Below are 57,671 nucleotides of genomic sequence, written 5' to 3' on the forward strand. Positions count from 1 at the left end.
TGCATGATAACCGCTAGCTCGTAAGCAAACGTTGGATCGTAAGAGATACAGTTAGGTACTGTGTTTGCAAGAATATGACTGTGGCCATCTTCGTGCTGTAGACCTTCACCGTTCAGTGTTGTACGACCAGCAGTAGCGCCTAGTAGGAAGCCACGTGCTTGTTGGTCACCTGCTAGCCATGCCATGTCACCAATACGTTGGAAACCGAACATTGAGTAGTAGATGTAGAATGGGATCATTGGAAGATCGTTGGTGCTGTAAGATGTTGCAGCAGCAACCCAAGATGCCATTGAACCTAGTTCGTTGATACCTTCTTGAAGTACCTGACCAGATGTCGCTTCTTTGTAGAAAGAAACGATGCCTTTATCTTCTGGTGTGTAAGTCTGACCATCTGGGTTGTAGATACCAACCTGACGGAACAGACCTTCCATACCGAACGTACGCGCTTCATCACAGATAATTGGCACGATGTTCTTACCGATCGCTTTATCTTTAAGAAGAATATTTAGCGCACGAACATAAGCCATAGTGGTTGAAATTTCACGCTTCTGCTCACTTAGTAGTGGCGCAAATGCATCAAGCTCAGGCACTTTAAATTCTTGAGTAAACTTAGGACTACGCTTAGGTGTGTAACCGTGTAGCGCATCACGACGAGCGTGTAAGTAGTTGTACTCAGCAGAGCCTTCTTCCAGTTTTAGGTAAGGCAGAGCCTTAAGATCTTCTTCAGAGATAAGATCTTGTAGACCTAGACGATCACGTAAGTATTGAACGTGAGTCATGTCCATCTTCTTAACACCGTGAGCGATGTTCTTACCTTCAGCCGCTTCACCCATACCGTAACCTTTAACAGTCTTAGCTAGGATCACCGTTGGCTTACCGCTTGTTTCTTTTGCATTGTTAAATGCTGCAAATAGTTTCGAAGAATCGTGACCACCACGCTTCAACTCGAAGATTTGCTCATCAGTCATGTCAGAAACAAGTGCCGCTGTTTCAGGGTACTTACCAAAGAAGTGCTCACGTACATAAGCGCCATCTTTAGATTTGAATGTTTGGTAGTCACCATCGATAGTTTCGTTCATAAGCTGTAGAAGCTTACCCGTCGTATCTTTTGCTAGTAGCGCATCCCAGTTGTTACCCCAGATCACTTTAACAACGTTCCAACCAGCACCTTTAAATAGACCTTCAAGCTCTTGAATGATCTTACCGTTACCCATTACTGGGCCGTCTAGACGCTGTAGGTTACAGTTGATTAGGAAACATAGGTTGTCTAGTTTCTCACGCGCAGCGAAAGAAATAGCACCGCGTGATTCTGGCTCATCCATCTCACCATCGCCCAAGAACGCGTATACGCGCTGAGCTGAAGTATCTTTAAGGCCACGACCTTCTAAGTACTTAAGGAAACGCGCTTGGTAGATCGCAGAAATTGGACCTAGGCCCATAGAAACCGTTGGGAACTGCCAGAATTCAGGCATTAGTTTAGGGTGTGGGTATGAAGGAATACCTTTACCATCAACTTCTTGACGGAAGTTATCTAGCTGCTCTTCAGTTAGACGACCTTCAACAAACGCACGAGAGTAAATTCCTGGAGAAATGTGGCCTTGGTAGTAAACCAAATCACCGCCATCAACATCGTTAGGCGCACGGAAGAAGTGGTTGAAACATACTTCGTAAAAAGCAGAAGCAGACTGGTAAGAAGCCATGTGGCCGCCTAAGTCTAAATCTTTCTTAGATGCACGTAGAACGATCATGATTGCGTTCCAACGGATGATAGAACGGATACGACGCTCTAATGTTACATCACCTGGATACGCGGGTTCTTGTGCTGCTGGAATTGTGTTGATGTAGTTTGTGTTTACGCCAGTCGGCATATCTACACCATCTAAACGAGCTTTTTCTAATACTTGCTCAAGTAAGAACTGTGCGCGTTCTACACCTTCTTCACGGACTACTGATTCAAGTGCTTCTAACCAATCTTGAGTTTCCAGTACATCCACGTCACTTTTCATGACTTCAGACATGCGATCTATCCTTTCGTTGATAATCTACTAACAATGTCGCGACTAGGTCTAACTTCGTTTTTAGGTATGAAGTTAAGACTCTAACCCGTCCTTGCGCTGTTGAATCCGACGAAGAGAGCGTTCACGCCTGCTATCTTCACGCGATAAATCCAACAAGGTTTCCTCGATGTAAGCCAAATGTGCGTGCGATGCTTCACGGGCCTTTTCAGGCTCACCAGAAACAATCGCCTGCACAATATTAGCTCGGTGCTTTCTTACTTTCTCCACCACCTCAGGTCGGCGGTTTAGGAGTTCGAAATTTTGTAATACGTTTTGCTCAAGTAGCGGCGCTAAACTACGAATAATATGCAGTAACACCACATTGTGAGCCGATTCTGTTACCGCAATAAGATATTGCATCACCGCGCTAGCTTCTAAGGGTAAATCCCCTTGTTGCTGCGCGTCTTGAATACGCTGATGACAATCGCGAATGCGAACAAAATCTTCTTCGTTACCTCGCAATGCCGCAAAATAAGAGGCTAAGCCTTCTAGTGCATGGCGAGCTTCCAATAAATCTAATTGTGTTTCCGGATGAGTCGCTAATAGATCCAATAAGGGTTCAGAAAAACTTTGCCATAACTTTTCTTTTACGAATGTTCCGCCGCCTTGGCGACGAGTAAGCAAATGCTTTGCTTCTAAACGTTGGATCGCCTCACGAACGGAAGGACGAGAAACATCGAATTGTTTTGCCAACTCTCGCTCTGGAGGTAATTGCTGACCTGGGGACAAAATTCCCTCTAAAATCAAGCGCTCCAATTCCTGCTCAATAGCATCAGAAAGCTTTGGTTGTTTAATGCGTTTATAAGTCATTTTTATCGACGCTTCTTATATTAATCCCGTTTCATAAAGACCGAATCATCGGATAATTGGTATTACCAATTATTTTACCGGGTGAAAGTTTACAGAAATAAATAAAGATGTCCACACGCAACTTGATTGAAATCATAGAACGAAGTTGGTTTTAACAAAAAATTAAACTTTTGACTTATTAATAAAACATTACATATTCAGAGCTAGAAACAGCCAAGCAACGAAAAAGGTGATAGGAAGGAATAAAAAGCAGAGTGATTATGAAAATTGGTCAGACCAATTTGACCAATTTCCATTCGTAAATAAAACTTTAGTCTAATAACTGCCCTTTTAAAGCTGTTTTTTAAACCGTCGCCAATCAAACGATAAACCAGGATCGGTTTTTCGTCCAGGGGCAATAAATTCATGCCCTGTTACACGCTCTCGGGTGATAGCGGGATAACGGCTCATCAAAGATTGAGTCAATTTTGTCAGCATTTGATATTGTTCAGAAGTATACGGCAGGTGATCTGTGCCTTCTAATTCGATGCCAATTGAAAAGTCATTACACTTATCCCGATCGTCAAACTTTGATACCCCCGCATGCCAAGCACGCTGATTAAAAGGCACAAACTGCACTATTTCACCATCTCGGCGTATCAAACAGTGAGCAGAAACACGAAACTGATGAATAATTTCAAAATACGGATCATCTGCAGGGTTTAATTGCCCAGTAAACAGCTGCTCAATATAAGGACCACCAAATTTACCCGGTGGTAAGCTTATATTATGTACCACCAGCAATGACATCTCGTCATGAGGTCTATTATCACAAAAAGGGGATGGCACACGCCTTGCTGTCTGTAACCAATGATCATCGTTAATCAATAACGTCATAATCCATCTTCTATTTACGTGTTACTAAAACCAAATTAGCAGGTAAAGTATCATTAGCTTATATTGAAAAGCCAATTTCCTCTCATCGCTTTTGCCTATCGCAGTAATAGATAGAAACAACCAAATATTTGGTGATTAACATTCGATTAACCCGTATTCACTTTATCCCACTCCTTTCTCACGGTATGATTTGCGCCATCATTCGCAGCACTTTTGCTGCTAAACGCGCAATGGATACAAGAAGACAGATATGGAACACAAACACGATAGCAGTGCCCGCCTCGCTTACCTTAAACAACTTCTCCCAATCGAGATCAGCCGTACTGTTGCCGATACACTTCGCGAAGATTTAGGTGGTGAGATTGATGCCAATCTCGATATTACAGCCAATCTAATCCCTGCCGATAGCCAAGGCGTTGCCACCATCATTACCCGCGAACATGGCGTATTTTGCGGCAAAATGTGGGCTGATGAAGTATTTAAGCAACTCGGTGGTGAAGTAAATATTGATTGGCACGTAGAAGATGGTGATGTGGTTGAGCCTAATCAAACCTTGTGTACCCTATCAGGCCCGTCACGAGCGCTGCTTACTGGCGAGCGTAACGCGATGAACTTTATCCAAACCCTATCCGGTTGCGCGACATTAACCGCCGAATATGTAAAACAGTTAGAAGGCACCAACACTCGCCTACTCGATACCCGTAAAACTGTTCCTTGTCTGCGTAGCGCATTAAAATATGCCGTGACTTGCGGTGGTGGCTTTAATCACCGTATTGGCGTGTTTGATGCTTACCTTATAAAAGAGAACCACATCATTGCTTGTGGTGGTATTGAGCAAGCCATCACTACAGCTAAGCAGCTTAATCCAAATAAACCTGTCGAAGTAGAAACAGAAAGTCTGGCAGAGCTAAAACAAGCCATTGAAGCCGGTGCTGATATTGTAATGCTGGATAACTTTACCTTAACCATGATGCGTGAAGCCGTCGCGTTTAACGCTGGACGCGTGGCATTAGAAAACTCAGGTGATATTACCCTTAGCAATATCCGCGAATGTGCTGAAACTGGCGTGGATTATATTTCGGTAGGTGCACTGACTAAGCACGTTAAAGCGATGGACTTATCGATGCGCTTTAAATAACACCTATTCACTATCAATTTTTTGTGACACAAATATTGAACTGGTACCTTAATTTATAAAGAAAGAGAAAAATAATCACTGATTTTTCTCTTTCTACTTCACATCTTACTGAATTTTATAAAAATCAAATCTAATTACGAGCGGTTACTCGCTTTGAGCTTTGCAACTTCTGCAACGCCTGATTTTTTTTTACCACCCGTGCCGAGCTATCCCTTTTTCGTTATTCACTCTAACAATAAAGCCTCTATTCTGAACATAATTCCATTAGCGAATTTATAACGTTAACGCATTTATTATTTTGTTACTTAAGGACAGAGAAATGAAAAAACAACAGGGTTTTACACTTATTGAATTGATGATCGTAGTAGCGATCATTGGGGTTTTAAGTGCTTTTGCTATTCCAGCATATCAAAACTACGTAGTGAAATCAGAGGCTTCTACTGGCGTAGCTACTTTAAGGGCTGTATTAACTAACTTTGACATGCAAGTACAAGAAACAGGAAAGGGGCCAATGACTTTAGCTGCTATTGGTACAACTGCAAGTGCAGCTGGTTCTCTTGGCGGATTAGCTCTTGACCCAGCATCACCAACAGCTGCATCAGGAGCTACAGGCGTTAAATTTACATTTTCACCTTCTAATGTCTCAAGTGTACTACAAGGTAAATACGCTAAATTCGAGAAGAGTACATCTGGTTGGACCTGTACAACTGATATCCCCTCTGAATATAAGCCTAAAGGCTGTTAATAACATAATATGCAAACCAACCTCGCTTCCATCTTGGCTCAAGCTAATTTAATTAGCCCAGAGCAAGAACAACAAGTGGTCGAGTTTGTTACGGCGGAAGGGATTAACGTCCCGACCGCCTTAACCCGTTTAGGTATCCTTAGTGATGTAGATTTAGCTGATAACTTGGCTAATTTATTTGGATTACAAAAAGTCGATGTTCACCACTATGACTATGACGGTTGTTGTCAAAGTGTTTACCAACGAGAATTAGTACTGCGTCATCGTGCGCTGCCATTAACCCAAGATGCCAACAGCTTATTTCTAGGGGTTAGCGACCCAACTAATGTGGATGCGCAAGACGAATTTCGTTTTGCAATCGGTAAAACTGTTGAGTTTCTAGTTTTAGAAAACAAACAATTAGAATCTGCCATTCGTCGTGTTTACGGCAGTGATATTGGTGAAACCAGTCATAGTAAACAAGTCAGTGATGCCGACTTAGGTGAACTGGTTGATATTAGTGATGCTGAACTCGATGATGCTACCGATTTAAGCCAAGACAGCGCTCCTGTTACCCGTTATATCAACCAAGTATTATTAGATGCAGTACGTCGAAAAGCCTCAGATATTCATTTTGAACCTTATGAACATAACTACCGGATTCGCTTTCGCTGTGATGGTATTTTGCATCAGCACTTAACCCCACCATCAAGCTTATCGCGCCGTTTATCGACCCGCTTAAAGGTAATGTCGAAGCTCAATATTGCCGAACGTCGCCAACCGCAAGACGGACGAATAAAGCTAAAACTTTCGGATAATTTGGCGATTGATTTACGTGTTTCTACCCTGCCGACTCTGTGGGGTGAAAAAGTCGTACTACGGATATTAGATAGCTCCGCAGCGAATCTTAATATCGATATTTTGGGTTATAATGATAAACAAAAATCCGATTATTTAACCGCCCTTGAACGCCCGCAAGGGATGATATTAATTACCGGCCCAACGGGTAGTGGTAAAACCGTCTCGCTGTATACTGGGTTAAATATTTTAAATACTGATGAGCGCAATATTTCGACTGCCGAAGATCCAGTAGAAATTAACCTGCCCGGTATTAACCAAGTACAAATTAATCAGCAAGTCGGCTTAAGCTTTGCCGATGCCCTACGTTCATTTTTGCGTCAAGACCCCGACATTGTGATGGTTGGTGAGATCCGTGATTTAGAAACAGCATCCATTGCTGTAAAAGCCGCCCAAACCGGGCACTTGGTATTATCAACCTTACATACGAATTCTGCCGCCGAAACCATTACCCGTTTAACCAATATGGGAGTGGAAGATTTTAACCTCGCCTCATCACTGAGCTTAATTATCGCCCAGCGTCTTGCCCGTCGCTTATGTAAAAGCTGCAAACAACCGCACCCGCTTGATCCGATCACCTGCCAACGATTAAACCTGCCACAAAACACCAGTGTATATAAAGCCAATAACGCCGGGTGCGATGATTGCAATAAAGGCTACGCAGGGCGCGTTGGTATTTATGAAGTCATGGTATTTAGCCGCGAAATCGCCGAAGCCTTAATGACCAATGCTACTGCACTGCAATTAGAAGATATTGCCGCCCAACAAGGGATGAAACGGCTTAAAGAATCCGGCATTGAAAAATTAACTGACGGCATTACCAGCCTTGCTGAATTACAACGGGTATTACAGTTATAACCTCCCCTACTTTGTATTAATTGTTTGATAGAGAATTCCGCTTATGAGTACAGCAGCCACTAAAATTCGTTATTACAACTGGCGGGGAACCAACCAAGCAGGGCGTAAAGTCTCAGGCACCACTTTGGGCTTTCAAGAACAAGAAGTGCGTCACCAACTGGTTGAACAAAAAATTGTGGTCAAAAAAATCAAGAAAACCTCACCCTCTTTTTTGACCAAAATGCGCGATCAAATGAAAGGGGAAGATGTCACTGCAGTAACCCGTCAGCTTGCCACCATGATCGAATCCGGTGTCCCTGTAGTACAAGCCCTTCAATTAATGGCAAGCAGTTATAATAAAGCTGAAATGCGCGCTACCCTGCTGCAAATTACCACCCAAGTTGAGTCTGGCGCTTCTCTTTCCAGTGCGATGCGTTCAAGCTCGCCACTGTTTGACAAATTCTATTGCGATTTAGTCGCAACCGGTGAACAAACCGGTCACTTAGGACAAGTCTTTGCCCGCATTGCAGTGTACCGTGAAAAAAGTGAAGCGATGCGTAAAAAAGTGATCAAGGCGATGATTTATCCTGCAATGGTTACATTAACAGCCGTTCTTGTTACCGTTTTAATGCTAGTCTTTGTTATTCCGCAGTTTGCCCAAATATTTAATGGCTTCGGTGCTGAACTACCAATTTTTACTCAAGTTGTTATCCATGCTTCAGATTTTCTCATCGCTTATGGCGTCTATCTTGGGTCTGGTGTTGGGGCAACGGTATTCCTATATCGTTATTTTTATAAAAAATCTGATGACTTTCGCTATAAAGCCAATCGGTTTGCCTTAAAGTTACCTATCTTTGGTGATGTATTACTAAAAGCGACCGTTGCCCGTTTTTCCCGCACTTTAGCTACTACTTTTATGGCGGGTATTCCATTGTTATCCGGCATTCAATCAGCTGGAAGAACCTGTGGCAACTTGTATATCGAAAAGGCGATTGAAGAAGTTTACGAAAGTACCGCTGGCGGTATGCCGCTGTATTTAGCCCTACGTCAATCAGGGGTCTTTCCTGAACTCATGTTACAAATGGTGATGATAGGTGAAGAATCAGGTTCACTCGATGACATGCTGAATAAAATGGCACAAATCTATGAAGCCGATGTTGATAATACCGTTGATAACCTCGGACAAATTTTAGAGCCGTTCATTATTATTATTTTGGGTGGCTTAATTGGTGGCTTACTGGTTGCCATGTATATGCCAATCTTCACCTTAATGAGTGTAATGGGTTAATACTATTTAAGTAACCACCTTATAAGTTAATCACTGTATTCATTCCCCATAATCATCGGCTAGGATCACCTAGCCGTTTGCCTTACAATAACCACCTAATTTTTAAGAGATCCTCACATGGCAGTACTTTCCTATTACCCTTGGTTATATCCCCTTTTTGCCGTTATTTTTGGTCTGTTAGTCGGTAGTTTTTTAAATGTGGTGATTTACCGCTTACCGATGATGATGGAACGCCAATGGCGTAAAGAGTGCCAAGAATGTTTTCCTGAAATGGATAACCAGCCAGACGATTCGGTCTTTAATTTAAGTGTGCCACGTTCACGCTGCCCACACTGTAATCACGCCATTAGTGCACTGGAAAATATTCCAGTGATCAGTTGGCTAGCTCTGGGCGGCAAATGCAAAGAATGCAAAGCGCCAATAAGCAAACGCTACCCAGCGATTGAATTACTAACTGCAGCAATGAGCTTAACGGTATCGCTGATGTTGCCACCGACATGGTGGGCAATCGTAGTGATCTTTTTCACCTTCGCGTTAATTGCGCTTACCTTTATCGATGTCGATAAAATGCTCCTGCCCGATCAAATTACCTTACCGCTAATGTGGGCGGGTATTTTACTCTCTGTAATGGGTATTAGCCCTGTATCTCTGACCGATTCGGTGATTGGTGCAATGGCAGGTTACTTATCACTGTGGAGCGTATTCTGGGTCTTTAAATTACTGACTAAAAAAGACGGCATGGGCTATGGCGACTTTAAATTACTCGCCGCATTAGGTGCATGGCTTGGCTGGCAGTTACTACCGTTTGTAGTGTTACTCTCATCTTTAGTCGGCGCGCTGTGCGGTATTGTATTGCTGAAAATGCAAGATGCTGATAACCAGACGCCATTCTCATTCGGCCCTTACCTTGCGGTTGCTGGTTGGATTGCATTGTTATGGGGCGAGCCTATTGTGAATTGGTATGTTACTTCGTACTTAGGAATGTAGATAATGAGTATTGTCATTGGCCTAACAGGCGGAATTGGTAGCGGTAAAACCACGGTTGCTAACTTATTTGCTGATAACTACGGCATTGATATTATTGATGCCGATATTGTTGCACGTGAAGTCGTCGAGCCGAATACCGTCGGTTTGAACACTATTATCGAAAAACTTGGTGCTGATATTTTACTTAAAGATGGTACGTTAAATCGGGCAAAACTGCGTGAGGCTATTTTTAGTCAACCTGAATTAAAGCAATGGTTAAATGAGCTACTTCACCCTTTGATCCGTGAAAAAATGCTGCATGATATTAAATTAAGCAAATCTCCCTATTGTTTATTAGTCGTGCCATTGATGGTTGAGAATAATCTACAAACCCTCACCAATCGTTTATTGGTTGTTGATGTCGATGAGCAAACCCAAATCGAACGAACACAACAACGTGATAATGTCTCAATTGAGCAAATCAAAAATATCTTAGCGAGCCAAGCAACGCGCCAACAACGGTTGGATGCCGCAGATGATGTCATTACTAATTTTGGTGATAGTCCAGCATTAACATTACAAATCGCGCAACTTCACAGGCAATATCTCAAAATGGATCATGAGCTGTAGTAAAATGACGTCTTAACTATGATAATTCTTATTACGATCTTGGCTCCTGTTTGGTATTCCCTTTATGCAAGCTACGCAAATGACGCGCTATGAACACCCTTTGACAGAAAAAGTCCGTATTTATTTACGCCTTGATTATCTCTTGCAACAAATGCATCACAGCAGCAACCAAAATGATCCTTGGCAATATAAAATCTTCTTCCATGCCCTTTTTGATTTGCTTGAGATCTTAGACCAAGTACAAGTTAAAACCGATCTTGCCAAAGATATAGAGAAACAACGTCAGCAACTGATGAATTGGTTAAACATTGATGGTGTTGACGAGTATGCGCTGCAACAAATGATCGATTCGATGGAGCAAGCCCATAAAGCGTTAATTTCATCTCCTCGCCTAGGACAGAATCTACGAGAAGATCGTTTTCTTTCCAGTATAAAACAACGTTTCTCGATTCCAGGTGGTAGTTGTTGTTTTGATCTGCCGTCATTACATCACTGGCTGCACCTTAGCGATGAACACAAACAACAGGCAATGAAAAGCTGGTTACATGAGCTTTCAGAACTTAACGAAGCACTCAATCTCTGGTTGAAGTTAACCCGAGAAAGCGCACAATATAAAACCAATCATGCCCGTAATGGCTTCTTCCAGTATGACGCTGAAGATGCCTGTTTATTACGGCTAGAAATTTGCGCTAAAGATGGCGTTTATCCTATGATATCGGGACATCGTAGTCGCTTTGCTATTCGTTTCTCTCCCTTTGTGGAAGGAGATCCTGTCGCAAGCGATATTGAATTTAAATTAGCCATTTGCTGAGGTTTTTGTGTCTCAATCAACAACCAATACCAATATTACTGTCGTAAAGTGTCCTACCTGTAAAACTGAAGTGGTTTGGGGTGAGCAGAGTCCATTTCGTCCTTTTTGCTGTAAACGCTGCCAATTAATCGATCTTGGCGAATGGGCGGAAGAAGAAAAATCTATTCCCGGTGCACCTGATCTATCAGATTCAGATGGCTGGTCTGACGATATGGGTTACTAACAGTATGGATAAAAAGCAAGTTTGGATTGCGGCAGGCATTATTTTAGATACAGAGAAAAAGCATATTTTCATTACCCGCCGTGCCGATAAAGCGCATCAAGGTGGCTTATGGGAGTTTGCTGGCGGAAAAGTAGAAACAGGTGAAACAGCAAAGCAAGCGGTTATCCGTGAACTGCAAGAAGAAGTCGGTATTCATGCCACTGACGTTGAACCTTTTATTAGCCTTGCTCATGATTATTCAGATAAATCATTAAAGTTTGATTTCTTTCTGATCCATCAATTTGATGGCGAAGCCTTTGGTAAAGAAGGTCAACCGGGGGAGTGGGTCGCTATCAATGCACTTGCTGATTACCCTTTCCCTGATGCTAATCAAGCTGTACTCGATAAAATACAGCAGTCTTTCGCTTAATAAATTAGCTGAAGATCCACTAGAATCTACATCATTAGCCTTGATTTTCAGCCAATAAAAAAGTCGCCCTAGAGCGACTTTTTTAGTATCTACAATAAAAACAATCTTAATTGATCTTACCGTGACATTGCTTGTACTTCTTACCAGAACCACAAGGACAAGGCTCATTACGACCTACTTTACGCTCTTCACGCTCGTAAGTACCTTGTTGAGCTTCAGGCTCTTCTGATGACTCATCAGTGATTTGGCTTTCTGCACTTTGATGCTGGAACTGTTGACGACGTGCTAGCATTTCTGCCATTTGACGACGCTCTTCTTCCATGCGATCAACTTCTTCCTGCTGCTGTACACGTACCTTACTTAAGATAGAAACAACATCACTCTTCAAGTTATCTAGCATTTCTTCAAACAGTTCAAACGATTCACGCTTGTATTCCTGCTTAGGGTTCTTCTGTGCATAACCACGTAAGTGAATACCTTGACGCAAGTGATCCATTGCCGCTAAGTGTTCTTTCCATAGCGTATCAAGGTTCTGTAGCATCACTGTTTTCTCGAAGTTACGTAGCACTTCAGCACCAACAACTGATTCTTTCTCACGGTAAACTTCAAGCGCTTTTTCTACAATGCGCTCACGAAGTGCTTCTTCGTAAAGTTTATCTTCGGTATCAAGCCAGTGTTGAATTGGTAACTCAAGATCGTAATCATCTTTCAGGCGAGTTTCTAGCCCTTTGATATCCCACATTTCTTCAAGCGATTGTGGTGGAATATAGCTATCCATTAATGCATTTAGCACGTCTTCACGGTTGTGCTCAATCATTTCGCTGATATCTTCAGCATGCATTAATTCATCACGTAATTCGTAAACCACTTTACGCTGATCGTTAGCAACATCATCAAATTCAAGCAACTGCTTACGAATATCGAAGTTACGACCTTCAACTTTACGTTGCGCGTTCTCGATAGCCTTTGATACCCAAGGGTGCTCAATCGCTTCGCCTTGCTCCATACCTAACTTCTTCATCATGCCTGAAACACGATCTGAAGCGAAGATACGCATTAAGCCATCTTCCATAGATAAGTAGAAACGAGAAGAACCTGCATCCCCCTGACGACCCGCACGACCACGTAGCTGGTTATCGATACGACGAGATTCGTGACGCTCAGTACCAATGATGTGCAAGCCACCTGACGCTAAGACTGCATCATGTTTTTCTTGCCATTTGGTTTTGATCTTCGCGATTTGATCATCAGTTGGATTATCGAGTTTTTCAACATCAGTCTTCCACGAACCACCCAGCATGATATCGGTACCACGACCGGCCATGTTAGTTGCAATAGTTACCGCACCCGGCGCACCCGCTTCTGCGATAATATCCGCTTCTTTTTCGTGGAATTTTGCGTTTAGTACGTTATGTTTAATGCCTTCTTTCTTAAGCGCATTAGACAGTAACTCTGATTTTTCAATCGATACCGTACCCACCAAACAAGGCTGACCGTTTTGTACACGCTCTTTGATATCTTGGCTAATTGCAGCAAACTTTTCAGTTTCTGTCATGTAAACCAAGTCACCGTTATCGATACGCGCCATTGGACGGTTAGTAGGAAGTACAACCGTATCTAGACCGTAGATAGACTGGAATTCAAACGCTTCAGTATCAGCCGTACCTGTCATACCAGAAAGCTTATCGTATAAACGGAAGTAGTTCTGGAAAGTAATCGATGCTAACGTTTGGTTCTCGTTTTGGATCTTCACGCCTTCTTTCGCTTCAACGGCTTGGTGAAGACCTTCTGACCAGCGACGACCCGGCATGGTACGACCAGTGTGTTCATCAACGATGATCACTTCGTCATCTTGAACGATGTAATCAACGTCTTTTTCAAATAACACGTGTGCACGTAAACCCGCGTTTACGTGGTGCAACAAGCTAATGTTTGCTGGAGAGTACAAGGTATCGTGCTCTGCCATTAAGCCATTTTTAATCAATAGCTCTTCAACAAACTCCTGACCATTTTCAGTTAAATAAGCTTGCTTCGATTTTTCATCGACTGTGTAGTGACCTTCACCACGGTACTCTTCACTATCTTCTTTATCTTGACGAACTAGTAAAGGAATTAATTCATTGATCTTAATGTACATTTCAGAGCTGTCTTCAGCAGGACCTGAAATGATAAGCGGAGTACGTGCTTCATCGATTAAGATGGAGTCAACTTCATCGACTACTGCGAAGAAACGTTCGCGTTGAACACGATCTTCTGGACGGAATGCCATATTATCGCGCAAGTAGTCAAAGCCAAATTCGTTATTTGTTCCATAAAGGACATCTGCGGCATACGCTTCTTTTTTTGCCGGTGGTGACATATTAGGAACATTTACACCTACAGTCATGCCGAGGAATTCAAATAACTCACGGTTAGTTTCGGCATCACGTGCTGCTAGGTAATCGTTCACGGTTACGATATGAACGCCTTTACCTGTTAAAGCATTTAAGTATGAAGGAAGAGTTGCTGTCAGAGTTTTACCTTCACCGGTACGCATTTCTGCAATTTTACAATCATTCAATACCATACCGCCAAGCAGCTGGACATCGAAGTGGCGCATACCGTAAATACGCTTGGATGCTTCACGAACGGTCGCGAAGGCTTCTGGTAGTAGTTGATCTAGCGTTTCACCTTGCTCTAAACGCTCACGAAATTCAGCTGTTTTTGCTTTCAGCTCATGATCTTGTAGGCTTTCAAATTGAGGCTCTAGCTTATTGATTTGATCAACAATTTTGCGCATACGACGCAGAGTGCGGTCGTTACGGCTACCGATAACTTTAGTCAGTAGTTTTGATAACATGGCGATGCCGTTTTCTCTTTGTTATATCAGCGTATCTATTGCTGAATCGCTTAATCTGGTTTCATTCTCTGGGGGACCGTAAGCAATCCCTGTCCCACTAGAATCGCCACAATGGTGACTAAGAGGATAATCCTGAAACTGTGTCATACTAATATTGCGTCATGAAAACCACTTTTCAAGGGGGCTTCATCAATAACCATCACCAAATAAAACGAGATGGCAATTTAACGCTTAAATACAACGCTGGCAGTAACAACACTTGCAGGTACATCTTTCAAGATATATTAACCTATATGAGTGATATAATAAGTCATATTAGTGTCATCGCCTATGAGAAAAGCAGGCTTAACACTTTTTATATTCGCAAAATTAGGATCATATCCGCAATTTTTCAACTTTGAGCAACATCATTACTTAGGATCACAGACGATGAGAGATCACCGTCCCCAAACTACCGGGGATCTTTTAGAGCAAACTGGGCTTAATAATATTCAACAACGAGCTATCGCATTAAGCCAGTTAAATACCGCGGTAAAGCAGCATATCAATTGTGCTGAACATTGCCGTGTGAGTAATTATCGTCAAGGTATTTTAATTGTAGAAACTGAATCTGCAGCTTGGTCGATGCGTCTTAATTACGAACGCCACACTTTGATGATGAAGTTACGAGAAACGCTATTGCCTAAGTTGCAAGATATTGAAATAAAAGTGAACCCTTCTCTTGCTGCAGTACAGAAGCAGCAACAAGAAAAAATACCCGATATTATACAAAAGCCCATCACAGAAGTTGCTGCTCAGCACCTCTTAGCAACGGCCGCAACCGCGCCAGAAAAAGTAAAAAAACGCTTAGAACGCCTTGCTTTATTAGCACAAAAACAAAAACGTTAGTGTAAATAAAACCAGATACAAAAACGCCGAGCAACTGCTCGGCGTTTTTTAATTCTTTTCGCATTTGGTATTAAGCAAGAACCATTCCTGGTTGAGCAAAAGTAACCGGTACCTGCTGCTCATCTTCAAAAGTGGACCATTCATAGGCTTCTTGATCAGCAAGTACTGCACGTAATAACTGGTTGTTTAATGCATGTCCTGATTTATAAGCACGCATTTCACCAATAATGTTATGACCACACATGTAGAGATCACCAATGGCATCCAATACTTTATGAGTCACTAACTCATTGTCAAAACGCAAACCATCATCATTAAGAATACGATAATCATCCAGTACAATAGCGTTATCGAAACTACCACCTAAACATAAGTTTTGTGATTGTAAGTATTCGATATCACGCATGAAACCAAAGGTTCGAGCGCGACTGATATTTTTAACAAAAGACTTACTTGAAAAATCTAACACTAGACGCTGCTGATCTGATTCAATCGCAGGGTGGTTAAACTCGATAGCAAAATCCAGACGGAAACCGTTATAAGGAACGAGCTCCGCCCATTTGTCGCCATCTTCAATGCGAACAGGTTTTTTGATACGTAAAAAACGCTTAGGCGCATTCAACGTTTCAATGCCTGCAGATTGAAGCAGGTAGATAAATGGGCTCGCGCTACCATCCATAATAGGAATTTCAGGTGCGTTAACTTCGATAATCACGTTATCGATACCCATACCTGCTAGTGCTGCATTCAAGTGCTCAACCGTTGAAATACGCACGCCCTCTTCATTTACAAGAGCTGTACATAACATGGTATCACGCACAGAATCTGCATTTGCAGGAAAATCCACAGGAGGATTTAAATCTGTACGACGATAAATCACGCCTGTATTAGCGGCTGCAGGACGCAGAATAAGCGTCACTTTACGTCCAGAGTGGAGACCCACACCAGTCGTTTGCACAATGCTTTTAAGTGTACGTTGTCTGATCATCTGCTCATATCTCAACTATTAAACAAACTTTTGTCACAAGCAACAAGGCTAAATAACACCCATTATCAGGCACAATTACGCGAAATGGGCATAAATAATACCATAAGCTACTAAATATCCAAAATAATTTGACATAGGCTAAGTGAGTGCCTTTAAACTAATCGTTAAAGGCACTAATAAGTTACTGATTATGTTGCGATAAAACCAAATATTTCAATACCGATATATTTAGTCTCATTGAGTTTTTATATACTCAATCAGCATCACCTATTAACTATAGATATTAGTCAGCTTGTTTACGCAAAAATGCAGGAATATCTAAGTAATCATGATCAGCTTGTGGCTTAGCTGCCGTCGCTTGACCATCATTATTAGTTACTGTCTTTTCTTCAGCAACAACTGTTTTTTCTTGTGCTACTGTCGCTTGAACAGGCTTAGATGAAGTCACTAGCGTAATATCCGCTTTCACTTCTTTACCAATACCTGTAGCAACAACTGTTACACGTAGTTCATCAGTCATATCTGGATCTAAAGATGTACCGATAACAACCGTTGCGTTATCAGAAGCGAATGCTTTCACTGTGTTACCCACAGTTTCGAATTCGTCTAGACGCATGTCCATACCTGCAGTGATGTTAACAAGAACACCACGTGCACCAGCTAGATCGATATCTTCTAGTAATGGACTAGAAATTGCCATTTCAGCCGCTTCTTCAGCACGGTCGTCGCCAGAAGCAACACCGCTACCCATCATCGCATGACCCATTTCAGACATTACTGTACGTACGTCAGCAAAGTCGACGTTGATCATACCAGGGCGTGTGATTAGCTCAGCAATACCTTGAACAGCGTTCTTAAGCACGTCGTTTGCTTTAGCAAAAGCGTCAAGCAATGTGATTCCACGACCAAGTACTTTTAGTAGCTTTTCGTTTGGAATCGTAATCAATGAATCAACATGCTTAGAAAGCTCATCGATACCTTGCTCAGCAAAAGCCATACGCTTCTTACCTTCGAAGCTAAATGGTTTAGTCACCACCGCAACAGTAAGAATACCTAGCTCTTTTGCCACTTCAGCAATGATTGGAGCAGCACCTGTACCAGTACCACCACCCATACCAGCAGCAATGAAGATCATATCAGAGCCTTCTAGCTCTTTTTTGATTGCTTCACGGTCTTCTAGTGCAGAATCACGACCTACTTGTGGGTTAGCACCCGCACCCAAACCTTTAGTGATATCACCACCGATTTGAATAACTGTACTTACGCTTGTTTTACGTAGTGCTTGTGCATCAGTGTTAACACTAATGAACTGCACGCCTTCGATAGATTCACGTACCATGTGATCGACAGCATTACCGCCGCCGCCGCCAACGCCAATGACCTTAATTACCGCTTCATCAGACATTTCCATCATCGGTTCAAACATGTGTTCTCTCCGTTATCCTGTTCGCATCAGGTTTAAAATTCTTTTTTTAACCAACCACTAATTCGTGAAAATAAACCAGTAACTGAACGTTTCGGTTCTAATTCATTTTCATCAAATGATTGACTGTCCTTTCCGTAATGCAGTAAGCCTACTGCAGTTGCATAAGTTGGGGCCTGAACATAGTCAGTTAAACCACTTAACTCTAAAGGTTGGCCAATACGCACTTGGTGACGGAACACCCGTTCTGCACATTCTGTCAAACCTTCCATTTGTGCAGCGCCCCCGGTTAGGACGATGCCCGCAGCTAAGTGGTGTTTAACACCCGCTTCACGCAACTGTTCTTGTACTGTTAACAGCTTTTGATTAACCAGCCCCAGCAATTCGCTGTAACGAGGCTCTATCACTTCTGCTAGTGTTTGGCTTTGTAAGCTACGAGATGGTCGACCTCCAACACTTGGGACATCAACCTTAGCATCTTTACTCACCAATTCACTCAGCGCACAGCCGTATTTCACTTTAATATCTTCAGCGTCACCCGGCGGTGTACCAAATGCATAAGCAATATCACTGGTTACTACATTACCCGCATACGGAATTACTGCCGCATGTCGTAATGCACCACCAGACCAAATAGCAAGATCCATCGTACCGCCGCCGATATCGACAACACATACGCCGAGCTCTCGCTCATCCGGTGTCAGTACAGCATAGCTTGATGCTAATCCTGAAAAAATCAGATGATCAACTTTCAAGTCACAACGCTCTACTGCTTTAACGATGTTTTTCGCCATGTCATTGTGACACGTGATCAAATGAACACTGGCTTCCATACGAACTCCTGATAAACCAACAGGGTTTTTAATCCCCTCTTGATAATCAATAGCAAACTCCTGAGGAATTACATGTAAAGTTCGTTGTTCATCGCTTAATTTTACTGACTTCGCCGTATGAATAACATTATCGACGTCGTCTTGTGTCACTTCTTTTTCAGAAATTGGCACCATGCCTTTTTCTGTTTGGCAACTAATATGTTTACCTGATAACGACAAGTACACGGAACTGATTTGGCATTCAGCCATTAATTCAGCTTTATCAACGGCTCGTTGTACTGATTTAACAACAGATTCAAGGTCATTGACCCCGCCTTTGTCCATTCCGCGTGACGGACTGCTTCCCATTCCGATAACATTCACCGTGTTATCGGGCAGCACTTCCCCAACCAAAGCCGTAACTTCGGATGTGCCGATATCAAGACCTACGATAAGTTTTTGATCTGCAGCCTTAGTCATTAACACACGCTCTTATTTGGTATCCGATACATGAGCATCATGTTCCGGTATTGTTTTCCAACCCACAGCTGCGCCAGTATCATAACGCAAATCCACATATTTTATCGGTTTATTCAGTTTTACTAATTCTGGATAAATTTCGATAAAACGCTTAAGACGCTCCATTCGAGCCTCTCGGCCCAAGTCAAGCGTAATGCCATTGGCTAATAAGATTCGCCAAGCTCGACGTTCATTTAATGATAACGACGCGATACTTAAGCCAGCGTTCTTCAGTAAGGGACGCATTTCTCGCAATGCAGCTAATACTTCTTCACTGCTAGCCTCAGGGCCAGAGAGGTTAGTAAGGTTTAAATCTGCAACTTGCTCAGCAGGCGCTTTAAATACTTGGCCCTCTTTATTAACCAAATATTTATGATCCCATTGCGCTACTGGTTGGTTTTCTACAATGAAAACTTTGATCGTATCAGGCCATTGTTTTCGTACTGCAGCATGAGCAACCCACGGCAGTGCCTCTACATGAGCCTGAATAGTATTAACATCTTGGGTCATGAAAGTACCAAGATGATCAATTGTTAATATCGTCTGGCGTACATTGTCTTTGGTTAGATAATGCAATTGTCCTTGAATCACTAATTGTGACAAGGGCAGTCGGTTAGTATCTGTCATCCAGCTTTTTGTTGCACTGAATAACCAAACCGTAAAACCAATGACAAAGAGGAAAAACGCCAATCCACCCCAGCGCGACCACTTTTTGGGCGATGGGTGTATATACTCTTGGTCTACGACTTCTTCAGTCATTGTTTACTCTTCGCTTTACTCATTCAGCTTCACCTTACCATATAGGTATAAATTAGCTGACAGCTATCTCAGATGTTATAAGCAAAGTTAAACGATTATACCGAGCAACTCGACCCACTCCAACACTCATGAGGCGTTTTATGTACACAACCTGAGAATAATTTTGTATATATCTACCAAAATATCGAAAAAAACAAAATAACTGGCTATTGTCTACACAATCTATAGCCAGCTATTATCATTTTCGACGTATACATGTTGCCATATACTAATTTATACGTCTTTTTTCATCGTCTCGATATTCAACTTCATTTCTGCTAGCTGACGCGCTATTTTGCCGACATCACCTGCACCTTGTGTCAAAACTAAATCATCATTTTGAATAATATTTGCAAGAATGGCTGGCAACTCTTCGGCTTCAGGTACGAAAATAGGATCAATTTTGCCACGAGAGCGAATAGTACGACATAACGCTCGACCATCAGCTCCAGCAATAGGTGCTTCACCAGCAGAATAAACATCAAGCATCACTAATACATCCACTTGATCGAGGACGTTTGCAAAATCATCATAGAGATCACGAGTACGACTATAACGGTGAGGCTGGAAAATCATCACTAAGCGTTTATCCGCCCACCCAGCACGTGCAGCTTGAATCGTTACATCCACTTCGCTTGGGTGATGACCATAATCATCCACCAGCATTACGTTACCATTGCCCGTTTCAAACTCCCCTAAATGATCAAAACGTCGCCCCGTCCCCTCAAACTCAATTAACGCGCGCATGATAGCATCATCATCAACGCCTTCTTCTGTAGCAACAGCAATCGCTGCCGTTGCATTTAAAGCATTATGCTTACCGGGCATATTCAGGGTGATATTAAGCGCTGGTTTATCTTTGCGTAATACAGTGAAATGACCTTGCTGTCCTGTTTGCGTATAATTTGTAATGCGAACACCTGCGTCTTCTGCAAAACCATAAGTTAGCATTGGACGACCCACACGCGGCAGTAATTCACGTACCACAGGATCATCAATACACATTACCGCCAACCCGTAAAATGGTAGGTTATGTAGGAAATCAATGAAGGTTTGCTTTAATACTTCAAAATCGCCGCCATAAGTATCCATATGATCAGCTTCAATGTTAGTGACCACACACACCATAGGTTGAAGATGCAAGAAAGAGGCATCACTTTCATCTGCTTCTGCGATTAAATAACGACTGCAACCTAAACGTGCATTAGTACCTGCACTTTTTACTAAGCCACCATTAACAAACGTTGGATCTAAGCCAGCTTCAGAATAAATCTGTGTCGTTAATGCTGTCGTTGTTGTCTTACCGTGCGTACCAGCAATAGCGATACCATGACGATAGCGCATTAGTTCTGCTAACATTTCAGCACGGCGTACAACAGGAATTCGCAATTCAGTCGCCGCCATCAGCTCAGGGTTTTCTTTGCTAATTGCCGTAGAAGCAACAACAACGCTAGCACCTTGAATATTTTCAGCTGAATGACCAAAAAAGATCTCTGCACCTTTCGCTGTCAAACGGTTTGTTACAGCATTCGGCGCAATGTCAGAACCACTAATACGGTAGCCTTCGTTTACAAGTACTTCAGCAATACCGCTCATACCTGCACCACCAATGCCAACAAAGTGAATTCGCTCAACACGGCGCATCTCTGGCACCATTGTACGAATTTTTGCTAATTGCTGGTTATCCAGTTTATTCATCACTTTGTTCCCGTATTAATTTTTTACTAGTGATTTAATCACGTTAGCTACTCGTTCATCGGCATCGATAATAGCAGCTTCTCGTGCAGCACACGCCATTGTTTCAAGCGTATGACGATCTAATTGTTGAATTTCATTCGCTAAACTTGACGCCGTCAAATCCATTTGCTCAATCATTTTTGCAGCGCCACATTGCACCAAATGATCGGCATTGAGTGCTTGTTGACGATCTTTGTGCATAAATGGAATAAAGATGGCACCAACACCGGCAGCAGACAATTCAGAAACTGTTAGCGCCCCAGAGCGACAAACCACTAAATCAGCCCAACTATAAGCGGCAGCAACATCATCAATAAACTCAGTAACTTTGTGAGGTATGGTGGTTTGTTCGTTATAAGCTTGTTCTGTTGATTGCTGGCTACCTTTACCTGCTTGGTGCCAAATGGTAACGCTATCGCCTAACACCTTTGCCACTTCAGGCATGGTTTGGTTCAAAATACGTGCACCCTGACTGCCGCCCATCACCAAAATACGAATCGGCCCTGTACGCTCTGAAAATCGTTCTGCAGGAGCTGGTAGAACTGTCACATCATGGCGAACAGGATTGCCCACAACGTCTTTATTTGGAAATGCTCCTGGAAATGCTTGTAGTACTTTAGCGGCAATTTTTGACAGCCACTGATTCGTTAAACCTGCTACGGCATTTTGCTCATGCAATACAACAGGAACACCTGATAACCAAGCCGCAACACCGCCAGGACCGCTAACATAACCTCCCATGCCAAGTACAACATCAGGCTGCCATGCTTTAATATATTTACGGGCTTGTAAAATAGCCCCCACAATCTTAAATGGTGCAGTCAGTAAACGCAGTACACCTTGACCACGTAACCCTTTCACTTTGATGAAATCGATTTCAATGCCATGCTTAGGCACTAAATCTGCTTCCATACGATCTGCGGTACCTAACCAGCGGATCTCCCACCCCTGTTGTTGCAATTTTTGTGCAACAGCAAGACCAGGAAAAACATGACCGCCAGTACCACCCGCCATTACTAATAAACGTTTATTCTTTGCCATGAGCGTCTTTTTTATCATTATTTAATTGAGTAGGCTCACTAAGTAAAGCCTCAGGATCGATAGCAACTTGCTGCGCCGCTCCGTCCATATTATCAAGCGCTTCATCATCAATTTCAGCCGGCTCTGCTGACTCAAATTTCTCCGCGACGCGCTGCTCAAAATCAATACGAATCAGAATGGCAACCGCAGCTGCCATAATAAATAAACTGGAACCACCGTAACTGATAAGTGGTAGCGTTAGACCTTTAGTTGGAACAATACCTGCAGCTGCACCAACGTTAACAAGGGTTTGGAATGCAAACCAAAAGCCAAAGCCAAATGCCAGAAATCCACCAAACAGCAAACCACTTTCAAGACATTTACGACCAATCATTAAGGCCTTGTAAACCAGCGCAAACAGTAAACACAGTACAACAATAACGCCAGCTAAGCCTAACTCTTCAGCTAATACCGCAAATACAAAGTCTGTGTGCGCTTCAGGAAGATAAGCCAACTTTTGAATTGAATTACCTAAGCCTTGTCCAAACCATTCACCACGACCAAATGCCATTAATGACTGAGTGAGCTGATAACCACTACCGTAAGGATCTTGCCATGGGTTAAGAAATGACGTTACGCGGCGCATACGATAGGGTTCTAAAACGATCAGAAAGGCAATACCCACAAGAGCGGTACCTAGCATCATCAAAAATTGCCAAAGTTTTGCACCAGCGATAAATAGCATACCGATAGTGGTAACGAACATTACTACCGATGAACCTAAATCGGGCTGCATCAGCAATAGCACACAAAGAATCCCCAAGACGGCAAGCGGTTTTAAGAAGCCAATGAAGCTACCGCGCACTTGGTTATATTGTCTGACGAGGTAACCTGCAAGAAATATGAATAAAGAGAGCTTGGCAACCTCGGCAGGCTGAAGGTTAAATATGCCTAATGGGATCCAACGTGCAGCACCATTAACTGAACGACCAATGATTAACACAACTGCAAGTAAAATTATGGATACCAACAACATAGGGAAACTATATTGCTTCCATTTAGCTAATGGTATTTGCAATACAATGGCAGCAATAAAAATTGCACCACAAAGAAAAAACGCATGACGATAGGCAAAATAAAATGGAATACCTGTAAGGCGTGTCGCGACAGGAATAGAAGCCGATGTCACCATCACCAGGCCTGTGATCATCAATGCAATAGCGATCCAAACCAATTGGCGGTCATACAAACAGGGCTTACTAGGCTTAATAAACCAGCCCCCCACAGCGGCAAATCCATTACGGATCATTTTTAACATCAAATATTTCCTGAAACCGAATCTTGTAACTGAATCGCTTGTTCAACAAAAGCATCACCACGTGCCATGAAGTTGGCAAATTGATCCCAACTAGCACAAGCAGGCGATAATAAAACCATATCTCCAGATTGAACGGTGCGGCTAATACAGACCATAGCTTCACTCATGGTTTCAACACTGATGGCGTTATCAACAACATCGTTAAATAAGTGTCGATCACGACCAAAGCTATACAACTGTACGTTTAAGTCAGCTAAAACCGGTTTTAGTTCACTGAACTCGGCTCCTTTACTATCGCCGCCCATCAATAGATGCAATTTGCCCTCAAGTTGCAAACCATTCAGCGCAGCTAACGTGCTTGCAAGGTTCGTGGCTTTTGAATCATTAACCCATCGAACACCATAACGATTAACCGCAAGTTGGCAACGATGCGCAAGGCCGGTATAACGTTGCATTGCACGACATGCTGCATCACGCGGGATCCCTGCCGCATCAGCAAGTGCAAGTGCTGCTAAACAGTTGGCAACATTGTGGCGGCCAACTAAAGCAATATCAGCCACAGCCATTACAGCTTCACCGTTCACCGCTAGCCACTCTTTGCCATTCACGAAGACAATGCCATAGTCTTGAACATCAAAACCAAAGCTTGTCATTGCACCACTAAATTGAGTCGGTTTGGTTGCTAAATCATCACGATTGAAAACAGCCAGCTTTGCGTGATCAAAAATACGCATCTTTGCTTGGCTATATTGTGCTAAACCGCCAGGGTAGCGATCCATGTGATCTTCTGAAAGATTTAAGTAAACAGCGGCTGTTAACTCAAGAGAAGTCGTCGTTTCTAACTGGAAGCTCGAAAGCTCTAATACATAAAGTGCATGTTGTTGCGCCAGCATATCAAGGGCTGCAAAGCCAATATTACCGCCAACGCCAACATTAACTCCCGCTTCTTTTGCCATTTCACCGACTAAGCTCGTTACGGTACTCTTACCATTTGAGCCAGTAATTGCCACAACAGGTTTATCAACTTCACGCGCAAACAGCTCAATGTCACCAACAATTTCAACACCGGCTTCAGCTGCAACGACAAGCTCTGGCGTTGCTAGTGCAATACCAGGGCTTGTAACGATCAAATCCGCAGACAATAACCATTCACTATTCCATTGACCGCTACATAGCTCAACAGAATCTGGCAATTGATCTTGGCCGGGCGGATTGTCACGAGTATCAATGACTTTAATGGTCAGTGACTGTGGTAGACGCATTAAATGATTGACAACAGATAACCCTGTCATACCTAGACCGATAACAACGATCGTATTCACACCAGCCAAGCCTTTCATTTTTAACGAACCTTAAGCGTTGCTAACGCAATCAATACCAACATCAGTGTAATAATCCAAAAGCGCACAATAACACGTGGCTCTGGCCAGCCTTTTAACTCGTAATGGTGATGGATAGGCGCCATACGGAAGATACGTTGGCCACGTAGTTTGTATGATCCTACTTGTAGAATTACCGATACGGTTTCCATTACAAACACACCACCCATGATCACAAGTAGTAGCTCTTGGCGAACAAGCACAGCAATCGTACCCAGTGCGCCACCCAGTGCTAATGAGCCCACATCGCCCATAAAGACTTGGGCTGGGTAAGTGTTAAACCATAAGAAACCAAGACCGGCACCAACGATAGCAGTACATACAATCACTAGCTCGCCAGCATCTTTGATATACGGAATATGAAGATATTCGGCGTAGTTAAAGTTACCTGTTGCCCATGCAATAAAAGCCAGGCCTGCCGATACCATGACGGTCGGCATGATCGCCAAGCCATCAAGACCATCAGTTAAGTTAACGGCGTTACTGGTACCGACAATCACAAAGTAAGTCATAACGATGTAGAACAAACCAAGCTGTGGCATGACATCTTTAAAGAAAGGCACCACAAGCTGAGTCGCTGCCGTGTCTTTACCGTATGCATATAGTGCAAATGCGACAACAAGTGCAATCGCTGATTGCCAGAAGTACTTCCAGCGCGCAATCAAACCGTCCGTGTTTTTACGAACAACTTTACGGTAATCATCAACAAAACCGACTGCACCATAACCCAACATGACAACCAATACAGCCCAGACATAAGGGTTAGTTAAGTCACACCAAAGCAATACAGTAAACGTTATTGCTGCTAGGATCATGATGCCGCCCATCGTTGGAGTACCACGCTTGCTAAAGTGTGATTCAGGACCTTCATTACGTACGACTTGACCAATTTGCAACATTTGCAAACGGGCAATCATCCGAGGCCCCATCCATAACGAAAACAGCAATGCTGTTAGAATACTCATGATCGCTCGGAATGTTAGGTATTCGAACAATCGGAAAAAAGGGAGTGTTGACTGAAATTGTTCAGCTAACCAGTAAATCATTATTTATCTTCCTGCAAGGCTGCAATTACGTCTTCCATCTTTGAACTTCTTGCACCTTTTACTAGCACAGTGACAGTCTCAACATCAGGTTGACGAGAATATTGTTGTAATTGTTGTTTCAGTGACATGATTAGCGAATCTTTATCACTGAAGTGTTGTCCTTGATTGAGCTCACTAACCACAGCGCTTGAGTGACCAAACGTCATCACACAATCAAGCTGTTTTTCTAGAGCATATTCGCCCACTTCTCGGTGTAGATTATCACTTTCTTCACCCAGTTCAGCCATATCGCCAAAAATGAAGTAGCGCTTACCTTCAAAGCTTGCTAACACATCAATCGCAGCTTTTACCGCAGCAACACTGGCGTTATAGGTATCATCAATCAGACGTAACCCTGCATAAGGCTCTGTAATATCAAGACGACCTTTTACATTCGCCATGGTTTCTAGCCCAGCTTTAACATCAGCTAATGTCGCCCCTAAGGAGACGGTTAACGCCGCAGCAGCTAATGCATTTGACACATTATGCATGCCCGCAAGTGCTAAATTAATCTCGATCTTGCCGATTGGGGTGCACATTGTAAAGCAGGCTAACCCTTGAGTGGTAATCTTTATCTTCTCGGCAAAATAATCCGCTTGATGCGAGTCTGTCGAGAATGTTAATACTTGATGATCTGCTAATAGTGGCTGCCATAACGCTAAATCATTCGATTCGAGATTAATAATCGCAGTACCGTTTTCTACCAACCCTTCGAAGATTTCACCTTTGGCTTTTGCTACACCTTGTAACGAGCCGAAGCCTTCTAAATGCGCAGCTGCAATATTATTAATCAACGCTACATTAGGCTTAACTAAATTTGTGGTATACGAGATTTCATTTTGATGATTAGCACCAAGCTCAATCACTGCATATTGATATTCAGGCGTTAAACGCAATAACGTCAGTGGCGCACCAATGTCATTATTAAAATTACCAGCGGTTGCTAAGACTTGACCTTTATTAGCCAAAATCGCAGCAGACATTTCTTTTACCGTTGTTTTACCGCAACTTCCAGTTAATGCTAATGTCTTTAAGCCATACTTTTCAGTCATTTGTGCTTTAAGCCATGCACCCATCATTCCTAAAGCAATGCGTGTATCACTAACCACTAACTGTGGTAATTCAACCGGTAAGGGTTTACTAACCAACAGCGCTTTTGCACCATTATCCTTCGCTGTTTGACAAAAACCATGAGCATCAAAACGCTCACCTTTTAACGCGATAAATAACGTTTCTGATGGGATATTACGTGTATCTGTCGATACTGCAGCAATTGCAACATCAGCGCCAATTAACTCGGCATTTAATGCCGATGCAAGCTGACTTAGTTGAACGTCAATCATGCCAACTCCTTTAATAATGCAGCTACCGTTTCGCGGTCAGAATAATGAATAGTGCGATCAGCGAGAATTTGATAATCCTCATGCCCTTTACCTGCCACTAAGATAATATCTTGGCAAGAAGCGTGAGTAAGTGCATGACGACAAGCCGTTTCACGATCATGAATAATAGTCGCGGATTCTGGAGAAATAAGACCAGCAAGCATATCGTCAACAATATCTTTAGGATCTTCACTGCGAGGATTATCGTCAGTCAGAATAATTTGATCTGCAAGGCGCTCGGCAACTTCAGCCATCATAGGGCGTTTACCGCTATCACGATCACCACCACAACCAAAAATACACCATAACTTACCGTCACAATGCACACGTAGTGCTTGCAATGCTTTCTCTAACGCATCCGGCGTATGAGCATAATCGACCACCATCATAGCTTTGTCAGTGTCTTGAAAAACTTCCATGCGTCCAATTACTGCTTGTAATTGGGGGGCTTTTTCAAGTAAATCCGCCATTGAGTGGTTTGTCGCGAGTAATGTGGCTAATGCTAACAACAAGTTGGTGGCATTAAATGAACCAACCAAAGGCGCAGTAAACTTACCTTGTCCCCAACTCGAGTCAAACTCAATGGTCACACCTTGGGTACTGAACTGCACTCCTGTTGCCCACAGCTTTAGCCCTGCATGGTTGACAACCGCTTGTGGATCAATCGCTACCGCCACAGCATTCGGTATATCTTTAAGCCATGACGCCCCGACAGCATCATCTGCATTGATGATCGCAATGCCACTTTGGTGTTCAGTGAACAATGACTTTTTAGCGTCAGCATAATTTTGCATGTTGCCATGATAATCTAAGTGATCACGACTTAAATTGGTAAAGATGCTCGCTTTGAAATGAAGATCACGGATACGACCTTGAACCAATCCATGCGATGAAACCTCCATCGCAGCAAAGTCGGCCCCTTGCTCTACCAGTTGAGCTAAGGTTTGTTGAATTTCAATCGCGCTACCTGTGGTATTAGCAGCAGGTTTTAAATCAACCAACAAACCATTTCCGGTCGTCCCCATCACACCCGCTTTGTAGCCAACAAGGTTCGCCCATTGGGCTAATAATTGACTGATGGTGGTTTTACCATTTGTTCCCGTGACGGCATACAGTGCCAGCTTTTGATCGGGATGATCAAAGAAACGTCCAGCAATTGCGGAAAGCTTATGATTAAGATCCTGAAGGTAAACAATATACACGCCATCTTTAAGCGCTATATCGCCTTCATTAGCGATCCCATCAGCCTCTGCAATAATCGCGCTTGCACCCGCCTTTATCGCCGTATCAATAAATCGACGACCGTCAACAGTATGTCCATTCACCGCTGTAAATAAACTTCCTGCGGTGACTTCTCTACTGTCTAATGTTATCGCGTCAATCTGGCTTTCTGTAAGTTCAAGAGGCAACTTATCAATTGCAAGCCATGGTGATAACAGCGCCCCTAATTTCATCACACTCTTCGACGATGCCATTATTTAGACTCCCTTATCCAGATCAACTTTATGTAACGTATCAGCATCTGGCGGCACATTTAAAATCTGTAAAGCGCTGCCTAATACTTTAGATAGAATTGGCGCAGCAACAGCACCGCCATAGAAAACTTTACCTTTCGGCTCATTAACCATAACGACGATCGCTAAACGTGGTTTACTGATCGGTGCAACACCGACAGTATAGGAGAAATAATCATCACCATAACCACCAGCAATCGCTTTTTTCGCGGTACCCGTCTTCACACCAACACGGTAACCAGGAACAGCTGCACGCCAACCACCGCCACCACCTTTTTTATCGGTGACTGACTCAATCATTAACAAGACTTTTTTAACAATCGCTGGATCGAGCACTTGCTCACCCGGTACGACTCTTTCAGTCTTTAGTATTGATAGTGGTCGCTTAATGCCATACGCACCCAACGTTGTGTAAGCATGCAGCAACTGAATCGGTGTTAACGATAAACCATAACCGTACGCTAACGTCGCACGTTCAATATCAGACCAACGGTAACGGTTAGGGAAGTGGCCTGTTGTTTCACCAATCAAGTTAATACCAGATGGCTCATCAAAACCGACTTTACGATACGTATCAAGGATGTAGTCAACAGGCATTGCGAGTGACAACTTGGTCACCCCGATGTTACTCGATTTTTGTAGAATGCGCTGTACCGTCGCTAACGGTTCAACACGTGAAACATCGGTTATAACCTTACTACCAACGCGGAAATGCTTACTTTGAGGGATCGCAATTAAGGTATGTTCATTCGCAATACCGTGTTTCATCGCGGTATACACGACAAATGGCTTAACCGTAGAGCCCGGTTCAAAAGTATCGGTAATGACGCGGTTACGCATCTTATAGGGTTGACGATCATTGCGATTATTTGGGTTAAACGACGGCGCATTAACCATCGCCAAAATTTCCCCCGTACGCACATCAGATATAGCGATGCTAACTGACGTTGCAGGAATATCCATCACGCCTTCTTTTGCCGCTCGATACGCGACAGCCTGAATTCTCTGATCAATACTGAGCTGTAATGGCTTACCCGGTTGACGCTTTTGTTGAGATATATTTTCAACCACGCGGCCGTAACGGTCTTTACGTACGGTACGTCGACCCGGCTCACCCGTTAACCAACCATCGTAGGTTTTCTCCACACCATCAAGACCATGGCCATCAATACCGGTAAAACCTAATAAGTGTGCACTAACTTCACCTGAAGGGTAAAAACGACGAGATTCATCTTTTAAGCCAATACCGGGAAGTTTTAATTTATGGACGTAATTTGCCATTGCAGGACTAACTTGACGAGCAAGATAAATAAAGCGGCGATTTTTCTTTGTTTCTAATTCATGTAATAGCCAAGTGCGATCGAGATCCAGTACATCAGCTAATGCATGCCATCGCTCTACATCACTTAAGCCACCATGCTTAAATATTTCTGCAGGGTTTGCGAATACAGCTTGAACAGGCACACTAACAGCCAGCTGTTCACCGTTACGATCAGAGATAATACCGCGCGCAGAAGGCATCAACTTAGTACGTAAAGAACGCGCATCACCTTCTTGAATAAGGCGACCCGGTTCCAGTACCTGAATATAAGCGGCACGAGCAATTAAGCCGAAAAATCCTAACAGGATAAAAATACAAACAACAGTAAAGCGCCATTTAATAAATGGTTTCGCTTTCTTGGTTACGCTATTTTTCGACGTCGAACGATTGAATAATTTCATGTTTATTGGATAACAATTTCACTATCAGCGGATGGTCGTTGCATTTTGAGTTCAGTCTCAGCTAATCGTTCAATACGACTGTGCTCTGCAAGCGAATTTTCTTCGAGGATCTGATTTCGCCATTCCACATCATATCCTTCACGTTCAGTTAACAATTGTTCTTGTTTCACAATTTGCTGGCGTGTGTCATGGGTGATATACACCACTGACAATGCTGATGCGAGAATAATAAAAGAAAGAATGAGAGGAACAAGCCCGACAGTGACGAGATCACGTCCAATCAGGCGAGCCAGATTCAATGATGATTCTGTTGGTTGCTTCATAGACGCTCAGCCAACCTTAGTACAGAGCTACGCGCTCGTGTGTTATACCCTAATTCATCTTGAGAAGGTTTGATGGCTTTGCCTACCGTTTTAAGTGCAGCGCTACCTAAAGCTTTAATTTGTTCTTCAGTAAGCGGTAAACCTGCTGGAACTTCAGGTCCTTTGCTCTGTTTACGAATAAAGCGTTTTACCATACGATCTTCCAATGAGTGGAAACTGATCACTGATAAACGACCTTCAGGAGCTAAAATATTCACCGCACCGTTTAGCGCTGTTTCAATTTCATCTAACTCACTGTTAATGTAAATACGAATCGCTTGAAAACTACGTGTTGCTGGGTGTTTGTGCTTATCTTTAAACGGCGATACCGCCGCAATTAAGCTCGCTAATTCACGGGTACGTGTTAGTGGCTCTTTTTCTGGGTTTTCACGGTGCTCAACAATACCGCGAGCAATACGCTTGGCAAAGCGCTCTTCACCAAACTCTTTTAGTACCCATGCAATATCATCCGCTTCCGCTTCAGCCAACCATTCAGCAGCTGATTGACCCGATGTCGGATCCATACGCATATCAAGCGGGCCATCTCGCATAAAGCTAAAGCCGCGCTCTGCATCATCTAATTGCGGTGATGACACACCTAAATCCAGTAACACACCATCAACACGACCAATTAAATCACGCTCTTCCATGTATTTTTCCATGCCAGAGAATGGGCCATGGATAATTTCGAAGCGAGGATCATCAATCTTCTGAGCTTCAGCAATCGCTTGAGGATCTCGGTCAATGCTGTATAGACGACCATTCTCACCTAAATGAGAAAGAATAAGGCGACTGTGTCCCCCACGGCCAAAGGTACCATCGATATAAATACCGTCGGGTTTAATTGCTAATCCGTCTACAGATTCATTCAGTAAAACGGAAACGTGCTCAAATTGTTCAGACATAAATATAAGTTCAGCTAAAGTGAAAGCTCACTAAGGCGCGATGACTGTGCTATCGCATCCTCAGCCTGAAGGTTGATATCGTGTTCAATTTGCTGTTGCCACAAAGATTCAGACCAAATTTCAAATTTATTGAATTGGCCTACAAGCATGATCTTATCTTGTAAGTGCGCGTATTGTCGTAAGGTAGCAGGAAGTAGAATTCGCCCCTGCCCATCCATATCACATTCACTAGCGTGGCCGAGTAACAAACGTTGAATTCGACGCTCCGCAGGATGAAGGCTTGATAATGTCGCTAACTTCGCTTCAATGTGTACCCATTCATTCATGGGATAGAGCAACAAGCAAGAAAACTGGTGATCAATAGTGCATACGAATAAGCCGTCACAATGATTTGTTACCTCAGCACGATAACGCTTAGGAATCGCAATGCGTCCTTTGTTATCGAGCGATATAACCGTTGCGCCTCTTAACATTCACATGCCCATTCAATGATACTAAAAATCAGCCGTAGTAACCGACTTTAGCAGAATTAAAAACAAAGAGAATGCGACTGCACCACTTTTCCCCACAAATTCCCACCATAAAGTGTACGTATGAGACAAAAACGATGTCAAGCGTCTGACAGTAATTCAAACAGAGTTCTAACACACTCTGTAGTCATCAAGCGAAAGTTATGTTTATGCGGGAATAAGACGAAAAAAAGGTGGTGTTTGTTATCCAAACACCACCTTCTCTAAATGTAGGGAGTCGGTCGATAAGCCGGGTTTTGTTCCGCTTGCGCGGCGGCAATCATTCGTCTAGGTCTGCAATCGCTCACAGACTCAAGCAACCTACCCGTCCCCAACGCGGGCCGCGCCATTAGGGACCTATTTGGTCTTGCTCCGGGTGGAGTTTACCCTGCCACAAACTATTACTAGCTGCGCGGTGCGCTCTTACCGCACCCTTTCACCCTTACCTGTGCACTATTGCAAGCAATAGGCCATCGGCGGTTTGCTCTCTGCTGCACTTGTCGTGGGCTTGCGCCCCCCAGACGTTATCTGGCACCCTGCCCTGTGGAGCCCGGACTTTCCTCCCCTTCATCAGTCTCCCAAAGGACATCAATGAAGCAGCGATTACCTGACCAACTCCGGCACGGATTGTATAAGACAACGATCACAGTTGCTAGCGAAAAACGAAACAAAATTACAGCCTGACTAAAAAAACAGCAAAAAAAGCTAATTCCCACCAAATCTAGTCATACAGCCCACAAAAAATTAGCAGCCGTTAATTTTATTTTTAGCCTAGGTTTTCTAACCCCCACTTATACAGCGCATTCTTTTTCACACCGTGAATTTCCGCTGTTAGTGCAGCCGCTTTTTTCAATGGTAATTCTTTGACTAACAAGCCCAGTGTACGTAATGATTCTGCTGATAGTTCTTCTTTTTGCGCGCGATGACCGGCGACTAAAACCACCATCTCACCACGAACACGATTACTGTCTTCAGCAAGCCACTCAATTAACTCTCCTAATGGCGCACCATGGATTGTTTCATAAGTTTTTGTTAACTCACGCGCTAATACTACTTGGCGTTCAGCACCAAGCACGGCTAACATATCACTCAGGGAATCATTAATACGATGTGGCGATTCGTAAAAAATTAACGTACGCTCATCGTTTGCTAACGCTTGAAAACAGTCACGGCGACCTTTACTTTTGGGTGGCAAAAAGCCCTCAAAGCTAAATCGGTCAGACGGTAAGCCTGCACCACTCAAGGCAGTGATCACTGCACATGGGCCTGGTAATGGCACAACTTTTACCCCCGCTTGACGACAGCGATTAACAAGATGATACCCTGGATCACTGATCAGCGGCGTACCAGCATCTGATACCAACGCAATACTGGTACCTGACTGAAGCTTTTCAATCAAGAAGTCAGCTTTTTGCTGCTCGTTATGATCATGAAGCGCAAAGGTGCGGGTTGAGATAGAGAAATGGGATAACAAGCGTGATGTATGGCGAGTATCTTCAGCAGCAATCAAATCTACATTTGCTAACACGTCTAATGCTCGTTGTGTTATATCAGCCAAATTACCGATGGGTGTAGGTACGATGTATAACGTAGCAACATCAACCATGCTTGAATTGGTTTCACTCATTTGTCTTAGATCTCATCTGCAATTAATATCAAGAGTAATTTGTCACAGTTGAATGAATTCAATGCCCAATTTTACCCATAAGCGTAAAAGTGTATCACGACTAATGGCGCCTGTAGCCCTTGCTGTTATTTTAGCAGGCTGTAGCACGCCAAACCTGTACAATCAGCAGGCTCCATTAACGGATATCACTGCGGCAGCCGCTCAAAGCTCAGCCGCCTACCTCAGTAAAGCTCAAGCCAGTAAGGGTGCAGAGCGTATTAACTGGGAAATATTAGCCCTTAAAGCAATGATAGAAGAAGGTAAATGGCAGCAAGCTGACCAACAAGTTACCAAACTATCACAACAATCTATGAGCCCTTTGCAAATTGCTGAATGGCAACTTGCTCGTGCAGCGATCCGCTATCATCAAGGGCAATATCAAGAAGCACTTAATAGTCTAAATTTCCAACCGTCTTGGCAGTTAACGAAAAGTCAATATCAACGTTATTACACTTTCCGTGCTGAATTATTAGATCAACTTAACCATAAATTTCAAGCCGCGCGTGAACGCAGTAAACTTGATTTTTACTTAAATCGGGATCAAAAAGCAGCCAACTGGAATAACCTGTGGAATGATTTATCTGGCTACTCCAACGCACAGCTGAGTAACGCCAAAATTGGTAGTGATGAAGGCGTATTAAAAGGTTGGGTTGAGCTTGCCATGTTAAAAAATAGCGCTAGCCGTCAACCAGGCAAATTAAAAAGCGCAGTTGAGCAATGGTTAAGCCAACATCCGTACCATCCAGCTAATCAATACTTACCCAAAGAACTTGAAGCGGTAATGAACCTTAAAGCCATTAAGCTAGATCGTGTCGCTTTGCTTTTACCATTATCTGGTCGCTTTGCCGCACAAGGTAAAAATGTACGTGATGGCTTTATAGATGCAATGATGGATGATGCTAACAGAAGCGCTGATACCAATCTTAATATCTATGATACAGAAGCAGAGCCAATGGCTTCTATCGTGGCAAAATTACAGCAAAATGGCACTCAATTTGTTGTCGGTCCACTGCGTAAGAATAAGATTTCAGAGTTTCAACAAGATAACACCACTCATATCAATACGTTGGCGTTAAATATGCCACCTGAAATTACCAGCAACCACCCTAATGCGTGTTATTTTGCTCTTTCGCCAGAGCAAAGTGCCGAGCAAGCTGCAGAGCATATTTTCAATGAAGGTCATCGTGATCCTGTCGTACTTGTACCATCAAACAGTTATGGTCAGCGAGTAAGTTCTGCTTTTAATCAAGAGTGGACAAGCTTAAATAGTCAACCAGCACAAGTGGCTACATTTGGTGCAAGCGATGAGATACCACAGCAAATCCGTCAGGTATTTGGGCGTGCACCAGGTAGTAAGACAGATGCGATATATATCGTTGCTAGCAAAAATGAATTGATGACTATAAAGCCATTTATTGAAGCATCATTACCACCAAGTGGTAACCCACCACAAATTTATGTTAGCTCTCGAAGTAATCCAGATCGCAAAGGATACTCTCCAGAAATACAAGGCGTAGAAATCGGTGATATTCCACTTCTAATCAATCCACCGGCAAGTTATATGGAGCGTTTCAACCAATTGTGGCCAAATGAAGGTAATACCAGTGTTCGCCTTCATGCTTTTGGTATGGATGCTTACCTTTTAAGTAACGAATTACCACAATTACGTGCGATGAGTGATTACACAACACAAGGTGTTACAGGCAAATTAAGTGCCGATAGCCAATGTGTGATCCATCGTCACATTGACTGGGGTAAATTCACTGCAGACGGTATTCAACCTGAATAAACGACAACAAGGTCAAACTTATGAACGGATGGCGGAACAGTTTCTGTCTCGCCACCGTCTTAAGCTTATCGAACGAAATTTTAGCTGTCGCGGTGGTGAAATTGATTTAATCATGCGACATGGTAAATGTTTTGTCTTTATTGAAGTAAAATACCGGACACATCGCCATTTCGGTTCGGCTTCAGAAGCGGTGAATTGGCATAAACAACAAAAAATAAAACGCACCGCCCTTTTTTGGTTACAGAAAAATGGCTTTTCAATCGATCAAACCGAATGTCGGTTTGATGTCGTGACAATTGAAGGTCAAGAACACCATATTGAGTGGCATACCAACATCTTAGTTGAAGGTTAATCATGCTAGATAGCATTCGCGAAAGTTTCACCGAAAGTATTCAAACTCAAATTGCAGCAGCAGAAGCACTTCCCGATTCCATCTCAAAAGCTGCCCAAGTCATGGTTCAGAGCCTATTAAACGGCAATAAGATTTTATGTTGCGGTAATGGTGGCTCAGCAGCTAATTCACAACACTTTGCTTCATGTCTTATTAATCGCTTTGAAACTGAGCGCCCAAGCCTTCCCGCTTTAGCATTAACGGCTGACACAACAATTTTGACAGCAATTGCTAATGATTATCACCACGACGAAGTGTTTTCAAAACAAGTGCGCGCACTCGGTCAAGCCGGTGATATTCTGTTTGTATTATCAACCAGCGGTAATAGCAAGAACATTATCAAAGCAATGGAAGCTGCACTTACACGTGATATGACTATCATCGCCTTAACCGGTAAAGATGGCGGCGAAATGGCAGGGTTACTTGGTATACAAGATGTTGAAATTCGTATCCCATCTCAACGTACCGCACGTATTCAAGAAGTCCACTTACTAACAGTACATTGCTTGTGCGATCTTATTGACCAAGTACTCTTCCCGCACCACGAAGGATAATCAATGAACTGGGTATGCCGCCTATTGCTAATTTTTAGCATTGTATTACAAGGATGTTCGAGTTTTTCCACGCAAGATCCACGAGATATAGAACAACATTGGCAAGATCAAAAAGTAGAAATGGATATTTCGGGTCTGGCAAATAGCCGCCAATTTACCCGCTCAATCAGTGCCAACAGTATCTCGCTTAACGGTAAAGTACTACTGATTGGTCAAGCCACTTCTGCCGCTGCAAAAGCACAATTTGCTCAGCAAGTTAAGCATATTGCTAATGTAAAAGATCTGTATAACCAACTTGAAGTGAGACCTTTACTTAGCGTAGGTGACATTAGTTATGATGCCTGGCTAACCACCAAGGTAAAATCTCAACTCATCGCGAGCAAGCAGTTAACAGGAGCGGTGATCCAAGTGATCAGCGAAGGGGGGCGAGTCTACCTTTTAGGCTATGTGACGCCACGCCAAAAAGAAATTGCGATCAATATTGCACGGAATATCAATGGCGTTAAAAAAGTTGTGACATTATTCGAACCGAGTCAAAATCGCTAATCACCCTTTATCGATATAAAAAAACGCAGCCTATTGGCTGCGTTTTTTTATTAAAGAGAAACTATCTATTTCACAACACGTAAGCTTGGACGACCGCGAGGACGTGGCGGCTCATCGTCAGGATCATCACCGGCAGTTTCAGTTTCACTAACCACGGCAAATGGAGAGCTAGGCTCTGATGCTTCATCAATCATATCTTCGATATCATCAACATCATCAAAGACTGGCATATCTGATTCATAGCTAGGCTCTGGCTCAAACATTGTTCCTGCTCCGTTTTCACGCGCATAAACAGCAAGCACAGCGTACATAGGTACAATAACAGAATGTGGACGACCACTAAAACGCGCATTAAAGCTAACCGCTTCATTACCCAGTTCTAAATTCCCCACAGCACGAGGAGCAACGTTTAGGATGATTTGACCATCACTAACGAACTCCATTGGTACTTGTACACCTGGTAATGTTGCATCAACAACCAAGTGTGGTGTGAGATCGTTGTCCACTAACCAATCATAAAATGCCCGCAACAAATAAGGACGACGCGGTGTCATTTTTTCCATATCCATATTACTGGCCAGCTAAACGCATTTCACGTTCAGCTTCAGTCAATGAAGCTAGGAAAGAGTCACGTTCAAATACACGTGTCATGTAAGTTTTCACTTCTTTTGCGCCAGCACCACTTAGTTCAATACCCATTTCAGGTAGACGCCATAGTAGTGGAGCAAGGTAACAGTCAACCAAGCTGAACTCATCACTCATGAAGAATGGGAATTCTGCAAATACTGGTGCTAATGCAAGTAACTCTTCACGTAATTGCTTACGTGCTTTGTCAGCTTCATCGGCAGTGCCAGTATTAATCTTCTCTGCAAGTGAGTACCAGTTACGCTCAACACGGTACATCATTAGACGGCTGTTACCACGAGCAACAGGGTAAACCGGCATTAGAGGTGGGTGAGGAAAACGCTCATCCAAGTACTCCATAATGATGTTCGCTTGGTATAGTGCTAATTCACGATCAACCAATGTAGGAACTGACTGGTATGGATTCAGCTCTAACAGATCTTCAGGTAGATTCAATGGATCAACCAGCTCGATTTCAACACTAACACCTTTCTCGGCTAGTACGATACGCACCTGATGGCTGTAGATGTCTGAAGCATCAGAATACAGAGTCATCACAGAGCGTTTATTGGCAGCAACAGCCATCAACCCCTCCAGTATATTTAATACACAAAAAGCAATGGAGGCTTAAGCCCCCATTGCGAGATTCTTAACCCACTAGATTACCTTATCAGTGGACATCACGCCAATATTCTTTCTTCAACAATACAGTTAAAACAAAGAATACCGCAATAAAGCCCATCACCCACAAGCCCATTTGCTGTCGTTCCAGCTTCATTGGCTCAGCAGAGTAATCAAGGAAGTTAACTAAATCACGCACCATATCGTCATATTCTTCGGCGCTCAGCTCTCCGGTACCATCAGATTCGATCCCGATAAACTCTTGAACTTTCTCACCGTCAATCATTTTGGTCTCAAATGCTTTATGTGGTGCACCTTGTAACTCTTCGAGAGCATGCGGCATACCGACACTTGGGAACACTAAATTATTAACACCAAATGGACGACTAGGATCGGCATAGAAGGATCGTAAGTAAGTATAGATCCAATCAGTACCTCGAACACGCGCAACCAAAGTTAAGTCAGGAGCAGGGGCGCCAAATGAAGCTGCCGCATACTCGGTTGAAATCGCATTTGTCATCAAATCACCAATTTTAGCATTTTGATCAAAAATCAAATTCTCTTTCATTAACGTTGGTGGAATACCAAGATCTTCTGCCACTCGCTCGTAGCGTTGGTATTGGGTTGAATGACATCCAGAACAATAATTCATAAATGTCTTTGCGCCACGTTGAAGTGATGCTTTGTCTGTTAAGTCATTATTCGCCGCATCTAAAGGTACATTGCTACCTGCCGCAAAAGCAAAAGTAGGAAGCATTGCCAGCAGCGTTACAATCAATTTTCTCATTTGAATGTCACCCTCTCTGGCAGCGGTTTCGTTGCCTCATTTTTACTGTAAAAGAACAATAAAATGAAAAACATAAAGTAAGCAAAGCTAAATATCTGTGCAAGCAATGTATAAGTAGGAGTTGCAGGTAACGTACCTAAAACACCTAGTGCAATAAAGCTAACTGTGAACTGACAAATATTGATAAAGTGCACTTTGCTACGATAACGGAAAGAGCGAACTTTACAGCGATCGAACCACGGTAACAGGAATAAAAAGACAATCGATGCTCCCATTGCCGCCACACCTAATAACTTATCGGGTACCGCACGCAAAATCGCATAGAACGGCGTGAAATACCAAACTGGCGCAATGTGCTCAGGTGTTTTTAGTGGATTTGCAGCTTCAAAGTTTGGCGGCTCAAGGAAGTACCCTCCCATTTCTGGGTTAAAAAAGATCACATAGCTAAAGAAAAAGGCGAAAACAGCAACACCAATCAGATCTTTAACTGTTCCATAAGGATGAAATGGGATTGAATCAATGATGTCATACTTGTTGCTGTAGTATTCATGAAAACGAAATTGTGTTTTATACCCTTCACCTTTAGAGCCCTTCGGCAGTTTTGTCTCAATACCATCAGGGTTATTTGAACCCACTTCATGAAGTGCTAATACGTGTAACACAATGAGCAACAACAATACGATTGGCAGCGCAATAACATGTAATGCAAAGAAACGGTTTAGCGTTGCCCCTGAGACAACATAATCCCCTCGGATCCAAAGAGTTAGATCGTCACCGATTACAGGTATTGCACCAAATAGCGAAATAATGACCTGTGCGCCCCAGAATGACATTTGTCCCCATGGCAACAAATATCCCATGAACGCTTCAGCCATGAGAATGAGAAAAATCAACATACCGAATAACCACAGTAGCTCACGAGGCTTTTGGTAAGATCCGTAGATCAAGCCGCGGAACATATGCAGATAAATCACGACAAAAAATGCGGAAGCACCTGTCGAGTGCATATAACGTAGCAGCCAACCATACTCTACATCTCGCATAATATATTCAATGGAAGCAAATGCCCCTTCACCTGATGGTACATAGTTCATGGTTAACCAGATCCCTGTTACGATCTGATTAACAAGCACCAACATGGCAAGAGAACCAAAGATGTACCAAAAGTTGAAATTTTTCGGCATCGGATATTCAGATAAATGCTTTCTATAAGCATTCGTGACGGGCAAACGTTTTTCAATCCAACCTAGTAGCGCATTCATTATACGGCCTCCCCATCAACACCAACGATAATCGTGTTGTCATCTAAGAATTGATATGGAGGTATCACCAGATTCAATGGTGCAGGCACGCCTGCAAATACACGACCGGCCATATCAAAGGTAGAGCCGTGACATGGACAGAAGAACCCTGACGATATACCACTTACTTGTTCATTAAAGCTATCGGGTAAATAAGTTGGAGAACAGCCAAGATGAGTACAAATACCCAAGGCTAAAAAGATTTCAGGCTTCACTGAACGGAATTCATTTTGTGCATAAGATGGCTGCTGAGGTTCTTCTGATGAAGGATCCCGCAATTCGCCATCATGGGTACTTAACTCTTGTAAAACAGCCTTGCTGCGACGAACAACCCACACAGGTTTTCCTCGCCATTCAACGCGAACCATTTGTCCATCTTCTAACTTACTGATATCAACTTCGACAGGAGCACCGGCGGCTTTTGCTTTCGCACTCGGATTCCATGATTTGATAAAAGGAACGGCAACAGCTGCAGCTCCTAACCCACCAACAACCGAGGTTGTTACGGTCAGAAAGCGACGTCGTCCTTTGCTTACTGGCACATTGCTCATCCAATATTCTCCCTTACTCCCGCCTTGGATTATTACGTCCTTATGCGTCCTTGGAGCCACGGCTAACTTCCAACGAAAAGGTAACAGTAAAATTACACATTCAAACTGTTTCCAACATAAAAAGGATATGTAACAGACGATATTTTGACAAGTTAAAGCGACTCTTTTGCACTAAATCTGAGCAAAGCGTTCTTTTTACCTTCCAACGATAACATCGTTACTTAAACTTAATTTTTGGCCGTGTTGAGAGCGGTAAAAATGGAGAAAATAAGGCAGGAAGCTGATTGTTTAGCTATTAATAAATAAAAAAAAGCCCAACCCGAGGGTTGAGCTTTCTGTACACAGTAACCAGATAAAATCTGGAAGCGAAAATTAACGCTTAGAGAACTGTGGACGACGACGTGCTTTACGTAGACCAACTTTCTTACGCTCAACGCAACGAGCGTCGCGAGTAACGTAGCCAGCTGCACGTAGAGCAGGACGTAGAGTTTCATCGTACTCCATAAGAGCGCGAGTGATACCGTGACGGATTGCACCAGATTGACCAGTGATACCACCACCTTTAACAGTGATGTATAGGTCTAGGTTCTCTGTCATTTCAACAAGCTCTAGAGGTTGACGAACAACCATACGCGCTGTTGGGCGACCGAAGTACTCTTCGATGCTACGCTTGTTGATAACGATGTTGCCAGTACCCGGTTTGATGAAAACGCGAGCTGCTGAGCTTTTACGGCGACCAGTGCCGTAGTATTGATTCTCTGCCATTGTCATAATTCCCAATTAGATGTCTAGTACTTTAGGCTGTTGTGCAGCATGGTTGTGCTCAGTACCTGCGTAAACTTTTAGCTTACGGTACATAGCACGGCCTAGAGGACCTTTAGGAAGCATGCCTTTAACAGCAGTTTCAATAACCATTTCTGGTTTCTTGTCGATTAGCTTATCAAAGCTGATTGACTTAAGGCCGCCGATGTAGCCAGTGTGGTGGTGGTACATTTTATCTGTACGCTTGTTACCAGTTACTGCTACTTTCTCAGCATTGATAACTACAATGTAGTCACCAGTGTCAACGTGTGGAGTGTACTCCGGCTTGTGCTTACCACGTAGACGAGAAGCGATTTCAGTTGCAAGACGACCTAGAGTTTTACCTTCAGCGTCAACAACATACCAGTCACGTTTTACAGTTTCTGGTTTAGCAACGAAAGTTTTCATGCTAATTAATACCCAATAATTTAAATAGTTTCACTTACTAGAACCATCAAATGATGGTCCCTCTGTATAAGAGCCCAGTCATCACCCCTTCGAGTGGTTGGCACTCCAGGCTTTCGCCTTCACAGGTACGGTGGGTCGCAAGATTATAGGGAAGGGTGAGGAAAAAATCACCTCTTTTCCTAAAAAAAATGTCTTTTTTTCTTATTAACGACAATTTAAGGCAAAAGCAGTCGATAAATCCTGATTATCGTTAAATACGATAACCGTTAACAACGCGATTTCTATGCTAAATGCGGCTTTGCTAAGTATTCATGGCTTTGCATTTCGATTAAACGTGAGCAACATCGTTTAAATTCAAAAGTTAATCGTCCTTGTTGATAAAGTTGCTCAAGAGGTACTGCCGCAGAAATAATCAAAGTGACATTACGCTCATAAAACTCATCAACCATGGCAATAAAGCGCCGTGCAGCATCGTCTTCCTGCTCTGTAATTTGCGGTACTTCAGATAAAATAACCGTATGATAGATTTGTGCTATTTCCATGTAATCATTTTGACTACGTGACGTTTGGCATAATTGGTTAAAACTGAACTGCACGACACCATCCGCCTCTCGCTGTACCATCAATTGCCGCGCATTAATTGTGATCATTGTTTGCTGATTACGAGGCTCTGAGGTTAACTGTTCGAAATAACGTTTTAAATTCTCTGTTGCACATTCATCTAATGGGTAATGATAAATCTCAGCTTGTTCTAACGTTCGCAAGCGATAATCAATCCCAGCATCAACATTCACTATCTCACAATGCTGTTCTATCAATGCGATAGCTGGTAAAAATCTCGCACGTTGCAAACCATTTCGATATAACTCTGATGGTGGAATATTCGATGTTGCGACTAAACTAATTCCTCGCTTAAATAACGCTTCAAGCAAGGTACCTAAAATCATTGCATCGGTAATATCAGAAACAAAAAACTCATCAAAACAAATAATATCTGTTTCTTGTTTAAATTTATCAGCAACGTGTTCCAGTGGATTTTCAACACCATCTAATGTTTTTAATTCTTGATGCACGCGATGCATAAAGCGATGAAAGTGCATCCGCGTTTTACGTTCCAATGGTAAACAGTCATAAAAAGTATCAACAAGATAAGTTTTCCCTCGTCCTACCCCGCCCCAAAAATATAATCCTTTCACTGGCACAATATCTGCTTGAGTTGAATTAGATTTAAAATAACGTTGGATGAAAGACAGTTTAGGCTCAGGTTTAGGCGCTATTATACGATGATATAAATTATCAAGATGGGAAACGGCATTGGCTTGTGCTGGATCTGCAAAAAAATCCGTTTTCTGTAAATCTTGTTGATATTTTTCTAGTGGCGTCATTCTAACCTTACCTGTTACATCCGTGAGTTATCTCTAATTATGAGAGGCAGAGCCACTTCATGACTCTTACATCATATTTATTGAGTATCATGTCGCTTAACCTCACGGTATAGTAACGTGACAGCCATCGTTGATAAACATTGATACACGAATATTCGTATAAGTCACAAGGAGTTTATTCATGACCATGACTTGGGCCATTATTATATTTTTAGCAGGGATCTTAGTTGGTGCTCTTGCCGTTCGTCTAACAAACAAAAGTGTAAAACAGCAAAAAACACTCAAAAAAGAGCTTGATAAGTCAAAGTACGAGCTCGAACAGTTCCGCCAAGAACTCGTTGATCATTTTGCTCGCAGTGCTGATTTACTCGACAATGTTGCTAAAGATTACAGCAAACTTTATGAGCATATGGCGAAGACTTCTACCGAGTTAATGCCAAACCTTCCAGCACAAGATAATCCTTTTGCAAAACGCATCACGAGTTTAGAAACGGTGAAAGACGGGCCAAAAGAAGATGAGAGTGTTGAGCAAGCACCGCGCGATTATGCCAATGGCGCGACGGGATTATTTAACGGTGAAAACACCGCAGTAACAGAAGAAGAAAAAGCTCAACTACATGCCGAGCCAAAAGCGAGTTAACTGTCACATTTATTCACTTTCACTTGTTGTTTATTCGTAATAAGAGTGAGTGAAAGTGAACTTTGACTTCTTTTTATAGGTCTTAATTTTACTTGTAAACTGGAGCTCAATAATGATTAAAAAGCCTTTTCTTGTTCTTACTGCGTTAGCATTAGGTATCAGTTCTGCTCTTACCCCAGTAACTGCAACTGCAGCATTACCCACCTCTGTTAATAACCAACCTATACCAAGCCTTGCACCAATGTTGGAGCAAGTCACCCCCGCGGTTGTGAGTATTGCTGTTGAAGGTAAGCATGTTTCTAAGCAGCGTTTACCTGAATCTTTCCGTTATTTTTTTGGTCCAGACTTTCCTTCAGAGCAAGTCCAAGAGCGTCCATTTAGAGGTTTAGGCTCTGGGGTTATTGTTGATGCAAAGAAAGGCTATATCGTCACTAACCATCATGTTATTGATGGCGCAGATGAAATCAGTGTCCAACTTTCTGATGGACGCGAAATCGATGCCAAACTTATTGGTAGTGATGGCATGTCCGATATTGCATTACTACAGATAGACAAACCTGAAAACTTAACGGAAGTAAAACTGGCGAACTCCGATAAGTTACGTGTCGGTGATTTTGCTATCGCAATTGGTAACCCATTTGGTTTAGGTCAAACGGTAACATCAGGAATTGTCTCGGCACTGGGTCGTAGTGGCTTAAATGTCGAAAACTTTGAAAACTTTATTCAAACCGATGCTGCTATCAACAGTGGTAACTCAGGCGGTGCATTAGTTAATCTCAATGGTGAGTTAATTGGTATTAACACCGCAATTTTAGGCCCTAACGGTGGTAATGTCGGTATTGGCTTTGCTATTCCCTCCAATATGGTGAAAAGCTTAACTGATCAACTCTTAGAATTTGGTCAAGTAAAACGCGGGATTTTGGGGATTCAAGGTGGAGAATTAACCGCAGAGCTTGCTAAAACCTTCGGGTATTCAACGAACCACGGTGCATTTGTTAACCAAGTCATGCCCGACTCTTCTGCTGAAAAAGCAGGGCTGAAAGCGGGGGATATCATTACCGAAGTGAACGGCAACCCAATCCGTACCTTTGGTGAGTTACGAGCGAAAATAGCGACAATGGGCGCAGGCAAGGCACTCACTTTAGGTATTATTCGCGACGGTAAAAAGCAAACCGTTAATGTGACCTTAAAAGCGGCGAGTGAAAACAAAGTGAAGGCTGATAATCTCCACCCTAGCCTAGCCGGTGCTGAATTTACCAATACGGTTGCTGGCGATAAAGTCAAAGGGGTTAAGGTATCAAAGCTTGATGAGCGATCTATCGCTGCACGTTATGGGCTAAAAAAAGGTGACATTATTATTGGCCTTAACCGTAATAAGATAAATAACCTCGGTGAACTTCGTAAAGCACTTGAAGCAAAACCTGATGTGCTTGCGATGGAAGTCAAGCGTGGAAACAACGTCCTGTACCTGATCATTAGGTAATAATACGTTTGTCATTAACCTTCAAATAAAGTCAGGGTGAAACAGCGCTCTGACTTTATTATTGGTCTCTCTAAGTATGAATGGTATTCTTCTTGCCACTCACTCTCTTTATTACTTTAAGGACTCTTGATGTTGGCTTTTCTTGGTCGTTCTATTTTGCTCGGCCTTATCACAGCATGTGTTGTACTTGTTGCTGTACCAAGTTTGCGCCCATCATCACCGGTGTCTTTACCCCAATTAGACGATGCGCCCGCCCCTTTATCATTTAACTACGCCGTTAAACGCGCTTCGCCTGCGGTGGTGAATATTTATAACCGTCGCTATGAAAATAATGAATCACGACCAGAGCCAGAGTTAATCACCCAAGGATTAGGTTCGGGGGTGATCATGAGTGATAAAGGCTATATCGTGACGAACTATCACGTTGTCGCCAATGCGGATCAAGTCATTGTCGCACTGCAAGATGGCCGCATTTTAAACGCACAACTGATCGGCTTAGATCAATTAACCGATCTCGCGGTTTTGAAAATTAATGCTGATAATTTACCCGTGATCCCAGTTAATCCAGACTACAAAGCGACAGTCGGTGATGTCGTTCTTGCCATAGGTAATCCCTATAATCTAGGTCAAACAACAACCTTTGGTATTATTTCAGCAACAGGGCGTTCAGGCATGAGCTTTTATGGCCCACAAGATTTTCTCCAAACAGATGCCGCGATTAACCGTGGTAACTCAGGTGGGGCATTAGTCAATACCCGTGGAGAGCTCGTTGGTATTAATACCGCTTCTTTCCAACAAGCAACGAATATTGAAACCTACGGTATTTCATTTGCTATCCCTTACCAACTAACCATCAAAATTATGAATAAGCTGATCGCTGATGGGCGTGTTATCCGTGGTTGGATTGGTATTCAAGGGCGTGAGATTAACCCTGTTATGGCAAGACTGTATGATGCCAATCAGGTAAATGGCATTATCGTAGAAGGTATGGATCCTAACGGCCCTGCGTCAAAAGCTGGCTTTCAAAAAAATGATATCGTGGTCGAGATTGCAGGTAAACAAGTCACGAATGTACAAAGCGTTAGAGATATTGTTACTGATATCCGCCCAGGTACGCATGTGAATGTAAAAATTCTACGTGATGGTAAACCCATGATCATTCCTGTAACGGTGGCTAATCGCCCGGCCTCTGAGAATAAACCGATGCGATAATTACACATAACAAATATAAAAAAACGCCTCACATGTGAGGCGTTTTTTTGTTTAGACATTTCTTATTTAAAAATAAGACATCTTAGATACGTTCGATGTTCATACCTAATGCGCTAAACTTCTGCTCGATAAACTCGTAACCACGGTCGATATGGTAAATACGATCAACAATCGTCTCACCTTTCGCAATGCTACCTGCAATCACAAGGCTTGCTGATGCACGTAAATCTGTTGCCATCACTTGAGCACCGCTTAAGCCTGCAGTATCACCACAAATAACAGTGTTACCTTCAATCTCAGCATGAGCCCCCATACGAATTAACTCAGGAATATGCATGAAACGGTTTTCAAAAATCGTTTCAGTAATAATACCTGTGCCTTTGGCAATGAGGTTCAGTAGTGAGAATTGCGCTTGCATGTCTGTTGGGAAACCTGGATGTGGCGCGGTACGGATATTGACCGCTTTAAGCTCACGTCCTGTCATGTCAAGGCTGATCCAGTCTTCACCCGTTTCAACCAAAGCGCCTGCTTCTTCAAGCTTTGCTAATACCGCTTCCATTAATTCAGGCTTGGTATTACGACACATAATCTTGCCACCAGAAACAGCAGCAGCAACAAGGAAAGTTCCCGTTTCAATACGGTCAGCAACCACTTCGTGGTAACCACCACCAAGACGCTCAACGCCTTCAATGGTAATGGTTGCAGTACCTGCACCTGAAATTTTTGCGCCAAGTGCATTTAGAAATGCAGCTGTATCTTCAATTTCAGGCTCACGTGCTGCATTTTCAATAACCGTTGTGCCTTCAGCCAATGTTGCTGCTGACATAATCGTTACTGTTGCACCAACACTGACTTTATCCATCACGATATGTGCGCCCTTCAGGCGACCATCAACACTCGCTTTCACGTAGCCTTCATCAAGCGTGATTGTTGCGCCTAATTGCTCTAAACCTACAATATGAAGATCAACAGGGCGCGCGCCTATCGCACAACCGCCAGGTAGTGAAACCTGACCTTGACCAAAACGAGCAACCAATGGGCCAAGTGCCCAGATAGAAGCACGCATCGTTTTCACTAAATCGTAAGGAGCACAAAACTCATTCACATCACTTGCATCGATATGAACTGAGCCATTACGTGATACTTTTACGCCTAAACGAGAAAGGAGTTCCATTGTCGTATCGATATCACGTAATTTTGGAACATTTGCAATTTCTACAGGCTCTTCAGCAAGCAAAGCGGCGAATAAAATCGGCAATGCTGCATTCTTAGCGCCAGAAATTGACACTTCACCGCTTAGTGGACCACCGCCCTGAATACGAAACTTCTGCATCGTTTACCTCGTTATAACGACATTAGCTTTTTATCACGCATCCATTCTTCAGGTGTATACGTTTTGATACTTAATGCGTGAATGTCGTTTGCTGCAATTCGATCCATTAACGGACCATAAATAGTTTGTTGTTTTTTCACTCGGCTCATGCCGTCAAAAATCGTACTCACTGCAATAACTTCGTAGTGACTACCTTCACCTTTAACAATCACTTCATCAAGATCTAAGGCGTTTTCTAAAATTTGTTTAATCTCGGAGATTTCCACAAGCTATCCTCTCTAAAGCTCACTGCATACTAGCGGCTAAAATGGGTTCAACATGGCTCAAGCGTAACAATGTTTTTAGCTGCTCGGGCACATTAAGCAGGGTGAAGTCACATCCTGCGCTGCTTAATTGCTGGTGAAGATGCAATAACATCACCATGCCAGCTGAGTCGACTCGACTCAAACCACCTAGATCGAGCAAGACCTTGTTTGAATCAGGTACCCACTCGTTTCTACGTCGCCAAAAAGCTGGCACTGTGTCACGTTCTAAACAACCTGACAAGCAATATTGGTCATTACCGAGAGCTTGCCATTTGATCCTATCCTCAGACATGATCATTTTTTCTCGATCTGAATTGGCTTAGCAGCAAGATCGCGTAGGTTTTGCGTTACCGCATCGATTCCCTTCGTGCGAAGCTCACCACTCCACTCACTTTGCTTAGTCGAAATCATACTGACTCCTTCAGCAACCATGTCAAATCCTTGCCATTCTTTTGTCTTTTTATTTAAACGTAGCTTAAAATCAAGACGAATAGGTGGGCGTTGATTATCGACAATATCAACGCGTACTGACACGATACTACGATCTGCGGGAACCGCTTTGGCAGGCTCAATCTGAATTTTCTGATCAGTATACTGCGTTAACACCTGAGCATAAGATGCTACTAAATATTCAGTGAACGCTTCCGTGAATGCATCACGCTGCTCTGCGGTAGTTTTCTTTAAATTTGAACCCAACACTTTATAAGCGGCATAACGTGTATTGATATAAGGCAATAGCTCTTTTTTAACAATAATACGTAACTCTTCTGGATTGGCTTGGATCTTCGGCTGCTCTGCTTTTAAGGTTTTAAATAACTGAACAGAAACTTTATCCATCATCGTGTATGGATTGGTCTGATCGATTGTTGCAGCCTGCACCAACATCGGTAGGGCAAGAAAAGCCAGCATTAGGCATCGTAAAAATTTCATTGGTGCTCCTAGTCTTTTTTGTCACCGCCAATGCTATATAGCACTTGGCCTATCATATCTTCTAATACTAACGCAGATTTCGTGTCTTCAATAAGATCGCCGTTATGTAGCATCTCGACATCGTCATCAACGAACCCAGGGGAAATACCTAAATACTGCTCACCTAAAAGGCCAGATGTTAAAATTGAAGCCGAGCTCGTTTCAGGGAAATAACCAAATTTTTTGTTAATCGATAACGTAACCATCGGAATATAGGTTTCTTTATCAAGGTTAATAGCTGTCACTTCACCAACGGTTACACCACCGACCTTCACGGGAGAGCGGACTTTTAAACCACCGATATTATCGAAATGGGCTTTTAATGTGTAACTTTCATTACTACCAAAGCTTTGTAGGTTAGCAACTTTGAAAGCTAATACTAATAATGCTGCAATTCCGGCTAACATAAAAATGCCAACCCACAGTTCTAAACGTTTATTTTGTTGCATGCTTTTATCCATTTAATTTGTTTTGTCACACTAAGACCATGTTGGTTTCTTTACGAATTAGCTACCAAACATCAGTGCAGTCAAAATAAAATCTAAGCCCAATACCGCCAGTGATGAATTCACCACTGTTCGTGTCGTTGCTCGGCTGATCCCTTCAGAAGTAGGAACGGCATCATAACCATTAAATACCGCAATCCAGGTTACCGTTATAGCAAAAGCAACAGCCTTAATAATGCTGTTCCCTATGTCATAACTAAAGTTCACTGACGATTGCATGACCGACCAGAAACTACCGTAATCAATCCCTTTCCAATCAACGCCAACAATTTGCGCCCCCCATAAACCTACAACACTAAACATCAGTGCTAATAATGGCATTGAGATAACACCAGCCCAAAAACGTGGTGCAATCACTCGACGCAGCGGATCAACCGCCATCATTTCCATACTTGAAAGCTGTTCAGTCGCTTTCATTAAACCTATTTCAGCGGTAAGTGCAGATCCTGCTCGCCCAGCAAACAACAGTGCTGTCACTACCGGACCTAATTCGCGTAGTAAAGACAATGCAACCATTTGTCCTAAGCTCGTTTCGGCACCAAAGTCAGCCAGTACAAGGTAACCTTGTAAACTCAGCACCATGCCGATAAACAAACCTGAAACAAGAATAATCGCTATTGATAAAACACCAACTGAATACAGTTGCTTTATTAATAACGGAAACATTTTTCTTGGCTGAGGCTTACTCACCAATGCGCCAAACAACATTAACGTTGCTCGGCCCATTGTTTGGCATTTTTCAATACCACTTCGCCCTAAATCAGCTATCGCATCAACAATCATTTTTTGCTCGTAATCCATCGAATAACAGATGCGCATGACACGCATCGTGAATAACGCTTAACCAAATAAATCTTGCTCTAATGGCTGCGCTGGAAACTTAAAAGGAACGGGGCCATCAGCATCACCGTCTAAGAACTGACGTACGCGAGGATCTGGATTTTCTCGTAATTCTTGAGGGCTACCGCTGCCAATAATTTTACCACCTGATAGTAAGTAAACATGATCAGCGATACTCATCACTTCGGGTACATCATGAGAAACAACCACAGATGTCATACCTAATGCTTTATTGAGACTACTGATTAATTGCACTAACACGCCCATCGTAATGGGATCTTGTCCGACAAAAGGTTCGTCATACATCATTAATTCAGGATCAAGAGCAATGGCACGAGCTAAGGCCGCTCGACGTGCCATACCGCCAGATAACTCATTCGGCATCAATTGCGCCGCACCACGTAACCCTACTGCTTCTAATTTCAGTAACACTAAACTACGCAATAAATCGTCAGGTAAATCGGTATGTTCCCGCAACGGAAATGCAATATTGTCGAAAACGTTCATATCAGTAAAAAGCGCGCCCGATTGAAACAACATACTCATTCGTTTACGAGCTTGATATAAATCACTGCGTTTTAAGGTTGGGATATTCCACTCATCAAACCATACTTCGCCGTTATCTGGCACAATTTGACCACCAATTAAACGGAGTAATGTTGTTTTACCTATGCCCGAAGGTCCCATAATTGCGGTTACTTTTCCTCGTGGCACATCAAGGGAAATATCATCAAAAATGAATCGTTCTCCACGAGAAAATGTTAGGTTTTTAATCGAAATCAGTATATCGCTTTTAGCCATTGCTTCGTATTCGCCTCTAATTACTGGTAATTCCTCATGAAAAACACTAATTATTATTAAAAATCAGTACATTATGACTTAGCCACAGGAAAAATCATATTCATCGCGTGAAAACCATTATAGCTAAGGATAATAAGGAGAATAAAACATCAACTCAAGTTAGTCGGTTCATATCTCATCTATTGTTACAGTGTTAAGGCGTATTGCTGTTATTTTAAACGCCAACTACTTGGATAACGATTCTTATTAACCTTTTCTTGTATTATTTTAACTTAACAATTGAACGCTATTCAAATACTTGTATCATTCCTAAAAATAGCAAGGCTTTACAATCCATCATGATAAATTCATTGTGATTGTTATTTTCCCTCATAAATGTTCACAATAGAGAGAATTAGTCATTTGTTATACTTCCCTTTTGCTTTGCTAACCGTCAAAATTACGGCCTAATATCAAAAGCGATTCAACGCTAGATTTACTGTACTCGTTTTTAACGTGCCATTTTTAAAAGGGATTAGAATGCTCGAAGCCATTGTATTGCTCTGTGTAGGGTTAGTGTTATTAGTATGGAGTGCCGATCGATTAGTATATGGCGCTGCAGCACTGGCTAAAAATTTTGGTGTTGCGCCACTTGTTATCGGTATGACAATACTGGCAATGGGCTCTTCGGCACCCGAAATGATGGTTTCAGCGACCGCAGCACTTGCCGGTAAAACCGATACAGCAGTAGGTAATGTGCTTGGTTCTAATATCGCCAATATTGCTCTGATCTTAGGTATAACGGCAATATTGAAGCCACTGTCAATCAGTTCAACCATTATTCGCCGTGAATTACCGCTAATGTTAGGCGTGACCGTTATTGCTGGCCTCTTACTGTGGGATAATTATTTAGGCCGAATGGAAGGCGCTTTTCTTGCCGTGCTTTTTGTCCTGTTTTTACTTGCGATGTTAAAAATCAGCAAGTCGAGCAAAAACGATCCTCTTGCTGAAGAGCAAGAAGCTGAGATCCCAACCGGCGTTAAAAACTCATCCGCCATTATCTGGGTTTTTATTGGTTTAGGTTTACTGCTTTACTCATCTGATATGGTAGTAGAGTCAGCCGTAGTTATTGCTAAACACTACGGTATGAGTGACTTAGTGATTGGTTTAACGATCATTGCTGTTGGTACCAGTTTGCCTGAGCTTGCCGCTTCTATCGCGAGTATTTACAAGGGTGAAGATGATATGGCGGTAGGTAATATCATCGGCTCCAATGTCTTTAATATTTTAGCAGTAATGGGTATACCTGGGCTGCTGAACCCATCAGTATTAAGTCCTCTTGCGATGGGGCGTGATTTTTATGTCATGCTCGGACTGTCTGTATTGTTATTATTAATGGCATTAGGTAAACGCCGTCGAATCAATCGTGTTGAAGGCGGTCTTTTGGTACTGTGCTTTATTGCTTACCAAGCTTACCTATTCTTAAATATTTCCGCATAATGGAGAATAATCAGATGTCTCGCTCCTTTGACTTTTCTAGTCATGGCAAAAAAGTGCTGGATATTGAAATTCAAGCATTACAAAACATCAGCCGATATATTAATGATAGCTTTAATAAAGCCTGTCAGCTGGTACTCGATTGCCAAGGCAAAGTCATTGTGATGGGAATGGGTAAATCGGGTCATATTGGTAGAAAACTAGCAGCAACACTGGCGAGTACCGGTACACCTGCCTTTTTCGTACATCCTGGTGAAGCAAGCCATGGTGATTTAGGCATGATCAAACAAGAAGATGTTGTGATCGCAATTTCTAACTCTGGCGAAGCAGCTGAAATTTTAGCGTTACTGCCTGTTATTAAACGATTGGGAATTCCCATGATCAGCATGACAGGCAAGCCAACGTCCAGTATGGCAAAAATGGCAGTTATCAACTTACAGATCACTGTAGATAAAGAAGCTTGCCCATTAAATCTAGCACCAACCTCAAGTACGACAGCAACACTTGTGATGGGTGATGCATTAGCAATTTCAGTTATGGAAGCACGTGGATTTACGGCAGATGATTTTGCTTTGTCTCATCCAGGAGGAGCACTTGGACGAAAATTATTAATGCGTATCGCGGATGTCATGCATACCGGTAAAATGCTGCCTATTATTGAAGAAACAGCCAGCATTAAAGATGCCTTGCTAGAAATCTCAAAAAAAGGCTTAGGCATGACGGCTATCGTTAATAATAAGCAACAACTTAGCGGGATATTTACCGATGGTGATTTACGCCGTTTACTCGATAACCATATTGATATCCACAATACGAGTATCGGTGATGTGATGTCTTGTAACCCGCAAACCATTTCTCCTCAACTGCTCGCAGCTGAAGGGTTAAAAATAATGGAAGATCGTAAAATCAATGGGTTGCTTGTGACTGAAAACGCTCAACTGGTTGGTGCATTAAACATGCATGATTTATTAAAAGCAGGCGTGATGTAGTAGCATACTCAGTATAACGCGTAACGAATTAGAACAATGAAACATGATAAAGGCTTAAGTCTATGACTTTAAAAAGGCTACTCTATGTACTTCTGGTAATATTTTGTGCATGGTTAGGCTACAACCAACTTGAACAACAGTGGCAACAAGATCATCAAGTAAAACCTGATGATGAAAAGCCAATGTTCATTGGTAACGATATCAGTAATACAACCTTTGACCCCACAGGTATTCGTAGTTATCAAATCGATTCAGATCATCTTGAATACTTTGAAAAAAGTGGTGAGACCGATTTTGTAAAACCTGTATTGTGGGTATTTAAGGAAGGTAAGAATGCAGAATGGCGGATCAGCTCCAATACCGCTATCTTAGATAAAAATAAGGTACTGAATCTTCATGGCAATGTTCGTATGTTTAACTTATTACCCGATTCAGATATCCAAGTGATCAAAACAGATAACTTGCAATTGAATATTGAAACTCAAGATTTTAATACTCAAGACCATGTCATGATTATAGGCCCCGCCTTCCAAAATCAAGGTGAAGGTATGACGGGTAATATGAAACGTAAAGTCGCTAAACTCTTAAAAAATGTGAAAAGTAGATATGAACCGACTGAAAACTAGTGCTCTACTATGCTTATTGTGTGTTAGCACATCGTCTTGGGCATTAAAAAGTGATACTAAACAACCGATTAATATCAGCTCGAATAGCCAAGAACTTGATGTAAAAAATAACATTGCAACCTTTACTGGCAATGTAAGATTACGTCAGGGCACAATTGATATTCATGCTGATAAAGTTGTTGTAACACGCCCAAATAGCAACGCCAAAGAGCAAACTATTGTTGCTTATGGTAACCCTGCCACCTTCCATCAAATTATGGATGATGGTAAGCCTATTGATGGCGAAGCATTAAAAATGCGCTATGACACAAAAACAGAATTTTTGAAAATGACGGATCACGCAGTCTTGATACAAGATGGCAGTGAAATCAAAGGTAATGTCATCACTTATAAGATCGATGAACAACGTTTGGTTGCAAAAAGTGGCGACAAAGAGCGCGTAACTACCGTCATCCAACCAAATCAATTGAACAATAACAAGAAATAAATAGTATCTATGGCTATTCTAAAAGCAGAACACCTCGCAAAAAGCTATAACGGACGTAAAGTTGTTTCTGATGTTAGCCTTGAGGTTGAATCTGGAAAAATCGTCGGTCTATTAGGACCTAACGGGGCAGGTAAAACGACATCGTTTTATATGATTGTAGGTTTAGTTGCACGAGATGAAGGTGTGATCACCATTGATGGTGACGATATCAGCCTACAGCCCATGCATAACCGTTCACGTATGGGTATCGGTTATTTACCTCAAGAAGCATCGATTTTCCGCCGCTTAAGCGTTTATGATAACTTGATGGCGGTACTCCAGACGCGCAAAGAATTAACGAAAGAAGAGCGCCAAGACAAAGCAGAAGATTTATTGGATGAGTTTAACATCCAGCATATCCGTAACAGTCTTGGCCAATCATTATCTGGTGGTGAGCGACGCCGTGTTGAAATTGCACGAGCATTAGCCGCAAACCCTAAATTTATTTTACTTGATGAGCCATTTGCTGGTGTTGACCCCATCTCTGTGATCGACATCAAAAAGATCATTGAACATTTACGTGATCGTGGGCTTGGCGTCTTAATAACAGACCATAATGTAAGGGAAACACTTGATGTCTGTGAGCATGCGTATATCGTAAGTCAAGGACAGTTAATCGCTAACGGTACACCTGAACATGTTCTCAACGATGAGCATGTTAAGCGCGTGTACTTAGGTGACCAATTCCGCTTATAACACATTACATAGGTCTGCTATTGAAGAAAAAGCCACAGCATAAAAATAATAACGACAAGGTATATCTACGTTAATGAAAACTTCGCTCCAGCTTAAGCTAGGCCAACAACTGGCTATGACGCCGCAGCTACAGCAAGCTATTCGCCTGCTGCAGTTATCTACTTTGGATCTCCAACAGGAAATTCAAGAAGCCCTAGATGGAAATCCATTGCTAGAGCTGGAAGAAAATGAAGATCTTTCGACAAACGATGATAAAGCTGCGACAGAATCTTCAACAGACGATGCCTCTGACAATATTGATGATATTGAAAGCTTTGACACCGCCGATGTTATCGATACCAATGAAATGCCAGAAGAACTCCCCGTCGATACGACTTGGGATGATGTTTATAGCGCAGGAACAGGCAGTACAGGCATTGCACTTGACGATGATATTCCTGCCTATCAAGGGGAAACCACGGAATCGTTGCAAGACTACCTAATGTGGCAAGTTCAGCTAACCCCATTTAGTGAAACTGATCTTGCCATTGCAACAGCTATCATTGATGCTGTTGATGAAAAAGGATATTTATCCTGCTCTGCAGAAGATATTCTAGAGAGTTTTGATGATGATGAACTTGAGCTAGATGAAGTTGAAGCGGTATTAAAACGCGTACAACAATTTGACCCTCTCGGTGTCGCTTCTCGTAATTTGCAAGAATGCTTGTTATTGCAACTGGCTACCTACCCAAAAGAGACCCAGTGGCTCACTGAAGCCAAAATGCTACTGTCTGATCATATTGCTCTTTTAGGCAATCGTGATTATCGACAACTGATGCGTGAAACCAAACTAAAAGAAGCCGATTTAAAAGCCGTAATGGCGTTGATCCATTCGCTCGATCCGCGTCCAGGCAATCGTGTTATTCATTCAGACACCGAATATGTGGTACCAGATGTCTCTGTGTTTAAAGATCACGGCAAATGGGTAGTCACTATCAACCCTGACAGCGTGCCACGTATTAAAGTCAATGAACAATAC

Annotated in this window: 58 protein-coding genes and 1 other RNA gene (2 of these 59 cut by a window edge); 23 read left to right on the plus strand and 36 right to left on the minus strand. The window is 42.6% G+C overall.

Annotated features, from left to right (window positions below; genetic code table 11):
- The 3 genes from aceE to ampD form a co-directional block, all read right to left on the minus strand.
- A protein-coding gene (gene aceE, locus C9J41_RS09360) for a pyruvate dehydrogenase (acetyl-transferring), homodimeric type (protein WP_107206568.1) crosses the window boundary here: on the minus strand, positions 1-2,018 show its 5' portion. It extends 649 nt beyond the left edge of the window; 2,018 of the gene's 2,667 nt are visible here — the first part of the coding sequence; its start codon is at positions 2,016-2,018; its stop codon lies off the left edge, out of view.
- Between the two features lie 72 nt (positions 2,019-2,090).
- Positions 2,091-2,867, minus strand: coding sequence for a pyruvate dehydrogenase complex transcriptional repressor PdhR (gene pdhR, locus C9J41_RS09365; protein WP_107246344.1), 777 nt, complete (start codon positions 2,865-2,867; stop codon positions 2,091-2,093).
- A gap of 330 nt (positions 2,868-3,197) precedes the next feature.
- On the minus strand, positions 3,198-3,743 hold the full coding sequence (ampD, locus tag C9J41_RS09370; protein WP_107206566.1) for a 1,6-anhydro-N-acetylmuramyl-L-alanine amidase AmpD: 546 nt from the start codon (positions 3,741-3,743) through the stop codon (positions 3,198-3,200).
- 250 nt (positions 3,744-3,993) lie between these two features.
- On the opposite strand from ampD, the gene nadC reads away from it, so the two are divergent.
- The 9 genes from nadC to mutT all read left to right on the plus strand — a co-directional run bounded on the left by nadC (position 3,994) and on the right by mutT (position 11,627).
- Positions 3,994-4,881: a carboxylating nicotinate-nucleotide diphosphorylase gene (gene nadC / locus C9J41_RS09375; RefSeq protein ID WP_107294487.1), complete on the plus strand. Its 888-nt coding sequence runs from the start codon at positions 3,994-3,996 to the stop codon at positions 4,879-4,881.
- A gap of 319 nt (positions 4,882-5,200) precedes the next feature.
- Positions 5,201-5,626, plus strand: coding sequence for a prepilin-type N-terminal cleavage/methylation domain-containing protein (locus C9J41_RS22030; protein ID WP_107294488.1), 426 nt, complete (start codon positions 5,201-5,203; stop codon positions 5,624-5,626).
- A 9-nt stretch (positions 5,627-5,635) separates the two neighbouring features.
- Complete coding sequence (gene pilB, locus C9J41_RS09385; protein WP_107294489.1) at positions 5,636-7,321, plus strand: type IV-A pilus assembly ATPase PilB; 1,686 nt, start codon at positions 5,636-5,638, stop codon at positions 7,319-7,321.
- A gap of 43 nt (positions 7,322-7,364) precedes the next feature.
- Positions 7,365-8,588: a type II secretion system F family protein gene (locus tag C9J41_RS09390; RefSeq protein WP_107294490.1), complete on the plus strand. Its 1,224-nt coding sequence runs from the start codon at positions 7,365-7,367 to the stop codon at positions 8,586-8,588.
- A gap of 117 nt (positions 8,589-8,705) precedes the next feature.
- Positions 8,706-9,575, plus strand: a complete 870-nt coding sequence (locus tag C9J41_RS09395) for an A24 family peptidase (RefSeq protein ID WP_107260213.1) — start codon at positions 8,706-8,708, stop codon at positions 9,573-9,575.
- A gap of 3 nt (positions 9,576-9,578) precedes the next feature.
- A complete protein-coding gene (gene coaE, locus C9J41_RS09400; RefSeq protein WP_107292438.1) occupies positions 9,579-10,184 on the plus strand; it encodes a dephospho-CoA kinase in 606 nt (201 codons plus the stop codon).
- Between the two features lie 64 nt (positions 10,185-10,248).
- The gene (gene zapD / locus C9J41_RS09405; protein WP_369917495.1) at positions 10,249-10,995 is read left to right on the plus strand and encodes a cell division protein ZapD; all 747 of its coding nucleotides are present in this window, start codon (positions 10,249-10,251) and stop codon (positions 10,993-10,995) included.
- Positions 10,996-11,002: 7 nt separating this feature from the next.
- Positions 11,003-11,218 carry a DNA gyrase inhibitor YacG gene (yacG, locus tag C9J41_RS09410; protein ID WP_107206559.1) on the plus strand — a complete coding sequence of 72 codons (216 nt, stop codon included), beginning with the start codon at positions 11,003-11,005 and terminating at the stop codon, positions 11,216-11,218.
- A gap of 4 nt (positions 11,219-11,222) precedes the next feature.
- Positions 11,223-11,627, plus strand: coding sequence for an 8-oxo-dGTP diphosphatase MutT (gene mutT, locus C9J41_RS09415; RefSeq protein WP_107246333.1), 405 nt, complete (start codon positions 11,223-11,225; stop codon positions 11,625-11,627).
- Between the two features lie 106 nt (positions 11,628-11,733).
- Here the strand turns inward: mutT and secA are convergent, their stop codons facing one another.
- Positions 11,734-14,466, minus strand: coding sequence for a preprotein translocase subunit SecA (gene secA / locus C9J41_RS09420; RefSeq protein ID WP_107206557.1), 2,733 nt, complete (start codon positions 14,464-14,466; stop codon positions 11,734-11,736).
- A gap of 429 nt (positions 14,467-14,895) precedes the next feature.
- Between secA and C9J41_RS09425 the strand changes: the two genes are divergently transcribed.
- A complete protein-coding gene (locus C9J41_RS09425) occupies positions 14,896-15,354 on the plus strand; it encodes a DUF721 domain-containing protein (RefSeq protein ID WP_199188055.1) in 459 nt (152 codons plus the stop codon).
- Between the two features lie 70 nt (positions 15,355-15,424).
- On the opposite strand, the gene lpxC is transcribed toward C9J41_RS09425, so the two are convergent.
- From lpxC to rsmI, 17 genes are all read right to left on the minus strand, one after another.
- On the minus strand, positions 15,425-16,342 hold the full coding sequence (gene lpxC / locus C9J41_RS09430; protein ID WP_005371241.1) for a UDP-3-O-acyl-N-acetylglucosamine deacetylase: 918 nt from the start codon (positions 16,340-16,342) through the stop codon (positions 15,425-15,427).
- Positions 16,343-16,625: 283 nt separating this feature from the next.
- A complete protein-coding gene (gene ftsZ / locus C9J41_RS09435) occupies positions 16,626-17,768 on the minus strand; it encodes a cell division protein FtsZ (protein WP_005371240.1) in 1,143 nt (380 codons plus the stop codon).
- Positions 17,769-17,800: 32 nt separating this feature from the next.
- Positions 17,801-19,057: a cell division protein FtsA gene (ftsA, locus tag C9J41_RS09440; RefSeq protein ID WP_005371239.1), complete on the minus strand. Its 1,257-nt coding sequence runs from the start codon at positions 19,055-19,057 to the stop codon at positions 17,801-17,803.
- A 12-nt stretch (positions 19,058-19,069) separates the two neighbouring features.
- Positions 19,070-19,855, minus strand: a complete 786-nt coding sequence (locus C9J41_RS09445) for a cell division protein FtsQ/DivIB (protein ID WP_107206555.1) — start codon at positions 19,853-19,855, stop codon at positions 19,070-19,072.
- 273 nt (positions 19,856-20,128) lie between these two features.
- A complete protein-coding gene (gene murC / locus C9J41_RS09450) occupies positions 20,129-21,592 on the minus strand; it encodes a UDP-N-acetylmuramate--L-alanine ligase (protein WP_107246330.1) in 1,464 nt (487 codons plus the stop codon).
- 15 nt (positions 21,593-21,607) lie between these two features.
- Positions 21,608-22,672, minus strand: a complete 1,065-nt coding sequence (gene murG, locus C9J41_RS09455; protein ID WP_107294491.1) for an undecaprenyldiphospho-muramoylpentapeptide beta-N-acetylglucosaminyltransferase — start codon at positions 22,670-22,672, stop codon at positions 21,608-21,610.
- On the minus strand, positions 22,659-23,969 hold the full coding sequence (ftsW, locus tag C9J41_RS09460) for a cell division protein FtsW (protein ID WP_107294492.1): 1,311 nt from the start codon (positions 23,967-23,969) through the stop codon (positions 22,659-22,661). Before ftsW ends, murG begins: the two co-directional genes overlap by 14 nt.
- Entirely contained in the window at positions 23,969-25,309 is a 1,341-nt protein-coding gene (murD, locus tag C9J41_RS09465) for a UDP-N-acetylmuramoyl-L-alanine--D-glutamate ligase (RefSeq protein WP_107294493.1), read from the minus strand. The genes ftsW and murD overlap by 1 nt, the downstream gene beginning before the upstream one ends.
- A 2-nt stretch (positions 25,310-25,311) precedes the next feature.
- Positions 25,312-26,394 carry a phospho-N-acetylmuramoyl-pentapeptide-transferase gene (gene mraY, locus C9J41_RS09470; RefSeq protein WP_107206550.1) on the minus strand — a complete coding sequence of 361 codons (1,083 nt, stop codon included), beginning with the start codon at positions 26,392-26,394 and terminating at the stop codon, positions 25,312-25,314.
- Complete coding sequence (gene murF, locus C9J41_RS09475; RefSeq protein ID WP_107294494.1) at positions 26,394-27,776, minus strand: UDP-N-acetylmuramoyl-tripeptide--D-alanyl-D-alanine ligase; 1,383 nt, start codon at positions 27,774-27,776, stop codon at positions 26,394-26,396. The genes mraY and murF overlap by 1 nt, the downstream gene beginning before the upstream one ends.
- Entirely contained in the window at positions 27,773-29,290 is a 1,518-nt protein-coding gene (murE, locus tag C9J41_RS09480) for a UDP-N-acetylmuramoyl-L-alanyl-D-glutamate--2,6-diaminopimelate ligase (protein WP_107290695.1), read from the minus strand. Before murE ends, murF begins: the two co-directional genes overlap by 4 nt.
- Positions 29,291-29,293: 3 nt before the next feature.
- The gene (locus C9J41_RS09485) at positions 29,294-31,051 is read right to left on the minus strand and encodes a penicillin-binding transpeptidase domain-containing protein (protein WP_107206547.1); all 1,758 of its coding nucleotides are present in this window, start codon (positions 31,049-31,051) and stop codon (positions 29,294-29,296) included.
- A 2-nt stretch (positions 31,052-31,053) separates the two neighbouring features.
- Positions 31,054-31,374, minus strand: a complete 321-nt coding sequence (gene ftsL, locus C9J41_RS09490) for a cell division protein FtsL (protein ID WP_045083944.1) — start codon at positions 31,372-31,374, stop codon at positions 31,054-31,056.
- Positions 31,371-32,318 (minus strand): 16S rRNA (cytosine(1402)-N(4))-methyltransferase RsmH, encoded by a 948-nt coding sequence (gene rsmH, locus C9J41_RS09495; RefSeq protein WP_045083943.1) that lies wholly within the window; start codon positions 32,316-32,318, stop codon positions 31,371-31,373. The genes ftsL and rsmH overlap by 4 nt, the downstream gene beginning before the upstream one ends.
- Positions 32,319-32,332: 14 nt before the next feature.
- Positions 32,333-32,791 carry a division/cell wall cluster transcriptional repressor MraZ gene (gene mraZ / locus C9J41_RS09500; RefSeq protein WP_107206546.1) on the minus strand — a complete coding sequence of 153 codons (459 nt, stop codon included), beginning with the start codon at positions 32,789-32,791 and terminating at the stop codon, positions 32,333-32,335.
- Between the two features lie 266 nt (positions 32,792-33,057).
- An RNA gene (gene rnpB, locus C9J41_RS09505) (RNase P RNA component class A) lies at positions 33,058-33,446 on the minus strand.
- A gap of 147 nt (positions 33,447-33,593) precedes the next feature.
- Entirely contained in the window at positions 33,594-34,454 is an 861-nt protein-coding gene (gene rsmI, locus C9J41_RS09510; protein WP_107294495.1) for a 16S rRNA (cytidine(1402)-2'-O)-methyltransferase, read from the minus strand.
- Between the two features lie 103 nt (positions 34,455-34,557).
- Here rsmI and C9J41_RS09515 point away from each other — a divergent pair, with 103 nt between their 5' ends.
- From C9J41_RS09515 to C9J41_RS09530, 4 genes are read left to right on the plus strand one after another with little or no spacing between them, the layout of a single operon-like run.
- Complete coding sequence (locus C9J41_RS09515) at positions 34,558-36,282, plus strand: penicillin-binding protein activator (RefSeq protein ID WP_233218481.1); 1,725 nt, start codon at positions 34,558-34,560, stop codon at positions 36,280-36,282.
- On the plus strand, positions 36,275-36,634 hold the full coding sequence (locus C9J41_RS09520) for a YraN family protein (protein WP_255418317.1): 360 nt from the start codon (positions 36,275-36,277) through the stop codon (positions 36,632-36,634). Before C9J41_RS09515 ends, C9J41_RS09520 begins: the two co-directional genes overlap by 8 nt.
- A 2-nt stretch (positions 36,635-36,636) precedes the next feature.
- On the plus strand, positions 36,637-37,227 hold the full coding sequence (gene diaA / locus C9J41_RS09525; protein WP_105061009.1) for a DnaA initiator-associating protein DiaA: 591 nt from the start codon (positions 36,637-36,639) through the stop codon (positions 37,225-37,227).
- Between the two features lie 3 nt (positions 37,228-37,230).
- Entirely contained in the window at positions 37,231-37,773 is a 543-nt protein-coding gene (locus tag C9J41_RS09530; protein ID WP_107246320.1) for a BON domain-containing protein, read from the plus strand.
- A 65-nt stretch (positions 37,774-37,838) separates the two neighbouring features.
- Here the strand turns inward: C9J41_RS09530 and sspB are convergent, their stop codons facing one another.
- From sspB to zapE, 8 genes are all read right to left on the minus strand, one after another.
- Positions 37,839-38,342: a ClpXP protease specificity-enhancing factor gene (gene sspB, locus C9J41_RS09535; protein ID WP_107206543.1), complete on the minus strand. Its 504-nt coding sequence runs from the start codon at positions 38,340-38,342 to the stop codon at positions 37,839-37,841.
- A gap of 1 nt (position 38,343) precedes the next feature.
- Positions 38,344-38,982 (minus strand): stringent starvation protein SspA, encoded by a 639-nt coding sequence (gene sspA, locus C9J41_RS09540; RefSeq protein ID WP_005371197.1) that lies wholly within the window; start codon positions 38,980-38,982, stop codon positions 38,344-38,346.
- Positions 38,983-39,067: 85 nt separating this feature from the next.
- Positions 39,068-39,805: a cytochrome c1 gene (locus tag C9J41_RS09545; RefSeq protein ID WP_107206542.1), complete on the minus strand. Its 738-nt coding sequence runs from the start codon at positions 39,803-39,805 to the stop codon at positions 39,068-39,070.
- The gene (locus C9J41_RS09550; RefSeq protein WP_105061013.1) at positions 39,802-41,067 is read right to left on the minus strand and encodes a cytochrome bc complex cytochrome b subunit; all 1,266 of its coding nucleotides are present in this window, start codon (positions 41,065-41,067) and stop codon (positions 39,802-39,804) included. Before C9J41_RS09550 ends, C9J41_RS09545 begins: the two co-directional genes overlap by 4 nt.
- Entirely contained in the window at positions 41,067-41,657 is a 591-nt protein-coding gene (gene petA / locus C9J41_RS09555) for a ubiquinol-cytochrome c reductase iron-sulfur subunit (protein ID WP_107206541.1), read from the minus strand. The genes C9J41_RS09550 and petA overlap by 1 nt, the downstream gene beginning before the upstream one ends.
- A gap of 372 nt (positions 41,658-42,029) precedes the next feature.
- The gene (gene rpsI, locus C9J41_RS09560) at positions 42,030-42,422 is read right to left on the minus strand and encodes a 30S ribosomal protein S9 (RefSeq protein ID WP_005371189.1); all 393 of its coding nucleotides are present in this window, start codon (positions 42,420-42,422) and stop codon (positions 42,030-42,032) included.
- A 15-nt stretch (positions 42,423-42,437) separates the two neighbouring features.
- On the minus strand, positions 42,438-42,866 hold the full coding sequence (rplM, locus tag C9J41_RS09565) for a 50S ribosomal protein L13 (RefSeq protein WP_005371187.1): 429 nt from the start codon (positions 42,864-42,866) through the stop codon (positions 42,438-42,440).
- Positions 42,867-43,147: 281 nt separating this feature from the next.
- Positions 43,148-44,251, minus strand: a complete 1,104-nt coding sequence (gene zapE, locus C9J41_RS09570; RefSeq protein ID WP_107246318.1) for a cell division protein ZapE — start codon at positions 44,249-44,251, stop codon at positions 43,148-43,150.
- A gap of 181 nt (positions 44,252-44,432) precedes the next feature.
- Between zapE and zapG the strand changes: the two genes are divergently transcribed.
- From zapG to degS, 3 genes are all read left to right on the plus strand, one after another.
- Positions 44,433-44,891: a Z-ring associated protein ZapG gene (gene zapG, locus C9J41_RS09575; RefSeq protein WP_107206539.1), complete on the plus strand. Its 459-nt coding sequence runs from the start codon at positions 44,433-44,435 to the stop codon at positions 44,889-44,891.
- Between the two features lie 112 nt (positions 44,892-45,003).
- Positions 45,004-46,374 (plus strand): Do family serine endopeptidase, encoded by a 1,371-nt coding sequence (locus C9J41_RS09580; protein WP_107206538.1) that lies wholly within the window; start codon positions 45,004-45,006, stop codon positions 46,372-46,374.
- A 129-nt stretch (positions 46,375-46,503) separates the two neighbouring features.
- Positions 46,504-47,586 carry an outer membrane-stress sensor serine endopeptidase DegS gene (gene degS, locus C9J41_RS09585; RefSeq protein WP_107206537.1) on the plus strand — a complete coding sequence of 361 codons (1,083 nt, stop codon included), beginning with the start codon at positions 46,504-46,506 and terminating at the stop codon, positions 47,584-47,586.
- Positions 47,587-47,668: 82 nt separating this feature from the next.
- Here degS and murA read toward each other — a convergent pair whose 3' ends face one another.
- Genes murA through mlaF form a run of 7 tightly spaced genes read right to left on the minus strand, consistent with a single transcriptional unit; the run spans position 47,669 to position 52,340 of the window.
- Complete coding sequence (gene murA, locus C9J41_RS09590; protein ID WP_105061019.1) at positions 47,669-48,919, minus strand: UDP-N-acetylglucosamine 1-carboxyvinyltransferase; 1,251 nt, start codon at positions 48,917-48,919, stop codon at positions 47,669-47,671.
- A gap of 11 nt (positions 48,920-48,930) precedes the next feature.
- Positions 48,931-49,185 carry a BolA family iron metabolism protein IbaG gene (gene ibaG / locus C9J41_RS09595; protein WP_005371165.1) on the minus strand — a complete coding sequence of 85 codons (255 nt, stop codon included), beginning with the start codon at positions 49,183-49,185 and terminating at the stop codon, positions 48,931-48,933.
- A gap of 19 nt (positions 49,186-49,204) precedes the next feature.
- Positions 49,205-49,522: a lipid asymmetry maintenance protein MlaB gene (locus C9J41_RS09600; RefSeq protein WP_199187038.1), complete on the minus strand. Its 318-nt coding sequence runs from the start codon at positions 49,520-49,522 to the stop codon at positions 49,205-49,207.
- Complete coding sequence (mlaC, locus tag C9J41_RS09605) at positions 49,519-50,154, minus strand: phospholipid-binding protein MlaC (RefSeq protein WP_107206536.1); 636 nt, start codon at positions 50,152-50,154, stop codon at positions 49,519-49,521. The genes C9J41_RS09600 and mlaC overlap by 4 nt, the downstream gene beginning before the upstream one ends.
- Positions 50,155-50,162: 8 nt before the next feature.
- Positions 50,163-50,642: an outer membrane lipid asymmetry maintenance protein MlaD gene (gene mlaD / locus C9J41_RS09610; protein ID WP_005371156.1), complete on the minus strand. Its 480-nt coding sequence runs from the start codon at positions 50,640-50,642 to the stop codon at positions 50,163-50,165.
- 57 nt (positions 50,643-50,699) lie between these two features.
- Positions 50,700-51,482 (minus strand): lipid asymmetry maintenance ABC transporter permease subunit MlaE, encoded by a 783-nt coding sequence (gene mlaE, locus C9J41_RS09615; RefSeq protein ID WP_107206646.1) that lies wholly within the window; start codon positions 51,480-51,482, stop codon positions 50,700-50,702.
- A gap of 57 nt (positions 51,483-51,539) precedes the next feature.
- The gene (gene mlaF / locus C9J41_RS09620; protein ID WP_107206535.1) at positions 51,540-52,340 is read right to left on the minus strand and encodes a phospholipid ABC transporter ATP-binding protein MlaF; all 801 of its coding nucleotides are present in this window, start codon (positions 52,338-52,340) and stop codon (positions 51,540-51,542) included.
- A gap of 519 nt (positions 52,341-52,859) precedes the next feature.
- Here mlaF and C9J41_RS09625 point away from each other — a divergent pair.
- The 6 genes from C9J41_RS09625 to C9J41_RS09650 all read left to right on the plus strand — a co-directional run.
- Positions 52,860-53,819: a calcium/sodium antiporter gene (locus C9J41_RS09625; protein WP_107260233.1), complete on the plus strand. Its 960-nt coding sequence runs from the start codon at positions 52,860-52,862 to the stop codon at positions 53,817-53,819.
- Between the two features lie 14 nt (positions 53,820-53,833).
- The gene (locus tag C9J41_RS09630; protein ID WP_107206533.1) at positions 53,834-54,805 is read left to right on the plus strand and encodes a KpsF/GutQ family sugar-phosphate isomerase; all 972 of its coding nucleotides are present in this window, start codon (positions 53,834-53,836) and stop codon (positions 54,803-54,805) included.
- Positions 54,806-54,867: 62 nt separating this feature from the next.
- A complete protein-coding gene (gene lptC, locus C9J41_RS09635; RefSeq protein WP_107206532.1) occupies positions 54,868-55,431 on the plus strand; it encodes an LPS export ABC transporter periplasmic protein LptC in 564 nt (187 codons plus the stop codon).
- Positions 55,412-55,918 (plus strand): lipopolysaccharide transport periplasmic protein LptA, encoded by a 507-nt coding sequence (lptA, locus tag C9J41_RS09640; RefSeq protein ID WP_107206531.1) that lies wholly within the window; start codon positions 55,412-55,414, stop codon positions 55,916-55,918. The genes lptC and lptA overlap by 20 nt, the downstream gene beginning before the upstream one ends.
- A 9-nt stretch (positions 55,919-55,927) precedes the next feature.
- Entirely contained in the window at positions 55,928-56,653 is a 726-nt protein-coding gene (gene lptB / locus C9J41_RS09645; RefSeq protein ID WP_005371141.1) for an LPS export ABC transporter ATP-binding protein, read from the plus strand.
- A gap of 73 nt (positions 56,654-56,726) precedes the next feature.
- Positions 56,727-57,671, plus strand: the 5' portion of a protein-coding gene (locus C9J41_RS09650) for an RNA polymerase factor sigma-54 (RefSeq protein WP_107206530.1). The gene runs 525 nt beyond the window's last position; only the first 945 of its 1,470 coding nucleotides appear in the window; it begins with the start codon at positions 56,727-56,729; the stop codon falls past the right edge of the window.

Source organism: Photobacterium sp. GB-50, from assembly GCF_003026755.1.
Taxonomy (GTDB): domain Bacteria; phylum Pseudomonadota; class Gammaproteobacteria; order Enterobacterales; family Vibrionaceae; genus Photobacterium.

Excerpts from the sequence above, each read along its gene's own strand:
- pdhR (WP_107246344.1), bottom strand. The coding sequence starts at position 2,867 with ATGACTTATAAACGCATTAAACAACCAAAGCTTTCTGATGCTATTGAG.
- ampD (WP_107206566.1), bottom strand. The coding sequence starts at position 3,743 with ATGACGTTATTGATTAACGATGATCATTGGTTACAGACAGCAAGGCGT.
- nadC (WP_107294487.1), top strand. The coding sequence starts at position 3,994 with ATGGAACACAAACACGATAGCAGTGCCCGCCTCGCTTACCTTAAACAA.
- C9J41_RS22030 (WP_107294488.1), top strand. The coding sequence starts at position 5,201 with ATGAAAAAACAACAGGGTTTTACACTTATTGAATTGATGATCGTAGTA.
- pilB (WP_107294489.1), top strand. The coding sequence starts at position 5,636 with ATGCAAACCAACCTCGCTTCCATCTTGGCTCAAGCTAATTTAATTAGC.
- C9J41_RS09390 (WP_107294490.1), top strand. The coding sequence starts at position 7,365 with ATGAGTACAGCAGCCACTAAAATTCGTTATTACAACTGGCGGGGAACC.
- C9J41_RS09395 (WP_107260213.1), top strand. The coding sequence starts at position 8,706 with ATGGCAGTACTTTCCTATTACCCTTGGTTATATCCCCTTTTTGCCGTT.
- coaE (WP_107292438.1), top strand. The coding sequence starts at position 9,579 with ATGAGTATTGTCATTGGCCTAACAGGCGGAATTGGTAGCGGTAAAACC.
- zapD (WP_369917495.1), top strand. The coding sequence starts at position 10,249 with ATGCAAGCTACGCAAATGACGCGCTATGAACACCCTTTGACAGAAAAA.
- mutT (WP_107246333.1), top strand. The coding sequence starts at position 11,223 with ATGGATAAAAAGCAAGTTTGGATTGCGGCAGGCATTATTTTAGATACA.
- secA (WP_107206557.1), bottom strand. The coding sequence starts at position 14,466 with ATGTTATCAAAACTACTGACTAAAGTTATCGGTAGCCGTAACGACCGC.
- C9J41_RS09425 (WP_199188055.1), top strand. The coding sequence starts at position 14,896 with ATGAGAGATCACCGTCCCCAAACTACCGGGGATCTTTTAGAGCAAACT.
- lpxC (WP_005371241.1), bottom strand. The coding sequence starts at position 16,342 with ATGATCAGACAACGTACACTTAAAAGCATTGTGCAAACGACTGGTGTG.
- ftsZ (WP_005371240.1), bottom strand. The coding sequence starts at position 17,768 with ATGTTTGAACCGATGATGGAAATGTCTGATGAAGCGGTAATTAAGGTC.
- ftsA (WP_005371239.1), bottom strand. The coding sequence starts at position 19,057 with ATGACTAAGGCTGCAGATCAAAAACTTATCGTAGGTCTTGATATCGGC.
- C9J41_RS09445 (WP_107206555.1), bottom strand. The coding sequence starts at position 19,855 with ATGACTGAAGAAGTCGTAGACCAAGAGTATATACACCCATCGCCCAAA.
- murC (WP_107246330.1), bottom strand. The coding sequence starts at position 21,592 with ATGAATAAACTGGATAACCAGCAATTAGCAAAAATTCGTACAATGGTG.
- murG (WP_107294491.1), bottom strand. The coding sequence starts at position 22,672 with ATGGCAAAGAATAAACGTTTATTAGTAATGGCGGGTGGTACTGGCGGT.
- ftsW (WP_107294492.1), bottom strand. The coding sequence starts at position 23,969 with ATGTTAAAAATGATCCGTAATGGATTTGCCGCTGTGGGGGGCTGGTTT.
- murD (WP_107294493.1), bottom strand. The coding sequence starts at position 25,309 with ATGAAAGGCTTGGCTGGTGTGAATACGATCGTTGTTATCGGTCTAGGT.
- mraY (WP_107206550.1), bottom strand. The coding sequence starts at position 26,394 with ATGATTTACTGGTTAGCTGAACAATTTCAGTCAACACTCCCTTTTTTC.
- murF (WP_107294494.1), bottom strand. The coding sequence starts at position 27,776 with ATGATTGACGTTCAACTAAGTCAGCTTGCATCGGCATTAAATGCCGAG.
- murE (WP_107290695.1), bottom strand. The coding sequence starts at position 29,290 with ATGGCATCGTCGAAGAGTGTGATGAAATTAGGGGCGCTGTTATCACCA.
- C9J41_RS09485 (WP_107206547.1), bottom strand. The coding sequence starts at position 31,051 with ATGAAATTATTCAATCGTTCGACGTCGAAAAATAGCGTAACCAAGAAA.
- ftsL (WP_045083944.1), bottom strand. The coding sequence starts at position 31,374 with ATGAAGCAACCAACAGAATCATCATTGAATCTGGCTCGCCTGATTGGA.
- rsmH (WP_045083943.1), bottom strand. The coding sequence starts at position 32,318 with ATGTCTGAACAATTTGAGCACGTTTCCGTTTTACTGAATGAATCTGTA.
- mraZ (WP_107206546.1), bottom strand. The coding sequence starts at position 32,791 with ATGTTAAGAGGCGCAACGGTTATATCGCTCGATAACAAAGGACGCATT.
- rsmI (WP_107294495.1), bottom strand. The coding sequence starts at position 34,454 with ATGAGTGAAACCAATTCAAGCATGGTTGATGTTGCTACGTTATACATC.
- C9J41_RS09515 (WP_233218481.1), top strand. The coding sequence starts at position 34,558 with ATGGCGCCTGTAGCCCTTGCTGTTATTTTAGCAGGCTGTAGCACGCCA.
- diaA (WP_105061009.1), top strand. The coding sequence starts at position 36,637 with ATGCTAGATAGCATTCGCGAAAGTTTCACCGAAAGTATTCAAACTCAA.
- C9J41_RS09530 (WP_107246320.1), top strand. The coding sequence starts at position 37,231 with ATGAACTGGGTATGCCGCCTATTGCTAATTTTTAGCATTGTATTACAA.
- sspB (WP_107206543.1), bottom strand. The coding sequence starts at position 38,342 with ATGGATATGGAAAAAATGACACCGCGTCGTCCTTATTTGTTGCGGGCA.
- sspA (WP_005371197.1), bottom strand. The coding sequence starts at position 38,982 with ATGGCTGTTGCTGCCAATAAACGCTCTGTGATGACTCTGTATTCTGAT.
- C9J41_RS09545 (WP_107206542.1), bottom strand. The coding sequence starts at position 39,805 with ATGAGAAAATTGATTGTAACGCTGCTGGCAATGCTTCCTACTTTTGCT.
- C9J41_RS09550 (WP_105061013.1), bottom strand. The coding sequence starts at position 41,067 with ATGAATGCGCTACTAGGTTGGATTGAAAAACGTTTGCCCGTCACGAAT.
- petA (WP_107206541.1), bottom strand. The coding sequence starts at position 41,657 with ATGAGCAATGTGCCAGTAAGCAAAGGACGACGTCGCTTTCTGACCGTA.
- rpsI (WP_005371189.1), bottom strand. The coding sequence starts at position 42,422 with ATGGCAGAGAATCAATACTACGGCACTGGTCGCCGTAAAAGCTCAGCA.
- rplM (WP_005371187.1), bottom strand. The coding sequence starts at position 42,866 with ATGAAAACTTTCGTTGCTAAACCAGAAACTGTAAAACGTGACTGGTAT.
- zapE (WP_107246318.1), bottom strand. The coding sequence starts at position 44,251 with ATGACGCCACTAGAAAAATATCAACAAGATTTACAGAAAACGGATTTT.
- zapG (WP_107206539.1), top strand. The coding sequence starts at position 44,433 with ATGACCATGACTTGGGCCATTATTATATTTTTAGCAGGGATCTTAGTT.
- C9J41_RS09580 (WP_107206538.1), top strand. The coding sequence starts at position 45,004 with ATGATTAAAAAGCCTTTTCTTGTTCTTACTGCGTTAGCATTAGGTATC.
- degS (WP_107206537.1), top strand. The coding sequence starts at position 46,504 with ATGTTGGCTTTTCTTGGTCGTTCTATTTTGCTCGGCCTTATCACAGCA.
- murA (WP_105061019.1), bottom strand. The coding sequence starts at position 48,919 with ATGCAGAAGTTTCGTATTCAGGGCGGTGGTCCACTAAGCGGTGAAGTG.
- C9J41_RS09600 (WP_199187038.1), bottom strand. The coding sequence starts at position 49,522 with ATGATCATGTCTGAGGATAGGATCAAATGGCAAGCTCTCGGTAATGAC.
- mlaC (WP_107206536.1), bottom strand. The coding sequence starts at position 50,154 with ATGAAATTTTTACGATGCCTAATGCTGGCTTTTCTTGCCCTACCGATG.
- mlaD (WP_005371156.1), bottom strand. The coding sequence starts at position 50,642 with ATGCAACAAAATAAACGTTTAGAACTGTGGGTTGGCATTTTTATGTTA.
- mlaE (WP_107206646.1), bottom strand. The coding sequence starts at position 51,482 with ATGATTGTTGATGCGATAGCTGATTTAGGGCGAAGTGGTATTGAAAAA.
- mlaF (WP_107206535.1), bottom strand. The coding sequence starts at position 52,340 with ATGGCTAAAAGCGATATACTGATTTCGATTAAAAACCTAACATTTTCT.
- C9J41_RS09625 (WP_107260233.1), top strand. The coding sequence starts at position 52,860 with ATGCTCGAAGCCATTGTATTGCTCTGTGTAGGGTTAGTGTTATTAGTA.
- C9J41_RS09630 (WP_107206533.1), top strand. The coding sequence starts at position 53,834 with ATGTCTCGCTCCTTTGACTTTTCTAGTCATGGCAAAAAAGTGCTGGAT.
- lptC (WP_107206532.1), top strand. The coding sequence starts at position 54,868 with ATGACTTTAAAAAGGCTACTCTATGTACTTCTGGTAATATTTTGTGCA.
- lptA (WP_107206531.1), top strand. The coding sequence starts at position 55,412 with ATGAACCGACTGAAAACTAGTGCTCTACTATGCTTATTGTGTGTTAGC.
- lptB (WP_005371141.1), top strand. The coding sequence starts at position 55,928 with ATGGCTATTCTAAAAGCAGAACACCTCGCAAAAAGCTATAACGGACGT.